General features: G+C 52.7%; 52 protein-coding genes, 1 tRNA gene and 4 pseudogenes (1 of these 57 running past the window's edge). 21 read left to right on the top strand and 36 right to left on the bottom strand.

What is annotated here, in order from left to right; translation table 11 throughout:
* Positions 1-100 carry the 5' end (the start) of a carbonic anhydrase gene (locus FHW76_RS20375; protein WP_183476937.1) on the bottom strand. The gene continues 581 nt to the left of window position 1, outside the view, so the window shows 100 of its 681 coding nt (coding positions 1-100); it begins with the start codon at positions 98-100; its stop codon lies beyond the left edge, outside the window.
* Positions 101-694: 594 nt separating this feature from the next.
* Between FHW76_RS20375 and FHW76_RS20370 the strand changes: the two genes are divergently transcribed.
* Together FHW76_RS20370 and FHW76_RS20365 are read left to right on the top strand one after the other, a co-directional pair.
* Positions 695-779 (top strand) — tRNA-Leu (locus tag FHW76_RS20370).
* Between the two features lie 186 nt (positions 780-965).
* Positions 966-2,231 carry an integrase arm-type DNA-binding domain-containing protein gene (locus FHW76_RS20365; RefSeq protein WP_183476935.1) on the top strand — a complete coding sequence of 422 codons (1,266 nt, stop codon included), beginning with the start codon at positions 966-968 and terminating at the stop codon, positions 2,229-2,231.
* A gap of 315 nt (positions 2,232-2,546) precedes the next feature.
* Here FHW76_RS20365 and FHW76_RS20360 read toward each other — a convergent pair whose 3' ends face one another.
* The 8 genes and pseudogenes from FHW76_RS20360 to FHW76_RS26480 form a co-directional block, all read right to left on the bottom strand.
* Positions 2,547-3,200 (bottom strand): hypothetical protein, encoded by a 654-nt coding sequence (locus tag FHW76_RS20360; RefSeq protein ID WP_048965074.1) that lies wholly within the window; start codon positions 3,198-3,200, stop codon positions 2,547-2,549.
* Positions 3,201-3,256: 56 nt separating this feature from the next.
* Positions 3,257-3,382 (bottom strand): annotated as a pseudogene (locus tag FHW76_RS26700) (type I restriction enzyme endonuclease domain-containing protein); the annotation flags it as partial.
* 9 nt (positions 3,383-3,391) lie between these two features.
* Positions 3,392-4,174 carry a hypothetical protein gene (locus FHW76_RS20350; RefSeq protein ID WP_014227698.1) on the bottom strand — a complete coding sequence of 261 codons (783 nt, stop codon included), beginning with the start codon at positions 4,172-4,174 and terminating at the stop codon, positions 3,392-3,394.
* 3 nt (positions 4,175-4,177) lie between these two features.
* Complete coding sequence (locus tag FHW76_RS20345; RefSeq protein WP_048965071.1) at positions 4,178-5,797, bottom strand: AAA family ATPase; 1,620 nt, start codon at positions 5,795-5,797, stop codon at positions 4,178-4,180.
* A 2-nt stretch (positions 5,798-5,799) separates the two neighbouring features.
* Positions 5,800-7,401, bottom strand: a complete 1,602-nt coding sequence (locus tag FHW76_RS20340; RefSeq protein ID WP_183476933.1) for a restriction endonuclease subunit S — start codon at positions 7,399-7,401, stop codon at positions 5,800-5,802.
* A gap of 132 nt (positions 7,402-7,533) precedes the next feature.
* Entirely contained in the window at positions 7,534-8,949 is a 1,416-nt protein-coding gene (locus FHW76_RS20335; RefSeq protein WP_048965069.1) for an N-6 DNA methylase, read from the bottom strand.
* Positions 8,950-9,028: 79 nt separating this feature from the next.
* On the bottom strand, positions 9,029-9,235 hold the full coding sequence (locus FHW76_RS20330; RefSeq protein ID WP_048965068.1) for a hypothetical protein: 207 nt from the start codon (positions 9,233-9,235) through the stop codon (positions 9,029-9,031).
* 180 nt (positions 9,236-9,415) lie between these two features.
* Positions 9,416-9,544 (bottom strand): annotated as a pseudogene (locus tag FHW76_RS26480) (type VI secretion system contractile sheath small subunit); the annotation flags it as partial.
* Positions 9,545-9,639: 95 nt separating this feature from the next.
* Between FHW76_RS26480 and FHW76_RS26475 the strand changes: the two are divergent.
* Positions 9,640-9,828: pseudogene (locus FHW76_RS26475) on the top strand (ISL3 family transposase); the annotation flags it as partial.
* 127 nt (positions 9,829-9,955) lie between these two features.
* Here FHW76_RS26475 and FHW76_RS20325 read toward each other — a convergent pair.
* The 7 genes from FHW76_RS20325 to FHW76_RS20295 all read right to left on the bottom strand — a co-directional run bounded on the left by FHW76_RS20325 (position 9,956) and on the right by FHW76_RS20295 (position 19,323).
* Entirely contained in the window at positions 9,956-10,921 is a 966-nt protein-coding gene (locus FHW76_RS20325) for a 5'-nucleotidase (RefSeq protein WP_183476931.1), read from the bottom strand.
* Positions 10,922-11,038: 117 nt separating this feature from the next.
* Entirely contained in the window at positions 11,039-11,587 is a 549-nt protein-coding gene (locus FHW76_RS20320) for a hypothetical protein (RefSeq protein ID WP_048965065.1), read from the bottom strand.
* Between the two features lie 50 nt (positions 11,588-11,637).
* Positions 11,638-12,816, bottom strand: a complete 1,179-nt coding sequence (locus FHW76_RS20315; RefSeq protein WP_075206966.1) for a restriction endonuclease subunit S — start codon at positions 12,814-12,816, stop codon at positions 11,638-11,640.
* Entirely contained in the window at positions 12,813-14,447 is a 1,635-nt protein-coding gene (locus tag FHW76_RS20310; protein ID WP_048965064.1) for a class I SAM-dependent DNA methyltransferase, read from the bottom strand. Before FHW76_RS20310 ends, FHW76_RS20315 begins: the two co-directional genes overlap by 4 nt.
* A gap of 60 nt (positions 14,448-14,507) precedes the next feature.
* Positions 14,508-17,921, bottom strand: coding sequence for a DEAD/DEAH box helicase family protein (locus tag FHW76_RS20305; RefSeq protein WP_183476929.1), 3,414 nt, complete (start codon positions 17,919-17,921; stop codon positions 14,508-14,510).
* Between the two features lie 256 nt (positions 17,922-18,177).
* The gene (locus FHW76_RS20300; RefSeq protein ID WP_048965061.1) at positions 18,178-18,777 is read right to left on the bottom strand and encodes an inovirus-type Gp2 protein; all 600 of its coding nucleotides are present in this window, start codon (positions 18,775-18,777) and stop codon (positions 18,178-18,180) included.
* 303 nt (positions 18,778-19,080) lie between these two features.
* The gene (locus FHW76_RS20295) at positions 19,081-19,323 is read right to left on the bottom strand and encodes an AlpA family transcriptional regulator (RefSeq protein WP_048965059.1); all 243 of its coding nucleotides are present in this window, start codon (positions 19,321-19,323) and stop codon (positions 19,081-19,083) included.
* Positions 19,324-19,689: 366 nt separating this feature from the next.
* Between FHW76_RS20295 and FHW76_RS20290 the strand changes: the two genes are divergently transcribed.
* Together FHW76_RS20290 and FHW76_RS20285 are read left to right on the top strand one after the other, a co-directional pair.
* Positions 19,690-20,778, top strand: a complete 1,089-nt coding sequence (locus tag FHW76_RS20290; protein WP_183476927.1) for a hypothetical protein — start codon at positions 19,690-19,692, stop codon at positions 20,776-20,778.
* Between the two features lie 82 nt (positions 20,779-20,860).
* Positions 20,861-21,751, top strand: coding sequence for a GTPase family protein (locus FHW76_RS20285; RefSeq protein ID WP_048964043.1), 891 nt, complete (start codon positions 20,861-20,863; stop codon positions 21,749-21,751).
* 36 nt (positions 21,752-21,787) lie between these two features.
* Here the strand turns inward: FHW76_RS20285 and FHW76_RS20280 are convergent, their stop codons facing one another.
* Entirely contained in the window at positions 21,788-22,141 is a 354-nt protein-coding gene (locus tag FHW76_RS20280; RefSeq protein ID WP_048964042.1) for a hypothetical protein, read from the bottom strand.
* Between the two features lie 319 nt (positions 22,142-22,460).
* On the opposite strand from FHW76_RS20280, the gene FHW76_RS20275 reads away from it, so the two are divergent.
* The 10 genes and pseudogenes from FHW76_RS20275 (at position 22,461) to FHW76_RS20230 (ending at position 29,114) form a co-directional block, all read left to right on the top strand.
* Entirely contained in the window at positions 22,461-23,150 is a 690-nt protein-coding gene (locus FHW76_RS20275) for a hypothetical protein (RefSeq protein WP_048964041.1), read from the top strand.
* Between the two features lie 223 nt (positions 23,151-23,373).
* Entirely contained in the window at positions 23,374-23,820 is a 447-nt protein-coding gene (locus FHW76_RS20270) for an antirestriction protein (RefSeq protein WP_048964040.1), read from the top strand.
* A 10-nt stretch (positions 23,821-23,830) separates the two neighbouring features.
* Positions 23,831-24,307 (top strand): RadC family protein, encoded by a 477-nt coding sequence (gene radC, locus FHW76_RS20265; RefSeq protein WP_045411015.1) that lies wholly within the window; start codon positions 23,831-23,833, stop codon positions 24,305-24,307.
* Between the two features lie 13 nt (positions 24,308-24,320).
* Positions 24,321-24,647, top strand: a complete 327-nt coding sequence (locus FHW76_RS20260; RefSeq protein ID WP_040189932.1) for a type IV toxin-antitoxin system YeeU family antitoxin — start codon at positions 24,321-24,323, stop codon at positions 24,645-24,647.
* Between the two features lie 24 nt (positions 24,648-24,671).
* The gene (locus FHW76_RS20255; RefSeq protein ID WP_048964039.1) at positions 24,672-25,013 is read left to right on the top strand and encodes a TA system toxin CbtA family protein; all 342 of its coding nucleotides are present in this window, start codon (positions 24,672-24,674) and stop codon (positions 25,011-25,013) included.
* A gap of 114 nt (positions 25,014-25,127) precedes the next feature.
* Complete coding sequence (locus FHW76_RS20250; protein WP_183476925.1) at positions 25,128-25,961, top strand: DUF4942 domain-containing protein; 834 nt, start codon at positions 25,128-25,130, stop codon at positions 25,959-25,961.
* A 66-nt stretch (positions 25,962-26,027) separates the two neighbouring features.
* Entirely contained in the window at positions 26,028-26,276 is a 249-nt protein-coding gene (locus FHW76_RS20245; RefSeq protein WP_048964035.1) for a CopG family ribbon-helix-helix protein, read from the top strand.
* 3 nt (positions 26,277-26,279) lie between these two features.
* Positions 26,280-26,554 (top strand): annotated as a pseudogene (locus FHW76_RS20240) (type II toxin-antitoxin system RelE/ParE family toxin).
* A 120-nt stretch (positions 26,555-26,674) separates the two neighbouring features.
* Positions 26,675-27,472 carry a helix-turn-helix transcriptional regulator gene (locus FHW76_RS20235; RefSeq protein WP_048964034.1) on the top strand — a complete coding sequence of 266 codons (798 nt, stop codon included), beginning with the start codon at positions 26,675-26,677 and terminating at the stop codon, positions 27,470-27,472.
* 187 nt (positions 27,473-27,659) lie between these two features.
* On the top strand, positions 27,660-29,114 hold the full coding sequence (locus tag FHW76_RS20230) for a serine protease (protein ID WP_074184809.1): 1,455 nt from the start codon (positions 27,660-27,662) through the stop codon (positions 29,112-29,114).
* Between the two features lie 504 nt (positions 29,115-29,618).
* Here the strand turns inward: FHW76_RS20230 and FHW76_RS20225 are convergent.
* The gene (locus FHW76_RS20225) at positions 29,619-30,488 is read right to left on the bottom strand and encodes a phosphorothioated DNA-binding restriction endonuclease (protein WP_032413294.1); all 870 of its coding nucleotides are present in this window, start codon (positions 30,486-30,488) and stop codon (positions 29,619-29,621) included.
* A gap of 179 nt (positions 30,489-30,667) precedes the next feature.
* Between FHW76_RS20225 and FHW76_RS20220 the strand changes: the two genes are divergently transcribed.
* Positions 30,668-31,306, top strand: a complete 639-nt coding sequence (locus FHW76_RS20220) for an HNH endonuclease (RefSeq protein WP_032437570.1) — start codon at positions 30,668-30,670, stop codon at positions 31,304-31,306.
* A gap of 82 nt (positions 31,307-31,388) precedes the next feature.
* Here FHW76_RS20220 and FHW76_RS20215 read toward each other — a convergent pair whose 3' ends face one another.
* Both FHW76_RS20215 and FHW76_RS20210 read right to left on the bottom strand, forming a co-directional pair.
* On the bottom strand, positions 31,389-33,068 hold the full coding sequence (locus FHW76_RS20215) for a glycoside hydrolase family 43 protein (RefSeq protein WP_048964030.1): 1,680 nt from the start codon (positions 33,066-33,068) through the stop codon (positions 31,389-31,391).
* Between the two features lie 58 nt (positions 33,069-33,126).
* Positions 33,127-34,566 carry an MFS transporter gene (locus FHW76_RS20210; protein WP_162500013.1) on the bottom strand — a complete coding sequence of 480 codons (1,440 nt, stop codon included), beginning with the start codon at positions 34,564-34,566 and terminating at the stop codon, positions 33,127-33,129.
* Positions 34,567-34,992: 426 nt separating this feature from the next.
* Between FHW76_RS20210 and xylA the strand changes: the two genes are divergently transcribed.
* Positions 34,993-36,312, top strand: coding sequence for a xylose isomerase (xylA, locus tag FHW76_RS20205; protein WP_130993858.1), 1,320 nt, complete (start codon positions 34,993-34,995; stop codon positions 36,310-36,312).
* A gap of 269 nt (positions 36,313-36,581) precedes the next feature.
* Positions 36,582-37,964: a carbohydrate porin gene (locus tag FHW76_RS20200; protein WP_115188832.1), complete on the top strand. Its 1,383-nt coding sequence runs from the start codon at positions 36,582-36,584 to the stop codon at positions 37,962-37,964.
* A gap of 131 nt (positions 37,965-38,095) precedes the next feature.
* Here the strand turns inward: FHW76_RS20200 and FHW76_RS20195 are convergent, their stop codons facing one another.
* The 10 genes from FHW76_RS20195 to FHW76_RS20150 form a co-directional block, all read right to left on the bottom strand.
* A complete protein-coding gene (locus tag FHW76_RS20195) occupies positions 38,096-39,055 on the bottom strand; it encodes a DUF523 and DUF1722 domain-containing protein (protein WP_023296980.1) in 960 nt (319 codons plus the stop codon).
* On the bottom strand, positions 39,052-39,603 hold the full coding sequence (locus FHW76_RS20190; protein WP_012969055.1) for a DUF3833 domain-containing protein: 552 nt from the start codon (positions 39,601-39,603) through the stop codon (positions 39,052-39,054). The genes FHW76_RS20195 and FHW76_RS20190 overlap by 4 nt, the downstream gene beginning before the upstream one ends.
* Positions 39,600-40,124 (bottom strand): hypothetical protein, encoded by a 525-nt coding sequence (locus FHW76_RS20185; RefSeq protein WP_044613121.1) that lies wholly within the window; start codon positions 40,122-40,124, stop codon positions 39,600-39,602. The genes FHW76_RS20190 and FHW76_RS20185 overlap by 4 nt, the downstream gene beginning before the upstream one ends.
* The gene (locus tag FHW76_RS20180) at positions 40,121-40,606 is read right to left on the bottom strand and encodes a DUF2878 domain-containing protein (protein WP_048964948.1); all 486 of its coding nucleotides are present in this window, start codon (positions 40,604-40,606) and stop codon (positions 40,121-40,123) included. Before FHW76_RS20180 ends, FHW76_RS20185 begins: the two co-directional genes overlap by 4 nt.
* Entirely contained in the window at positions 40,603-41,823 is a 1,221-nt protein-coding gene (locus tag FHW76_RS20175) for a cyclopropane-fatty-acyl-phospholipid synthase family protein (protein WP_183476923.1), read from the bottom strand. The genes FHW76_RS20180 and FHW76_RS20175 overlap by 4 nt, the downstream gene beginning before the upstream one ends.
* Complete coding sequence (locus FHW76_RS20170; protein ID WP_063106441.1) at positions 41,820-42,542, bottom strand: DUF1365 domain-containing protein; 723 nt, start codon at positions 42,540-42,542, stop codon at positions 41,820-41,822. Before FHW76_RS20170 ends, FHW76_RS20175 begins: the two co-directional genes overlap by 4 nt.
* Position 42,543: 1 nt before the next feature.
* Positions 42,544-43,803: an NAD(P)/FAD-dependent oxidoreductase gene (locus FHW76_RS20165; protein ID WP_117269339.1), complete on the bottom strand. Its 1,260-nt coding sequence runs from the start codon at positions 43,801-43,803 to the stop codon at positions 42,544-42,546.
* Positions 43,800-44,519: an SDR family NAD(P)-dependent oxidoreductase gene (locus FHW76_RS20160; protein ID WP_016160204.1), complete on the bottom strand. Its 720-nt coding sequence runs from the start codon at positions 44,517-44,519 to the stop codon at positions 43,800-43,802. The genes FHW76_RS20165 and FHW76_RS20160 overlap by 4 nt, the downstream gene beginning before the upstream one ends.
* Entirely contained in the window at positions 44,516-44,950 is a 435-nt protein-coding gene (locus FHW76_RS20155) for a nuclear transport factor 2 family protein (RefSeq protein ID WP_008807076.1), read from the bottom strand. The genes FHW76_RS20160 and FHW76_RS20155 overlap by 4 nt, the downstream gene beginning before the upstream one ends.
* Before the next feature lie 229 nt (positions 44,951-45,179).
* Complete coding sequence (locus FHW76_RS20150) at positions 45,180-45,908, bottom strand: MerR family transcriptional regulator (RefSeq protein WP_008807075.1); 729 nt, start codon at positions 45,906-45,908, stop codon at positions 45,180-45,182.
* A 116-nt stretch (positions 45,909-46,024) separates the two neighbouring features.
* On the opposite strand from FHW76_RS20150, the gene FHW76_RS20145 reads away from it, so the two are divergent.
* A complete protein-coding gene (locus tag FHW76_RS20145) occupies positions 46,025-46,558 on the top strand; it encodes a lipocalin family protein (protein ID WP_009309842.1) in 534 nt (177 codons plus the stop codon).
* Positions 46,559-46,567: 9 nt separating this feature from the next.
* On the opposite strand, the gene FHW76_RS20140 is transcribed toward FHW76_RS20145, so the two are convergent.
* The 5 genes from FHW76_RS20140 to FHW76_RS20120 all read right to left on the bottom strand — a co-directional run bounded on the left by FHW76_RS20140 (position 46,568) and on the right by FHW76_RS20120 (position 53,203).
* Complete coding sequence (locus FHW76_RS20140; RefSeq protein WP_032731857.1) at positions 46,568-46,915, bottom strand: DUF1294 domain-containing protein; 348 nt, start codon at positions 46,913-46,915, stop codon at positions 46,568-46,570.
* Positions 46,916-46,987: 72 nt separating this feature from the next.
* Entirely contained in the window at positions 46,988-50,137 is a 3,150-nt protein-coding gene (locus FHW76_RS20135) for a CusA/CzcA family heavy metal efflux RND transporter (RefSeq protein WP_183476921.1), read from the bottom strand.
* A gap of 11 nt (positions 50,138-50,148) precedes the next feature.
* Positions 50,149-51,411: an efflux RND transporter periplasmic adaptor subunit gene (locus FHW76_RS20130; protein WP_072123534.1), complete on the bottom strand. Its 1,263-nt coding sequence runs from the start codon at positions 51,409-51,411 to the stop codon at positions 50,149-50,151.
* Between the two features lie 44 nt (positions 51,412-51,455).
* Complete coding sequence (gene cusF, locus FHW76_RS20125; RefSeq protein WP_032731860.1) at positions 51,456-51,800, bottom strand: cation efflux system protein CusF; 345 nt, start codon at positions 51,798-51,800, stop codon at positions 51,456-51,458.
* Positions 51,801-51,817: 17 nt separating this feature from the next.
* Positions 51,818-53,203, bottom strand: a complete 1,386-nt coding sequence (locus tag FHW76_RS20120; protein WP_046882490.1) for an efflux transporter outer membrane subunit — start codon at positions 53,201-53,203, stop codon at positions 51,818-51,820.
* Positions 53,204-53,375: 172 nt separating this feature from the next.
* Between FHW76_RS20120 and cusR the strand changes: the two genes are divergently transcribed.
* Together cusR and FHW76_RS20110 are read left to right on the top strand one after the other, a co-directional pair.
* A complete protein-coding gene (cusR, locus tag FHW76_RS20115; RefSeq protein ID WP_008807068.1) occupies positions 53,376-54,059 on the top strand; it encodes a copper response regulator transcription factor CusR in 684 nt (227 codons plus the stop codon).
* Positions 54,049-55,482: a Cu(+)/Ag(+) sensor histidine kinase gene (locus FHW76_RS20110; protein ID WP_049163086.1), complete on the top strand. Its 1,434-nt coding sequence runs from the start codon at positions 54,049-54,051 to the stop codon at positions 55,480-55,482. Before cusR ends, FHW76_RS20110 begins: the two co-directional genes overlap by 11 nt.
* A gap of 63 nt (positions 55,483-55,545) precedes the next feature.
* On the opposite strand, the gene FHW76_RS20105 is transcribed toward FHW76_RS20110, so the two are convergent.
* A complete protein-coding gene (locus FHW76_RS20105; protein ID WP_012542999.1) occupies positions 55,546-56,667 on the bottom strand; it encodes a cupin domain-containing protein in 1,122 nt (373 codons plus the stop codon).
* Between the last annotated feature and the right edge of the window lie 443 nt (positions 56,668-57,110).

Here is a 57,110-nt window from a genome sequence, read left to right as displayed (position 1 = left end):
GCTGCCCGTCGATCCATTTTTCGAAATAGTCCGGATCATGCTGACATTTCTGCAGCGCCCAGCTGCGGTTGCGGGCCAGCAAAGGTTTTAACGTCGTCACAAGTATTCTCCTGAGTTAATTCATCGAGTGAATATGTCCATCAAGACTCGTACAGCGACTAGTAAAAATAGTGTTTACCGGAACCCTTCACGCCTGAGGAAAATCCTGGAATAAACGGCAAAAAGAAAACTTTTCATTAATGTAAAGTTATAAAAATATTGATGAAATTAATATTTGGCTGCGGAGCGGATGAATAACAAAAAGGCATTGGCTAAAACTTTCTGGAATATATGGGAATGGTGGTGGATGGGGTTGGGGGGAATATTTGAGGAGTGGATATTGGGGATTTGTTTGAGGAGAGATGGATTGTGAAGGGGATGCAGGTGAGAGTGAGGTGAGAAAAATTTGAGATAAGTTTGAGTGGGGATTGGGTGTTATTGAGCGGGAAGGGGTATAGCTGGCAGATGGGGTTGGGTTTGCGGGAGGGGACGATGAGGGTTGCTAGTGGCATTGGCGCCCTGGAATAGCGGCAAAAGGTGACGCCGCGCAGGATAGTGCTGTTTTTTTCAACACTTAGCGTAATGACGACACGCTGTCGCTTGCATGACCGCCGCCGACAGGTATAATCCAGAACGTTTCCGCATCCCCTTCAGTGCCGAAGTGGCGAAATCGGTAGACGCAGTTGATTCAAAATCAACCGTAGAAATACGTGCCGGTTCGAGTCCGGCCTTCGGCACCAAAAGCATGTAAATGGACCTCAACTGAGGTCTTTTTTTATGTCTAAAATCCAGTATTTATCTACCTTTCCCGCTATATTAACTCTCTCAAGGTCAACCGACATCAACGTACATCTACCAACAGATGTTGGTATAGATGATGGTATTTCCGGTTCGATAATGCTTGTACCAACAGGGAGGGGATAAGCATGGCTCTAACAGATATCAAAGTCAGAACAGCCAAGCCAACGGATAAGCAATATAAGCTGACCGATGGCAGCGGTATGCACCTTCTTGTCCATCCAAATGGTTCTAAGTACTGGCGTTTGCAGTACCGTTATGACGGCAAGCAAAAGATGTTGGCACTTGGGGTTTACCCTGAAATCACACTGGCGGATGCCAGAGCACGTCGTGACGAAGCGCGTAAGCTACTAGCGAATGGCGTTGATCCGGGAGACAAAAAGAAAAATGATAAGGTTGAACAGAGTAAAGCACGAACCTTTAAAGAGGTAGCGATCGAGTGGCATGGCACCAATAAAAAGTGGTCTGAAGATCACGCCCATCGCGTGCTAAAAAGCCTGGAAGATAATCTTTTTGCAGCGCTTGGTGAGCGTAATATCGCTGAGTTAAAAACTCGTGATTTATTAGCGCCCATTAAAGCCGTAGAGATGTCTGGACGTCTTGAGGTTGCTGCTCGTCTTCAACAGCGCACTACGGCCATCATGCGGTATGCGGTGCAAAGTGGGTTAATTGATTATAACCCGGCACAAGAGATGGCTGGGGCGGTTGCTTCCGGTAATCGACAACATCGTCCGGCGCTGGAATTAAAGCGCATCTCTGAGTTGCTTGAGAAAATAGACAACTATACCGGCAGGCCGCTAACCCGCTGGGCAACAGAACTTACCCTGCTTATCTTTATTCGCTCCAGTGAGCTGCGTTTTGCTCGCTGGTCAGAAATCGATTTTGAAACGTCAATGTGGACCATCCCACCTGAGCGAGAGCCCATTCCTGATGTGAAACATTCTCAGCGAGGTTCAAAGATGCGTACACCGCATTTGGTGTCGCTTTCAAAGCAGGCGCTGGCGATCCTGAAGCAGATAAAACAGTTCTGTGGCGAACATGAGTTGATCTTTATTGGCGATCATGATCCGCGTAAGCCAATGAGTGAGAACACCGTAAACAGTGCGCTCCGGGTGATGGGCTATGACACTAAAGTTGAGGTTTGCGGTCACGGCTTTCGCACAATGGCCTGTAGTTCGTTAATTGAGTCAGGACTATGGTCGAAGGATGCGGTGGAAAGGCAGATGAGCCATATGGAACGCAATTCGGTGAGGGCGGCGTATATCCATAAAGCGGAACACCTGGATGAGCGCAAGCTGATGTTGCAGTGGTGGGCTGATTTTCTGGATGCAAATCGGGAGAAAGGGATTACACCGTTTGATTATGCGAAGATCAATCGGGGTAATGGTGAGTGAAATGTTTATTAGTGTTGTACCTTTGAGTCTAAACTAAACGCGGCTGACTAAATCAAGTGATGCGTTGGTAGGCAGTGATAAATAGCAGAGTTATCGCCGGGGCAATTCATTCCATTGAGTCTCATCGGAAAAAACAATTCAGCACAAATCAATATATAGCCATCTGGAAGTATGGGTGGTTATATGTTTCGTGTTTCATTTTAAAAAGTTCTGAATTGCTAGCATAAGACTGCCTTAGCGGTCATCTTTAGATGGTGGCAACTATACAGAGTTACTGACAGGCACGACTGTTTCACCATCAATAAAATAGTTAGATCAATCATTGTATTGGGTCTGTAGTATCTTATTTAGCAACTTACATTCTCTAGGCTGCGGTATCATTCTCCCAAAGGCAATAAAGAACAAGAACATAATTACAGCAACTGAATATAATATTAGATGCCCCCAGATAGGAATTTGGTCATGCCTGTAAGTGGATAATATCAAAGATAAAATTGCAAGAGAGATGAATTGCAACGAAAACAAAGCATACATACTGTTCTCGAACCAGAAAGAAAATCCTTTCTTGAATATAAGAGAACCATTTTTAACCAATAAAAACGATCTAAATTTTTTAAAGAATCCTGTGGGTACTAACTCTCTATTTTCTACCAGTAGGCGTAGAATTATTTTCTGAGTAGCGACATCAGAAATTCCAGTTATACGATAGCTGACTATTCTCTGAATATCCTCCGTTATGCAGGTGCTAACTTTATTTGATAGTTTATGGTTATCAAGAAGATGTTGCAACTCGTTTAATCTAGAGTTCTTGACTTCATTAATAAATTCTATTATTCCCCGTATTTTCCAGATGATAAGAGCCAATGGCCCTGCAATGAAAATAAAGAGAAGAACCTGTTTTATCTGCAATGATCCGCTTGATACAGCAGCAGTGATCCATCCATTTATTATATCTAATATTTTATCCATAGCCTAAAACCCAAAAATGATATTGTCTGTTATGGGGGAAGTTATCGTTACACCGTCTAATGATTCGAGATAACTTCAGCCTGTTTTACAATCAACTCTACCGTACCCGATGTTTTATCCGGCGGATACTTATACTTGCTCAGTGTCTGGCGCACCAAGATACGCAACCGTGCGCGGATAGCAGATCATTTTCAGGCCGAGCGAAGCAAATTCTCAACCCACAAAACATCTCGGTGACCGGCCACAATTCTTCGAGCAAAGGCCGACAACTCCGCACTCTCAGAAATATAATCCGCAAGAGCACGCACATGTTCTGAAAACGAATTATCGATATCCACATTTCCAGATTCTGTTAGTGGAAATAACCTATCGGCGGCATCAATCTTTCGTGTTATTGAAACAGCGAGCGTCTTGCGTTTGTCAACAAGGTCAGAGTGATCCAAGTGGTAAAGCCTGATTGATTCAGCTGCTCGCCTATTGCGACCGACGTGTTTCTCCTTCGAATATGTCGGTATAGGCATTCCAGTTTCGTCAAAATCTATAAGGCCGGGCTCGTCTGGCTTGCACGGGTCCAAAAGGATTGGGCTCTCATTTGCCTCATCTGCACAGCAAGTTGCCCGCTTCTTCTCATCATGGAGGGGAAAATTTTCTCCTTTCCCCCCTGTCTTCTCGCTTTCTTTATCCGACCGCACACTGTTGCAGAATGTACATGCAAATCTATAATTGGAAGGGCTAAAAGCCGACCACGGATATTTGCTCTTTGGACGGAAGTGATCTACTGCTCCATCAGACCGTTCCTGCACAATCTCGCAATAATAACACTTGTCATGCGATAGCTTCATTAATGGTCGCTTTAGGTCGCGCCATACATCCGAATGATCTTTAATTTTTCCAGGCTCATCTGCGATAGCGGCGTCTGCACGCACCTGCCAGCTATCTGGTAATTCCAACTGGTCCAGATTAATATACCGCACGTATCAATCCCCCTTCTTATTCAAGGCATTCTGAATTAGACGGCGAGCTTTCTCAGCCTCGTCAGGTAGCTCTTTCCTTTCACTTATTGGCATCGCCTCCTGATCCAGCCTTCGCAATGCCTCTTTAAGTTCGGGATCGCGCACCTCATAGCGGAACCCATAAGTTTGGAGCTCTTCGTTGATTTCCTTCAGCGTTTTCCTGTCATCTTCACTTAGCACATCCTGTCCGCTGAGATGGCGCTTCCTCGCAAGCAGATCTTGGGTATGGGTGTCTAGGGCCGCACTTAGTCCAAACATTTCACTGGTCATCACACCCGCATAGCCCATTCCACGCGGGTGCGTGTCCGGCTCCGCAGCCGAGATCGCCTGCGTATCCTTATCGCGCGTAAGAATCTGAACTTGCTCTTTCTCAAGTTCAGCTACGGCAACTGGATTGTGCGTTGCCAGAAGAACGTGACTACTCTGCTTTTCTGTCCCATTCACATTCAGAAAATTGCGGATATGTTGAAGATACTCTACGCTCCATCTTGGGTTAAGGTGCGTATCGGGCTCGTCGAGCAGAAACAGGCTTTCCTCTTCCGCTGTGAAGCGAAGCAAGCCTAGTACAGTTAGAAGTTGTTGTTCGCCTTCGCTCAGTTCACGGAATGTAACAGACCCATCATTTTTCCGCAGCTTGACCCTGATTCGTACCTCGTCGATTAACTCAGAAACATAGGTACTTTCCAAATCTTGAAAGAACTGGGCGGTGCTCTTTCCCGCTGCCAGCTTGCGCAGTGCGTCAAGGTCTTTCACGAAAAGATATAAGAATTCCAGTGTTCGCGAGTTCCATAGACTGACCTTTTCTTTGCGAGTGATCCGCAATGGCGCAAGAGATATATCGTAAAGTGTCGCCAAGAAATCGGATACGACGCCACGAGCGTTCCAGAAGCGGGGATCACCTTCCTTGGATGTCCATGAGGGCTGCCTAAGGACAAAGAGGACGGATTCAATCCCACCCTCTTCAAGGCCAAGTTGTTCCTGCAAGAACTTGTCTGTCAACTCGGCGTTGTTCACTATGAAAGACAGCAAAACAAAATTGCTGTGAACCGGAAGCGCGTAGAACAGACGCTTCAAGCCAGGATTTTTTCCAGCTCGAAGGTCTTTGTCGTACCGCTCTAGATATTTAAGAAAAACCTCTTCCATCCTCTCGCTTTGGCCTGAATAATAGCCAAATACAAACTTCGGCAGATAGCCGTCATCTGGATCTCGCAACTTGGAAAGAGCCATTGCTTCGCCAGAGGTTTCCTCAAAGGTGATGGCAGCAGAAGGAGGTTCAGCATAGGGATCATATGGTGCGAGCTTAATGCGATATGGTTCTTTGCCCGCTGGATCGGCATCAATGCGAACCCATTTGTCCTTGATTTGATAGCAAACTCGATAGGCGAAGGATGGTTTGTTTTTGTTTCCGTTCGCTTGCTCACCCATGATCAGGTCACGAAAGAGAACTGTTATAGCTTCCAGAACGTTCGATTTGCCAGTCCCATTTCTACCAATTAACACGGTAATGAGATGTTCCTGAGCGAAATCAATCGTCAGGTCTTTCAGATTTTTGTATTCACCTATCCACAGCCAATCGATGCGCATGATCACACCCCACTTATTGGCATCAGGCGCAACCAGTCTTCATCTCCCCGGCGCTCGACCTCAATGAGACCACCTTGAAGGTGCGCCCGTAGTTCGTTGTAGAACTCCTCAACCGCATCAGAGGTCGCGCCGTTTCCAATTCCAAGTGCTTGTGCCGCCTTGCTGGCGGAAACCCAATTTTCACTGGATTTTAGAACTTCGATCAAATTTGTCATCCTAACCCCACTCTTCGTTGGCTTTTGGGGACGCGCCGCCGTCTCGCGCCCTGATTTTGTTTTTTGCTGTAACGTATCTCTTTCAGCCTTAACCTTTTCGAGCAGGATGGATGCGGGTTCATCATGCGGATTTTGCGGTACAAGCTCTCCTTGGAAGGCTACCTGAAGAAGAGACGGATCAAGTGCGGAGAGCAGATCTGATGCCGCAGCGTGCTCGTTGGATACTCGGTTCAGCCAAACGAAGTCAGTTTCGATACGTCGGACGATTTCGCTTTGTTCGTCGAGTTCTGGGCACGGAAATTCAAGACTAGACAGTTCACCGCTGTTGATATTATGAATCCCATTGGAGGAGCGAATAATTGCCTTTATTGTATTCCTAATCTGCGGACTTCCGAGAATATACTTTAGATATTCTGGCTTAATCTTATTTATATTTGGTCGTAGACGAATCAAATAACCGGCATAAGCCAGACCTGCTTCTGCCTCTGTGACCATTGCAACCCGTCCTACAAGGTCCGGGCTTCCATTTGAACGCACAACAAGAATATCGCCTAATTGTAATGCGAGCTTCCTCAGTTCTTGATCGTCAAAATTTGTGTATTTGAGATCAACCAGATTTATGTGCCCGTCTGACACATTAGGAATCCTAAGAACTGCGGTTCCGCGCTTTTCAGGATAGCTTTTCTTTGCTGTGCCATACCGAATGTCGGACACAACATCGCCAAGACGAACTGTTCTGGACATTGATACGCCGTTACAACTCCTCCACCCCGCGGTCAAATCACCGCTGAACGCTTTGCGCAGGATGGCCTGCTTATATTTCTCAATCAGCGGCGAAATATGATTAATCGCAGTGCGGGCGTTGGCTGTACGGGAGGTCAGATTGTCAAGTTTGGCAACGATCCGTTTTTGTTCAGTAAGGGGCGGCAGCGGAAGAAGATGTTCTTTCAAATACGCTGCAGGCACACGCTGTTGGCCAACCGCACCTGTCATTACTTTTCGAGCGTCGTCACGAAATGATTTTTGTCGGATGAAATACCAGATATACTCTGGAATAACTCCACCATAGCTGCGCAATACGTGGAACTCGGTTGAACCGAAACCAATGCCGTTTACAAGCCCTGTGGCGATAGCAGATTTTCCATTTTCCATCGATGGCGTAATCTTCGCGAAGATGACATCCCCTTCAGAAAATTGCGTAAACCCTTTGGTGACGTCACGTAGCGGGCGCGAAACATCATCAACAATGGCTCCCGAAATTTCGCTGACAGCTGCCATAGGAACGAAGGTCACCATGTCATCAGGTTCCAAGTCAAAAGACCTGCGCGGATTCACCTCCACAACATCTTTGAATGCAACTTGTGCCCACCCCTTTGGCAAATCACCCATGCCCACCTCCCATCTCGTGGCACAGGCTTTTTACCAGCTGTAGCTGCGCTGTTTTGATCCCTTCGCTCTCGGATCTGTCTGTTTCAATCGCCAAAACCAACTGTATTATTCGCGTAAATTCCTCCCTTATCGTCATTCGTTAACCTCAGAAGGCTCAATAAGCTCTCCGACGACGGCTTCAATTTCATTCATTGCCAATTGAAGATGAGAGAGGATCAGAGCAGCAATCTCTTCTGGAGTTTCCGCTGCATCCTCAACGTCGCCGCTTTCATCGCGCAGCCAAGAAATAGCCAGATCATCTTCCCGGGCAGCAACCTCTTGCCGCGAAAAGCAACGGAACCGACCCGTTTCGCCTTGATCCTCGCGTGTTGATTTGCCGTGCGGGTCATTTCCGAAACAACTCTCAAATTCGGCGAAGTGTTCGTCGAACAACGGTGTGGTCTTTCCGAATACTGGCATGTTTGTGCGCAAATCATAAAACCAGATAGATCTCGTGTTATCTTTTTTCTTATTACCACGACTAAAAAAAAGAACATTTGTCTTAACGCCAGCGCTTGTGAAAATTCCTGTTGGGAGCCTAAGAACTGTGTGCAGATCGCATTTGTCCATTAGTTCGCGTCGAACTAATCTACCAACACCATCATCGAACAGCACATTGTCCGGCAGAACGACCGCAGCCCGCCCGCCCGGCTTTAGGCCAAGATATATGTGCTGAAGGAAGGCCAATTGCTTGTTTGCGTTATGGTAAGGGAGATCAGCGCGGAGCGATCTTTTGCTACCGGCCTTGCTCCCAAATGGTGGGTTGGCAAGAATAAGATCGGCGGGCTGTAGCCCATTTGCATCATCCGTCAGTGCATCGCCGTATATAATCTCGGCATCGAGGCCATTAAGAAACGTATTCATCAAACATATTCGACGCGTATTTTTTTCAATTTCAACGCCTTGATATTTTGGGGGCGTTTTCGCGTATGCCTGTTCTGTATTTTCGGAATGAATAAACTGGTCCGCTGCAATTAGAAATCCGCCACTTCCAACCGCAGGGTCCTGAATTATCTCACCCAATTTTGGTTTCATAGCTCGCACTATGGAATTAACCAGTGCTCTTGGAGTAAAATATTGACCTGCACCAGAACGCACATCCTGCGAGCTCTTTTCGATCAGCCCCTCGTAGATGTGTCCAAATCTATCACCTGACAGATCATTCCAATCAATTTTGGCGATGCCATTTACTACGGCGTGAAGGTTCTCATCGTGCGAAAACACTGTAGTGGGAAAGGCGTATATTGCCTGGATCGTTTCACTTTCTGCGCTAGTGCCAAGGTGGGTCAGCATCTCCTGATAGAAGCCCAGCAAGCCATCTTTAGGATGACTTAGGAGGTCTTTCCAGCGGTTGCCAGATGGCAGAAGACGTTCAACACCATTCTCTTCTGCAATTTTGAGGAAAAGGAGATACGTTAATTCAGACACGTATTGGTGATAGCTGATCCCATCACCACGAAGGATGTGGCAAAGGTTCCAAATTTTCTGAACTATATTCTCATTTTTCATATGTTGCTTTTTTCACTCTAAACGCTTGAATGAATGCAAACGTAAGCTTGTCCGCCAAAAACGGCTTTCTCAACGGCATTCATCCTTGGCCTTCTGGAGCAACTAGCCTGCCGCTGGCATTCTCGGTCTGACCAGCATGCTTTGATTTCTTTGCCGCTATGTATTCTCGCATGAACTCCCGAATGACCTGCGCGGCGGGACGATCCTGCTCGCGGCATATCTTGAGAAATTCATCGCGAAGCTCCCGCTCGACACGGATTCGCATTCCGGCATCTTTTTCTTTCATGGCTCCAAGTGTAGCCTTTGGATACACATCAAGCCAAGTCGAAAGTCCGCAAGGAGTCGAAATTATCCGGAATTTCGCTAGCGGGCGTTTTGCGACATATGAACGTCTGAGCCGACGCAGTAGGTCTGGCAGCTTCGTTGATAGCCTCTCGCTGTTTAAGAAAGGACTTACCGTCGTCAGTAAGGATGTTTTATCGGTCAGATTGACTTTTAGAGAATATTCGGAAAGAACTGTGTCAAAGTTGTTTTTGTTCAGATTAACTTTTCCACTCTCTTACAGTGGTGCAGACTTCTGACCGTTACTGAAGTCTGTTACCAACGGTGCGAAAGTGGGTCTCCCGCAACTTGGGTGGAAGAAAATCAATGAAACTCACTAGTTAGCAACGATCTAAACTGTTTTAAGTCATGGATAACGACATGCCTTTACTTAAGACGCTTTTGCAATTGCCTTGCGGGTGGCAAACGACCCGGCAAACCATTGACCTTGGCGTAGTGACGATTCATTTATAGGCGACCCGTAAAACCGGGCACTGCCCTGCATGCATGAAGCGCAGCACTTCTGTACATCATCGACGACGCCGGATACAGCATCTGAGCAGTTTGTGGAATGGCACATGAAAGAGGTGTTTAGAGGTGAACATTGATCTGAGGTAGGGCAGTTATTTTGCATGTGGTATACAAACCATTCAGCCTTAATGACTAAATGGCTTGTCAGCGATAATCACGATGCTTCACGTTCTGCAAGTTCGGAGTTACTGGCATAAGGGACTTTTCCTGAAGGGACAACCTTTGCCGCTGCGATCAAATGCACATCCTGATCGTCAAAGAAAATGTGTGGCTTAAACGCCTTCAGGACTTTTGTTTTCTCTACACCGCCCAGAAAAAATGCTTCATCGACATATACCCCCCAGCTTCTCAGCGTTTTAATGACGCGCATTTCCGAAGGGCTGTTTCTGGCCGTCACCAATGCAATACGGACGGGGGAATACTCAACGCGGGTTGGCAGTCGTTCCTGAAGCTTAGCTATTTTTTTTAGCAGAGTGGCATATGGCCCTTCTTCCATAGGAATATCCTGCTGTGCATCCTCCAGAGCGTGAAAAGCGGCCATTCCTTGGGTTTTATAGACCAACTCGCTTTGATCGGAAAAAAGTACCGCGTCGCCGTCAAATGCAATGCGCACTTGCCCTTCCGGGATATCGGAGGCATCTGAAGGCGGATCCTTCAATATAGCTGCGGCGCAAAACCGGGAATCAATAACCTTTTGCGCATCTTCAACGTTGGTCGTTAAAAACAGATCCACATCAAAGGCATCAAGGTAATCGGCAACGGTTTCGCCTGCGGTAAAAGCTGAACGTGTAATATCGAGTTTGTCATGGCGAATGGTATTCAAAACGCGGATACCTGTATCAGGACTGTTACGCGACATTACGACGACCTCAACCAGCGGTGATTTATCATCCGGCTGGCGGTACTGGTTGAGGCCCAGAAGCGCTTTGACTAAAGGATAACCTGTTCCTGGTTGTAAAGGCTGATTTTCGTGCTCAAGCATGTAGGCTCGATACTTTTCAATGGCGTTATCAGGATCGGTTGCGTAGGTTTCGCGAAACATACGATCGGATTCGCTCATGTCGAAAAGCGCAGTTGCGCTGATGCCAATAACTAAAGTGTTACTTAAATCTAAAGGCATGATTACTTTCCTGACGTGAAATCTCAAGGCTGTAGAACAAAACATCATAACGCAAAGAAAGTATTTCAGCCATTAGAAGAGTTCCACATCAATAAATTATAGCCACTGGGGTTATTTTTACTGATCAACAATATCAAGAATAGATTTACATTTTTCTTTTACATCTAACTTCATGCTTTGGAATTCTTTTTTACCACTTGCTAATTCACCTTCCAATTTATTAATATTACTTTCATGCTTGGAAATAATATTTTGAAGGCACAATATATTATCTAACAATAACGTTTCTTTATTTGCAATATCAAGAAGATATACTTCATCCGCTGCCACATAAGATATTTTAACGATGCTATAGCTTTCTTTTTTTATACCTATCGCGATTCTTCGCTCATCTGGAAATATCGTTAGAATAGCAAGATGGATTTCTTTTAATGATAAATATTTTCTGTACTCCTGACGCCTACGCTCGTAGTAAGAATCATTTCCATAGTACAAATAGCTAATAAAAATATCACCACTATAACTTTCTGATATATGTGGTTGGTAAGGATTTCCTGCATGAAGCTTAAATGAGTACACACTAATCTCATAGCCATCCTCGACTTTTTCGATTAAAGAATATTCATCAAAACATGTTTCTGTTTTATCTGATATATATGTACCCATTTGCCCCTCTATATATTTAATAAATTCTTGTAGTGAATGAGTTTAAACTATCACTCATTAAATGTGAAAAAACCGCCAGTCAAGGCATTGAAGAGTTTTTCGGTTTCAGCCGTTTTATCATATTGTTTTTTAACAATAGATGCATGGAAATCAACCAATCTGGCAAAAGCAAGTTGTTTATCCATTGGAGGTACAGGTATCCTGAGTACAGATAAGGTACCTTGGCTAATATTTTGAATATTCGCCCCTTGCCCCCCACTTAACATTTGCTGTTTCATTGAAGGTGTACGGAAGAGAAAGTTAAGATATTCTGGGGTGATTGCAGGTTTTTCTATCCTGTATCGAATACAAAATCCACTAAATGTGACTTTCTCTTTCCCCGGATAAATAGTAAGACATCTCCCGACTAAGGCTTTATTGCCATTAGACCGAACAAAGACAATATCACCATCTTTCAAAAGATACTCAGCGGAAGGAGGCGTGTTTAATTCAATTTCACCGATATTGTCCATACAGGTAATCGTTGCTAGTGATTTGAAATCACCGACTCCCAGACATTTAAGCATCGTTCCAGATTCACCCTTCGAGAAATTCATCCCATTTTTAAATGAACCATATTCTAATAAAGAGGTAACACCCCATTTCTTCGGGTTTTTAACGGGATCGCCAAATATATCCAAAAAGGTAGTACGTAAAAAATTATCCGCCAGCTTAATGGCTTGCTCGCACTTTTGGCGTATACCATCGGCTTTGTCGAGGATAGCAGCAATACGTTTTTGTTCTTCAATCGATGGAAGGGGAATACGAACCTCAGCAAGTTTCTTTTTGTTAAGAGTGGCCCCCATCACAGCATTATCTGTCATATCTGAAAACGCTAATGATTTCATGACATGGCTTAGATAGATAGTATCTAATTTATTTTTGTTTTTTATTGGAAGGGCCGCAATTGCTTCATTTGTATAAATATCCGTCTCAGATAAACAAACTTTCCCAATAGATAATTTAAAACTAAATAATACTGTATTTGCTGGAATTTTTTTTATTCCAGACTCCTGGATAGCGAGATCGGTAATCTGCTCTTTTGTATTCGAGATCCATTTACCTTGATTCATATCAGCTATAGATAACCATCTATGACCTTCCCCCCAATATCTGCTATTACTCCTGCTGGGGGTTTTTCCGATATTTATTTCACAAACATCGCTTAATTTTACCATCGGCCAGCTCACAGCATCCCCTCCAGCTCATCCAGATCCGCCAGAATCTCTTTTTCCAGACATTTCAACCGTTTCAGTATCACCTTCGGATCTTCGTACACCTCGGCCTGATACACCACCTCTTTATAGCGATTGATAGAGAGGTCATACTTCTGCGCCGCAATATCCGCTTTCGGCACCACAAACGCCGCCTGAGTGCGATCTTTAAAATCAACGCCAGCATCAATCCCTTTCGGGTGCTGCTGTTTTAGCAATGAGGCTAATTTCTCACCCATAAAGTTATCAACCGGTAGCCCGCGTAAAGTACGGTAATGCTTCCAGCTTGCAAGCAGATGCGGCAGATCGTTCTCTTTTATCGGGTTACGCTTGTCATCCAGGCTGTAGCCATCATTTTGCAGGTCATAGAACCAGACCTCGTCCGTCTGACCGCCTTTGGTAAAGATCAGGATCGCTGTTGCCACACCAGCGTAAGGCTTAAATACGCCGGAAGGCAGGTTGATCACCGCTTCCAGTTGGTTATCTTCAACCAGCGTTTTACGCAGCGACTGGTGCGCTTTACTGGAGCCAAACAGCACGCCCTGCGGTACGATAGTGGCGCTGCGTCCACCTACTTTCAGCATTTGCAGGATCCGCGCAAGGAACAGCAGTTCGGTTTTTTTGGTTTTCACCATTGCCGACAGCGTGGAGTCGATATCTTCCTCGTCCAGTGAGCCGGTAAACGGCGGGTTCGCCAGAATCAGGTTGAAAGCGTTTTTACTGGCCTGCGGGAAATTGGTGCTGAAGCTTTGGCTCATGGTGTCCTGATAATGAATATCCGGCTCTTCCACGCCGTGCATAATCAGGTTCATGGCGGCAATACGCAGCATGGTGGTATCAAAGTCGTAGCCGTGGAACATGTTGTTATCCACATGGTCACGCCACGGCGTCAGCAGATCACCAGTAAAGATTTTTTGCTCTTCCAGCTCACCGCGTTCGTTGGTGCCAATCTCGGTATGAATAGATTCCAGCGAGCTGTATTTTTCCAGCAGGTACTCATAGCTGGTTGCCAGAAAACCACCGGTGCCGCAGGCCGGATCGCAAATCGTCTCACCACGCGCCGGGTTAGGTTCCATCATCTCAACCATCGTGCGGATAATGTGGCGCGGTGTGCGAAACTGACCGTTGATCCCGGCGGTGGTCAGCTTACTTAACAGGTATTCATAAAGATCGCCTTTGGTGTCGCCACGATCCAGCGGCAGGTTTTTGATCACCTCCACGGCTTTGGTCAGCAGTGACGGTTTCACAATCTCCAGACGGGCATCTTTCATAAAGTTGCCCAGCAGCGTCACCTTCGACGCATCGGCCTGGCCGAGCTGACGAAAATGCTGGAATACGCCGTCGCGCACTACTTCCATCATTTCATCCGAACCGAGGTTACTGTAGTGACTGAAACGGAACTCCTGCTGTTCAGGCGCAAAACGCGGTTTAAAATCAACGCCCGCGATTTGCTTACGCTTCTCGTCGCGTTGTTCCTGGGTATCCAGCATCCGGGAGTACATCAGGTAGGTGATCTGTTCGATTACAGTTAGCGGGTTAGTGATGCCGCCCACCCAGAAATCTTCCCACAGGCCGTCGATTTTACTTTTTAAGTCACCGGTGATCATTGTTACGTATACCCTGTTATAAATACAAAAGCCCCGCTGCCGGGGCTTGTCATGTGCGTATTATACCGTCGCTGCGTCGGTCACAACACCCAGCTCTTCGACTATCTTTTGCAACCGGACGATCTGCTCTATATCCGGGAACACACCGGTAACGCCTTCGTTGTGGATATGCGTAAACGGTTGTTCAAAGAGCTGCCGCATTTCAATGGTGCCGTAATCGCGGATGTGGTTTTTCAGCAGTGACAGGAAGCGCAGTTGCTGGCTGGTCAGGCTGTTGTCAGCGGCGAACTGGGCAAAGCGCACTTCCACTGCGTCGCTGTCCATCCCGATGATGGTACGCAAAAGTTTATCCAGGCTAGCTGTTGCCTGCGGATAGAACTCTTTCAGTGCCCGGATATCAACGTTCGGATTCTGGATCAGCACCAGCTTCGCCAGTTCATCCAGCTCGGCTTGCGTGACCGGCTCGCCGTTGCGGATTTTCTTCAGCACCGGGTTTTGCTGGAACAGCGGCTCCAGCGCTCCCTGAACCTGCTGGCGATAGAGTTTGAAATCAATCGAGCGGATATTGGTTTTACGGGTTTCCGTCTGGATCAGGTTCGCATCTTCGGTAATATCCACCTGTATCGAACCAAATTTCGGCGTCGCATCTTTCTCCATCAGGTGCATGATGCCGCGCAGGTGAATGCGGATATCTTCCAGTTCTTCCAGACTGGCCTGCTTCCACCAGCCTAAATCACGAAGCTGATTAATCCGCTGTCCCTGCTGTTGCACCTGCGCCAGATGCGGCGGCAGACGTTCCACTTTCTCGACGATGACCGGCCAGAGCACATCCAGCTCTTCCGGGTTGGTATAACGGGCAGTTTGCGCCGCCAGAATATCCATATCGAAGCGCATAGCATCGCTTTGCCCACGCACGTCCAGCCACTGCATCAGCGGGGCCAGGACAGATAGCAGATCCTGCTGTGTTTTAGGGGAAAGCTGACGCAGCACTTTTTCATCGCTGTACTGTGCTTTTTGCTGCCACTTTTCCTGCACAGCAATCGACTTTTCATCCAGCGCGTTGATCTGCTCGCGGAGCTGGTGAGCGACTAAATCCACCGCCTGTTTATCGAACTTACGCTGCGCAGCAGCCCCCAGCATAACCCACGCTTCGAAGCGTTTTTGCGCCAGCGATTTTGTCGCTGTGACTTCGGCCTCTTCGGTATGCAGCTCGTGATACTCGAAGTTGCCCCAGTGATCGAAGATGCGAAATTTCTGTTTATCCAGCGGCTTGCCGTTTTCATCGTTGCCGTACAGCCCTGAGCAAAGACGCGTACCACGGCCAATCATCTGCCAGAACTTCACTTTCGATTTGACCGGCTTGGCAAAGACCAGATTCACAATTTCCGGGACATCAATACCGGTATCGAGCATGTCAACAGAGATAGCGATGGTCAGCTCTTTGTTGGTGCTTTCATCCAACCCTTTAAAATCGTCAATCAGTTGTTCGGCGCGGGGATCGTAGTTGTCGATGACCTGGCAGAAGCGTCCGGCAAACTGCGGGTACATGTCGTCGAACAATTTATTCAACAGCATCGCGTGTTTGTGGTTACGGGCAAAAATGATGGTTTTACCTGGCAACTGGCCGTCCCGATCTTTCAAGCCATTTTCCATCAGGTTACGCAGGATATAGCGGTTGGTGTCTTTGTTGTAGATCGCCTCATCCAGCGCCTTGCCATCAAATTCCAGCGTATTTGGATCGATACCCTGTTCTTCCAGCTCGCGGATTTGTTCGTCGCTTAATTTCTCCCGTTTGATGCCTTCGCGCAGGAATTCTGTGGTGTGCGTGACAACCTCATAGGGAACTAAGTTGTTATCGGCGATGGCATCTTCCAGGCTGTAGTTGGCGGTAGGGATACGTCCTTCACAACCAAATAGCCCAAAAGTGGTTTTGCTCACCATATCGATCGGCGTGGCTGTCAGACCAATCTGGAGGGCATCAAAATACTTAAACAGATCGCCGTAGACGTTGTAGATAGAGCGATGGGATTCATCGGCGATGATCAGATCGAAATAACCGACATCGAAATGGTCCATGATTTTCATCATGCCGGGATAGGTGGCGATGTAGATCCTGGCATTCTGCCTGTCTGCTTTCTTCGATTTCCCGACCACATACAGCGGCTCATTGGTGAACTGATTGAAGGCATTCGCCGCCTGTTTACGTAGCTCTTTGCGGTCACAAAGAAACAGGACACGTTTTACCCAGCGGGCATCAATCATTAGTTTGCTTAGCGCAATTGCCACGCGGGTTTTGCCTGTACCTGTCGCCTGAACAATTAACGATTGTCGGTACTTGTTGGTAAACCGTTCGCTGACGCGGGCGATGGTTTCAAGCTGATACAAACGTCCGGCAACGGCCTTACCTTCGTTATCCTTAACGTGCGGCACACTGTTCAGTGGCAGACGAGTTTCACGCTGCTGAATAAGGTATTGCAGGCTTTCCTTGCTGTAGAAGCCAAATACCCGACGCGGAGGATAACCATGAGTTTTATGGTCGTCCCACAGCCAGATATCATAACCGTTGGTGTAGAAGATGACCGGGCGCTGACCATATTCTTTTTCCAGCCAGTCGGCATACAGTCGGGCCTGAATTCGCCCCTGCTCGGCATTGACGCTGGTTTTTTTGGCTTCCACCACCGCCAGCGGTTTATGCGCCTCATCCCACAAGACATAATCTGCATAACCGCCACCGGTTGCGGTAGGCTGTTCTTTAACAGGGTGTTCCTGCGTAACCTGATCGGTATTTTTTAGCTCTTCCCCTACATTCCAGTCAGCAGCAAGCAAGCGGGAGTCAATCAGGCGGCGGCGGGTTTCCGCTTCATCAATAGAGAGGATATCGGCAACATGCTGGTTACGCGCTCTGGCTTCATTCAGGCGCTGGGTGAGCTGTTCGGCCTTTTCCTGCTCCTGTTGTAATGCGCGTTGAAGCGCCAGTTCACGATCGCGGCTTTCGATTTGCGCCTGTATTGCTTCTTCCAAGTGTTTTTTATCGGAACTCGCAGAAGATGGCGTCAGAGGAGGAAGAGTAAATTTGGGGCAGTCATCAACATTACCGTGGGCGTAGCGAACATACAGCCAAATTCCCAGTAAATACGCTTCCTTTAACAGCCAGTAAGTATCTTTAGCTTTGATACGTCCGCCGTGCGCGGCGCGGTTACCGTGGATACGCAGTGCATCCATTTTCATGATGATGGCTTCCGGCATCATGCTGGTGAAGACATCGGCGTTCATTAAATCATACAGATTTGCTTTGATGCCTTCAGGCAGCCGTTCCTGACGATATAACCAACGCACCATCAATTCGGTGTAGTTGCGCAGCTTCACCAAACAGCTTTCCGGATCGGAGTGAACATAGCGTTCTGCCATATACGCGAGTTCCGCCAGTTCCGGCCACTGGCTGCGCAACATTTCAAAATTGAGAGACTGCTCCATCAATCATCGCCTTATGTCGTGGATACAACAGGAATTCTGGAAAGGATATCACACTAATTTGGCTGACAAAGTGAGCCCAGACTTATTCACTAAACAACATTACTGTTGAATGTTGTCTCATGGTACTGCACTGGCAGCTATGATACAGAAGGCTCAGATGACAGCATGCATTTCAGACTATTAACATTTACCTGAAACTCAAATACCTGCGAGCCTTTCTATGTGTTTGTGGAACAAGCGATTGAACGGTTCGGTACTAATTTTCAGAAATAGTCTCCATCGCTTTACGGGGCCTCCCTGACATTGGACGTTGTGGGACTTCATTGCATCCGTATGAACAGAGCCCCTCTTTTTGCTCTTCTTTTGTCAGATAGCTCAATACTCGACGAATATTTAGAATGCTGGCGGGTTCATTATAACGCACGGGAATATTGATATCGGCTTTATAAGGTTCTTTAAACTGGCATATATTAAAATAGCCCTCCTGTTGGGTTAACTGCTTCCAGAATTCTCCTGCCTGCTGTGCAAAAGGATAGGATCTTTGCGTTTGATGCCCATCCAGCCAGTATGCAGCATGTGCATGGAAGCCATGATCGGCTGTCCATTCAATGACCCAGAAATAGCCCACAATAGCAGCTTTTTGCATCATTTTATTCATCAATAATCGCAGGTCACGCTCAAGTGCATGATGATCTTGATGTAAGTAGCGAGAGGTATCCTTTTTATAAAAGAAGTCTAGGCGTAATGTTAGTAAACAAGAATATCTGGCTACCATTGCATCGATATGATTATCCAGAATTACTGAAAGAAACCAGTCTGGATTCCATGATGGGTTATATTGGTGACTATTATTCATAGGTTAGACCTTTTTTAAAACGTTGTTAGATGATGAAGGAGGGCAGATAAAATATCTTCAGTGTACGTGATAAGGGTAAGTACGATGCGTAATGATATTTAGTGAACAGATTGGATAGGTACTAAATGTAATTCTGAGTAGAGTATTAATTATACTAAAAAACCCAAATTAAATTATTTGATACAATTCTAGATGCAGTTAATTTTGTTTCTATGTAACCTTTGTCATTTGAAATGGATATTTAATTGATTTTTGCATTTTTCATTCGTCACTAAGATCAATGTCTTTTCTAAAGATTAATAATTACTGTCCTCTTGAATTTTTAATCCGTTCTGTCATCCAGGATTCGATTTCACTTTTTAGCCAACGAGAACTTCGGCCAAGTTTAATTGGTGCTGGGAACGCATTTTCAGAAATTAATCTATAGAACCATTTGTCGGTCATATTGGTGTAGGCAGTGATAAATGCCATGTCGACAAGCTGATCATTTAATACTGAATTTGAATCCAAGGTTTTAGTTAATGGCAAGGTCGTTTGGCTGGTCATAGCGATGCTCCCGTATGGTGGTGTTGAGTTGGGAGAGAGCCTGTTGTCGATGGGAGAGTAACGGGCATCTATCTCATACTATGAGCTCGGAAGTAGAAAGTTACATCTGCCTGAATCATACAGCCTATTGATGTCTCTTTAGCATGATGCGCCTTGATATTCCTGAAAATTCTTTCGAAAAATGCGTATAGTGTTTGTCGATATCTACGAGAGTAAAAAATCATATCCGCATAGTAATTTTTTAGATTTTAGCCTTCTATTGTGGGCTTATCCTCAGAATTAGCATTACATTAAACTCACTAGTTGACTCCAGTAAAAATACAATTTAAATACTTAGTATAGTGTTTTTAAATACAGGTATTTATAATGAATAAGAATGATAAAGATAGTCATTTAGATGCTTTTGGGAAATTATTCTCTAATGAATTATCACAGAAGGAAATGGTTTCGATTGAGCGGTCGTCCACTTCTGCCAATCCTGAAAATAACCAGGAAGGCTCTTTCTTGCAGGCATCAGAGGTAAAGCAACTTCCTGGCGATGATAGTAAGCATGAGTGCGCAGATGTCGATCTTTCTCCTGCTACTCTGGTGTCCGAAATAAATCAAACTGACCCTGCGATAGAACGTGTGATGCGGCAGGTATTGGCTCAGGAAGATACTACCCCTAAAAAGCAAGTATTAAATGGAGGTGAAGATCCCTACCTTCGTGATGTTGATTTTAGGTGGTTAAAAGGAGATGCCAATGAGCGAGCCATTTTCTGGTTTTGGATATATATCCGCACTGCATCAAATAGCCGTCTCAATTTGCCAGAATTAAAGTTGCAAAATGGCTGGGATTCAGAGGATCATTGTTTATATTCTTTTTTTAGACTTCCGGGTAATCCCGTCAGCTCCGCTGAAAGGAGTCGGTTAATTATTACCTTCTTCAATAAACTCTCGGGTTTCTTCAATCCTATCCAAATTAAAGAGTCATTCGAACATATTCGTAGTATCTGGCTTCACTTGATTAGCCCTGTTCGACAATTTAAATGGTTAAAGAAAAAAGACTCTGAGGGTATTGAATGGGCGTGGGATTATTTATTAAAAAGGAAGGATGTCAATGATAACATCCTTTTTTGGTTTAAGCCCGCAGATGCAAATGAGAAATATATTGCGATCATGGGGGCAATTGATTGCTGGGTTATACGGGGGAATAAAATTGATTGTCAGGATAAAAAATTACTTCTGGATAACATGAAAAAAGCGTTTCAGCAGCGCGCGCGACGAGATAAAAAGAAAAGCTTTAGCCTTAACACTGAAATTTCTATAAGAACTCGTAGAGAGCTTAAAGAGTTAGTTAAGCTGCAAGGTTCTGGCATAAATAAATTTATTGAAGGACTTATTAGTGATGAATATCGTAGATATAAAGACAATTCCAATGAATATAAAATATCTTTATTAAAGAAAAAACAATAATCCCACTAAGTTTCATACCTATATTACTCATGTGAATAGCCGGTTAATTTCCTTCCGGCTGTGCTTTTCACAGGAGTAAACCATGCCTAAAATCCCCGAACCGCAGGATACTAATGATATCCTGCGTACCTGCCTTAATTTCTTACCCCAACAAACGACCGAACGTATTCTCTCCCGCCTGCAACACGCCATCAACTACGAGCCCGTGATTGGTATTATGGGCAAAAGCGGTGCGGGTAAGAGTTCGCTTTGCAACGCCCTGTTTCAACAACCGGTATGTCTGACCAGCGATTTGCTGGGCTGTACCCGTGAACCTCAGCGGATAGTGCTCACCGTGGGCGAGCGCTGCATGACACTGGTAGATTTGCCTGGAGTGGGCGAGACACCGGAATACGATGCGGAATATTCGGCGCTGTATCAGAAGTTGCTGACGGAGCTGGATTTGATTATCTGGGTCCTGCGTGCTGATGATCGTGCGCGGGCGGTCGATATTGCCACGCACCGCTCACTGCTTGCTTATGGCGCGGATGCTTCCCGTTTCCTGTTTGTTGTCAGTCAGGCAGACCGGATTCCTCCGCTGCCAGAACAGCCCGGTCAGGCTGTTCCTTCAACTGAGCAGTGCCTTTCACTTGCGGTTATCAGTTCGCAGATTGCTGGTCAGTTACCGTCCTCTTTCCCTGTGATAGCCGTTTCATCGCACACAGGATACAACCTGCCTGCTCTTGTTGAGCTGATGGTACATGCGTTACCTGTACAGGCCAGTAGCACTTTCTATTGCCAGTTAAAGCCAGAAAATCATACGGAGGAGAGTGATGTCGCAGTGCGCCAGCGTTTTGGTGAAATAGCCGGTTCGGCTTTTGACACGGTGATCGCTTCTGAGCATCTGCCTTCTGGCTGGAGCTTGTTGCTGAGGAGGTTGCGGGAAAAGCTGGTACAGCTTGCGTCTGAATTATGGGAGAGGATTTTTGGCTGAGCCAGGCAGACTCAGCCACGGAAAGATGTAAACCCGTTACTTTTTATACCTTACGGATAGGGTTCTTTTGACGTAATTCTTACCAATTTCATAGTCCGGGTTCCATGTCGCCAGATTATGGACACCGATTGCGGCGGCGCTCACCGCTCCCAGAAGTGCTGTTGGTGACCACAGAGAGCCTGCCACCGCAGTGCTTCTGTATTCGGTGTATACTCGGCAGGTTAATTTCTTCTGCTGATGTTCAATCGCATACTCCACTCTTTTGACGGTTTCACTGATGTCAGTAACATTCGTGATATCAAAACTTTTCCGGTAAAAAATCAGGTCGTGCAGTTTCTCTTTGGTCAGAAATTCTGCGTTGAACGACTCAATCTGTACTGTTCCTGACATCCGTTGTTCCTCTCTTTCCTGGACTCTGTGAATTTCCCTTGGCACGCGCCTTACGGTCAAACGTTCCACTTTTTCAGGGGCAGTGTATGTCAGAAAAGAATATATCGATCCGTATAAACGATTAATAATAAAGAATTGATCGTTATTATCTATCAACAATAACTTTCGATATCCATGAATTGATCGTCTTAACCTATCAAAAAGTAAGGATATCTTGGCTCGTTTCGCGCCGTTTCCTGCTCCTTTGACAGATGTTGACTGATTAATAACTTATGCAGTGGTTCTCTCCTGACCGCTGCTGCCAATCCACAGGTGATTTATGAAAACCAGAACAATAATTGCTCTTTTTCTCTCCGCCGCCTCTGTCTCTGCGCAGGCAGGCAACTGGATGGTGAAAAATGGTTGGTGTCAGACCATGACGGAAGACGGTCAGGCGCTGGTTATGCTGAAAAAAGACACTATTGGTATCTTCGGCCAGTTGCAGGGTTGCCCCAACGGCCAGCAGGAACTGATGGGAAGCCGTATCAGCATTAATGGGAATCTAATCCCCACCTCTCAGATGTGTAATCAACAGACCGGCTATAAAGCTGTTGAAATCGAAGGTGGGCAGGCTCCCGCCGCAGCCAGGAAAGCCATTGAATCAATTGCCGGTCAGGATATTTCCAGCGTACAGGTCTTTGGCATACAAATGAAATTTACTCGTGGCGATATGCTCCAGGTTTGCCCGAAATATGTCAGCGCCCTTGCAGGCGTATCAGCAGAAGTCACTGGGAACAAGCCGCTGAAAGTAAACAAAGGTTCGGTAATGAAAGCGGCCAGACAGGCGTACACGAAAGAATATGACCGTGAAACGGCAGATGCCGCTGATTTTGGCAGCTATGAAGTGAAGGGAAATACGGTGGTATATGAAGTCTACAATGCCGCTTACCGCACCTACGATAAAATCGTTGTTACTGTAGGATCTGATGGTAACGCCACCGGTGCAAAGGTGGAGTACATGGGGCAATAACCCCCTGGTATTGTTTCTGACTCAGCCATAAAGGCCGTGTCTCCATCGGGAAGCATGGCCTTTTTGCTTTTATGCCGTCCTACTCATTGCATCACCCACCACAACACTATCTGTAAACGCAGGCAGAGATGACGGTCTCACTGCGTTTTAACGACCTGATTTAACGACTCATCATCACGCCAGCCCTGACCGGCTGGCTTTTTTATTTTAGGAGTGATTAATCATGAATACTGCAATTACTGACGCCACCTTATCGTCAGACACTATTTTCGCCACGCCTGTCGCAGATGAACAACGCCCCGGCTTCTGGCCGCAGCATTTTGGCACGATTCCACAGTGGATATTACTGGAGCCGCGCATCTTCGCCTGGATGGACCGTTTCTGTGCGGATTACATCGGGGGTATCTGGAATTTTTACACGCTCAGCAATGGCGGCGCTTTTATGGTGCCGGATACTGTCCGCGATGCGCAATGGCAACTCTTTAACAGCATGAATGGCAATGATGCGCAAATGAGTGCAGAGGCCGCCGGAATTACCGTCTGTCTTATCGAGTACAGCCATCATGCCTGCCGTACCGGGTGCGATGCCATGACAGCGCACTTTTATCGTCTGCGTGAGTATGCTCTGCGGCATCAGGAATGCTCCGCCATCATGCGCATTATCGACTGAGGATACAGGTATGACTTTCAATTTATCAATACCGCAGGAACTACCGCTGACAACCCGGCGAACTGTTCAGCGTGCTCTGTCGCTGCTTGAACACCATCTGCGCGAGCCTGGCGCGTCGTTCACGTCCACAACGGTTGTCAGGGACTGGCTGCGCCTGAAAATGACCGGGCTGGAGCGCGAGGTGTTTTTAGTGCTGTACCTTAACCAGCAAAATCAGTTAATTACTCACGAAACCCTGTTTACCGGCACTATCAACAGTACGGAAGTGCATCCCCGCGAAGTGGTGAAATCAGCCCTTCGCCATAATGCAGCCGCCGTGCTTTTTGCCCACAACCATCCCTCCGGAGAAGCTGAGCCCAGCCAGGCCGACAGACAGATTACCGCCAGACTGGTAAAGGCGCTGTCGCTGGTAGAAATCCGGGTGCTGGATCACTGCATAGTCGGAGGCATGACAGTGGTTTCATTTGCCGAACGAGGCTGGTTATGAAGGAGGGCAAAAGATGCCACTGACTGATGCCATACAGTGGGGATTAAAGCGAAGTTTCACACCGAATTTTGGCGCAAGGCTGGTACAGGAAGGCAACCGACTGCACTACCTGGCTGACCGGGCCAATATCACCGGTAAATTTGTTGATGCCGAATGTCAGAAGCTGGAAGAAGCATTCCCGCATTTTATCCGCCAGATGGAACTGATGCTGAGCACTGGCGAACTTAATCCCCGTCATGCGCACAGCGTCACTCTCTACCACAACGCTTTCACCTGTGAAGCCGATACTCTCGGCAGTTGTGGTTACGTCTACATCGTTATTTATCCCACTCAACGTTAAATCTTTTTCATTCGCGAGAACAAAATGAAAACCATACCTGCAACAACTCAGCGGGCGGCGAAGTCGTGCCCGTCGCCCGTGGCTGTCTGGCAGATGCTGCTTACCCGTCTGCTGGAGCAGCATTATGGCCTCACCCTGAATGACACACCGTTCAGCGATGAAACCGTTATTCAGGAACATCTCAACGCAGGCATCACACTGGTTGATGCCGTTAATTTTCTGGTGGAGAAGAACGAACTGGTACGTATCGATCGCAGAGGGTTTAACTGTCAGGAACAGTCACCTTATCTGGGCGCAGTGGATATTTTGCGGGCGCGGCAGGCAACCGGCCTGTTCCGGCAAAGACATCTTCCTTCGATACGCTGAATCTTGCGAGCCGTCTTCCCGATTTACATCACCAATCTTTTTTCCTTATTAACTCATTGCATAATGCGCCTGCCATTCCCGGCGGGCGTGTTTGCTTTTATACGGACGAAAAATATGCAAACAGAAGCTGAAATTTTAACCGATCATAATGAGCTGATTTGCTCGACCAGCATTGAGCGTATAGTGACAGGACGCGATGCTGCGCTGAAACAGATTGAGGCGCTGATTTGTCAGCTCGATGACGTTTCCCGGCTCACTTCAGAAATTGGCGGCAACATAGCGAGTCATTGGGCGATGCGGCAGGGCCATGCTTTCGACTGTTGGCTGGTGCAACCTGTAGATAAAGCGATGCCTGTCATCACCCGTAATATCGACCGTAGCATCTGGCGTGACCTGATGCTGAAATCCGGGATGTTGACCTTGATGGATGCCGAAGCCCGCAGCCAGTGGGCAAAGAACCTGGAGGAGGGTGATCTTCCGGCAATAACCGAAGCCAATATCCTGAGTACCTTTGAGCAGTTGCATCACAATAAGCAGGACGTTTTTGAGCGCGGGATAATTAATATATTCAAGGGATTAAGCTGGGACTACAAAACCAATAATCCCTGTTACTTCGGAAAGAAGATTATCGTCAACAATCTGGTGAAGCATGACAGATGGGGCTACAGCCTGAACTGGGGCTGGCGGCGCGATCAACTGACCGATCTGGAGCGAATGCTCTACCTGCTGGATGGAAAAACCATTCCTGATAACCGGCATGATGTCTCTATCCGTTTTATGGATTTCGTGCGCGACAATCCGCATCAGCAGGTTTTCGAAGACGATTTGTTCACCATTCGCTACTTTCAGAAGGGCAGCGGGCATATCATGTTTAAGCGTCTGGATCTGGTGGAGAAGATGAATGACATTGTGGCGAAGCACTTTCCTGGGATGTTGCCTGCCAAGTGAGAGATGATGTTTTTATAAGCAGAGCTATGTTGAAGTTAATAGGAGTTATTAAACGAGGTAATCCCTATGGGTTCGCTTACTAAACAAACCATCAGCGCACAGATACCTATTGAATTGGCTGCTGCTGTTGAGAATCTGGCAAATGAGTTGGACCGTTCTAAGAGCTGGATTATTAAAGAAGCGTTGACCAATATGCTGGCTGAAAGAGAAAGGCGTCACCAGAGCATCCAGGCCGGACTTGCCGATGCGGATGCCGGGCGCGTGGTGAACCACTCGGACATGGTGGATTTTGCTAAACGCTTAAAGAAATCCTGATAAATGGAGGTTTACTGGACGCTTAAAGCTCAGGATGACTTGGAACGTATCTACCGTTTTGCCCTTCAGTACAGACGCCAGCACGCCGATGATGTTTTGGATCGCCTGATTACTGGCTGTGCTGGTCTAACAGCGCATCCGGCAAATGGCGTACAGCAGACTCGGTTGAACCTCGGGAGGTCCGAAAAGTGTTATTCGCTGACTATGAGGTTCATTACGAACTTCGTGACAATGGCATCTATATAGTCGATCTCTGGGATACCAAAGAAGAACGTTGAAGAGATGCTCTTCACATTAGCGAGTATAGCTCATTAGCCAAAAAAAACTCATTTTTGTGTTTTTTACTCTATTTTGTGTTTTAATGATATCCATTACTTCTTGCAAGTGAGGAGGGCATCATGCAAAACAAAATCAAAGAACTTCGTACTCAACTATCAATCACTCAGCGTGAATTGGCAGATATGGTTGGTACCAGCCAACAACAGATCCAACGTATAGAGACAGGGAAAGTTGCGGCCAAGTTAGGACTGGCGCAGGCGATAAGCGCTGTCTTAAAGAAACCATTGAATGCAGTTTTTCCTGGTAACGACACTTTATTGCAAACGGTGCGCAATCAAAGTAGCCGTAGTGATGATGATCTGGAAAGCATCGCCACTAATGGTATTGAAATGGATGGCTGCATTTGGACAGTGAAAATCTGGTTACGAGGGCAGCAAGATTATTTGCTGTTACCTATTTCCCCGGCTGATAAGCGTCGTTTTTACTCATACTTTCAGGAAAGAGCAGTGCCTGGTTATGAGCATTTCTTTGTTTTCGACTCTGAACAGCATCGTTATGCCTTAAATGCGCGAGAGGTGATTTTCCACCAATTCTTGTTTGAAGCGTTTCCACCTATCTCGGATGACGAGGATGATGATGCAAATGAAGGAAGATATGGGAATGTGCATATCACCATGGTGAATGGTGGCCCAGTTATTGAACTTTGTTGTGAGCCAGATGAGACTGAGGACGAAAGTGATGGCGATATCGGTCAGTTGAATGCATTTTTTGACATTCTGGAATTAGAACCGGAATCAACAGAGCGATATCAATTAACCGACATAGATGGAGAAGATGCTTTTATCCGTATTGGTTCTATCGCAATGGTGCGAGTCCCACTTGATGCGCTGGAGCCTGTCGAGGAAGATGATGCATAACAGATTTCGGCATCTTAACTCGGTTGTATTAGCTCAGACTTGATGTGACGGTTTTCCCTGGCAGTAAACAATCAAATCTGACAGTTTGCTTTGAGCGACAAGTGGAGATTAACGTATCTGTTAAAGTGGTCAAATTTAGCTATCCACTACAAATTCAAATAATTATTGAGGTAGATAGAAATTAAACATGAGCGAAAAACATTCATTTATGGTGACTGAAGCCAATCCTTTATTGGCAGATTTGAAGTTGTCATGGGCTTCTCCAGTTTTTAGTTCTGATGATGGAATTGGCTCCATGCGTTCCTTGCATGAAGCCGGTGATTCATTGGTTGCAGTTGCATACTTTGATGATGACGTCCTATCCTTTCTAGGAAGCGGCGTGATGGTTGCACCGGGGTTGCTGTTGACTGCAACCCATGTACTTGATGAACTACGGGCTTCGGGAAATCATCCGATATTCCTGACATTCTTGCCTACAGGTGCAAGGGGATGGCTTGCTAAAGAAAGTCGGAACGCAATGCGCGAGAGTAAGTTTGAGGAAGGTGAAGCAAACCCATCAGACCTAACTTTAGTGAGCTGCACGCTAAACTCGGATGCATTGGCTGATTACCCGCTTAACCTATGGACTTTAAGGGTTGGGTTGCCACTCGTTGGAGAGCGTTTGTGGGCATTTGGATTTAGGCATGGTCATGTTGAAGATGATGTAGCCTCCGTGAGTCCGATGGTCTCGTCTGGGCTGGTAACTGCCGCGTTTCCTCAAGGACGTGGTGAGCGAATGCCTGCACCATGTATCGAGGTAGAAATGGACACTATGGGAGGGATGAGCGGAGGCCCGGTTGTTGACTCGGATGGGAACGTCATTGGTGTGGTGTCATCTTCATTTGATGGTGGACCATCTTACGTTACGCTTATTTGGGATGCTCTAAATTATCGAATTGGAGGGACGGTTCCAGCGCTAACGAAGTATCAAGATGTTAGTCTTTTAACTGCAAAGGCAATGGGGCTTTCTAGAATTAAAGGCAGTATTGAGCGCAAGCCTTGGGGGGATATCGTCTTCACGATGTCTGAAGATGAGATGGAATTCATGAAATTATCATCGGATCCATCGACCATTACAACATCCAATAAATTCCTGAAAGATGAACAATTAGAAGAATTCATTGATAAATGGGGAGACGATCTAGAGCATGCAGCATCTGAAGCTGCAATTGAATGTCTCGAGAGCGCATCAGACTCTCCTATCCAAAGATTTTTAGGGGCGGTTGGGGTTCCTCTGAAATGTATTAAAACCATCCAGAATTTTTCAGCTACCGACTTTGAAGGTGTTGAGGATCCGGAGATATACTCAAGCGAGCAATTAAATGATGAAAATATCAAGCTCGGATATTATTTTGAGCTACTGAGCGTAGTGTGGGGGATCCAGGTCTTAAAAGAAAACTATCATGCTCACAAAATGGACTTCGATAGCCACTTTTATAATCAAGAGTTAAAAGATGAAATGGTACATATGGAGGCTTTCCAACGGTGCCTTTTTAAAGCTGATGTGATTTTCAACCCAGAAAAAGAAGAGTTTACTGATATAAAAATCGTCTGGATGGGTATTCGGATACCAAACAAGAGAGTACAAAATAATACTGAATGATTGAACCTCCGCATATCTCTAAGTCTGAGTGGGCTTTAAGCAAGAAGCTTATTTTCTCAAAAGCTGATATGTAATGGTGGAGCAACGGCCTACTGATGTTCCTTTCAGAATTTATGTGGCAAAGAGCGAGTGGCTCCTGGCACTGAGCTGCCTGTCAGATTAAGTTTAGATCTGTGCCATAGCTTTTTCAGGTAAAATCTGAGCTAATACAGCTCAGTCATATTTGTCCCGGTTCGATACCGAAGAACAATGAATTTTCGTGTTGGTATCTGTGTTGGTATAAAATGAAAGTGTTTTTTATTATATGTTATAAATCATGAGGTTAACTTTTATGTGCGAGTCCGGCCTTCGCACCAACTCACAAACATCAATATCAAAACAACCAATAAATAAGTCCTTTAATCTAGCCACGACCAATCATTGATCAACCACGAAATCCTCTCCGAAACACATTCACAATCCTTAAACCCTACGCTCAACATTAAACCCCACACACCATCCCCCTCACCCCCTGAACACCTCCCGCCGGTGCCATGCCACAAACCCTTCCTGGGGATAACATTCTTTCCCCTGCGGCAAGGTAATCGGCTTACCATCAAAATCCCAGAACAGCCTGCCAACGATGCCTCCGCCGTTCACCGCCGGCGAAACCTGGATGCGCATATCCTCATCCAGACCAATGGAGCCTTTATCAAAAGCCTTATGGTGAATCGCGCAGAGCGCCAGGCCGTTAGGGATTTCGCAGGGGCCGCCGTGTTGCTTCCATTTAATATGGGCCGCTTCCAGGGCGACGGAGGTATTATCATGGCGCATATTGAAGCCGCAGATCGCGCACTCATAGTTATAGGCGCGCAGCACCTGCTGGCGAAAATGCGGGTCGCGCTCTTTACGGATCTGCAGCAGATCAAACCCCATCTCTTCTGCCAGTTCTTCCTGAATACTTTCCGGGAAATGCGCTTCGAGGATCTGATGGGCGAGGGTATTGATCAGCTTCTTATTTCTGTTGAGTAGTGCAAAATGCGGCTCATCGAAGCCGCCGGCGACCTGACAGAGCTCCAGCTCTTTGCCGGGCGGCTGTCGGCTGCCCTGGGTTGAACACTGTTCGCTGTTGTGCAGCTCCCAGAAGCCGTCGCCTTTCAGGCGCCAAAAGGGCATGTCCGGCCGGTACTGGCGGCGCTGCGGGCCAAAGCGTTCCAGCAGGCTATGCAGCTCATCGCGTATCTCTGAGGTGTAGTCGAACATCCGCGCATGGCCGCGCTGGTACTGTGAGAGGACGTACAGCAGCAGCAGTGGCTTATGCGGTGCACGCTGTTCGCCTTTGCGCCAGATGGTGATGTTCTCGATCGCGTGTTGCAGGGTCGTGCTGGAGGGCATAGCGTTACATTGGCAGCTAAATAAATGCGATGATGCTCGCAAAATCCTTGCCGATCAACCCACCAGATGCGGCGGTTCTACGTGGATCGCTTTTTAACTATCACTGCTAGTTATTTGTTCGAAAAGCCCATAGCTTTCTATTTATACTCAAGCTTCGCGCCATCAGATAGCTATGTCTTATGAAAAAACTACCGGACCATTTATCCAGGGAATGCATCATCGCCGCCATTCGCGCTTACGATGCAGGCGTTGCGCATCAGTTTAAAAGCGCGCGTCTGTATGAGATCGAATTTGAGGGGCGTCGGTATCCTTCAAAAGCCATCGTCGGGTTAGCGGCCACGTTTGCGACGGGGACGGAATTTACCCCGGCGGATTTCAGCGGGGGGATTAAATCCAAATGCGTGCGTCTGTTAGTGGAGCAAGGATTTACGATCGTGTCGCAGGGCGCTGGCGATGACGAGGTTGCGCTTTTCCCCGATGAGGGACAGACGACCATGGAGTACGTGGAAGGGGCGGCGATGCAGGTGGTGGTCAATCGCTATGAGCGCGACCGTCAGGCTCGTCAGGCGGCGCTTCGCCTGCACGGCTGCCAGTGTCAGGTATGCGGTCTGGATATGGCCAGCCGCTATGGCGATATCGGCCAGGGCTTTATCCATATCCACCATCTCATTCCGCTGTCCGGGATAAAGCAGGACTACCGTCTGAACCCAGAAACCGATCTGATCCCGGTATGTCCCAACTGCCATGCAATGCTGCACCGGCGAGATCCGCCGTTTACCCCAGAAGAGCTGAAGGCCCGGCTGCGCCCCGCAGACTGACATCCGACAGCGCTCGCTTTAATTACATCAAACACACCACAAAACCCACGCTACCTCACCGGTAGCGTGGGCCCGCTCTCTCTTACTTATCCCGCGTCTCGCCAGCCTCCCAGCTGTAGCTCCCATCGGCCGCTAACCTATCGCCCAGCTCCTGATACTCGAACTGATAAAACTCAGCCTGGGTGCCGTACCCGGCGTAGTCTACCGCCGCCAGGCCGACGAACGCCCCGGTAAAGAACCCGCCGTAGCTCTGCAATACATAGTCATCGGACAGTACCGCGGCATCCAGCTGGACCGGGATCTCGGTGAAGGTCACGCCATCGAAGCTGTATTCATAGCTGTAGGTCTGCTTGCGGACCTTAGTCCGGAGCCAGACGTATTCCACGCCGTCCGGCACCTTGATGGCGTTATCTTTCAGGTACGACGTGTATTTTCCGCGGTTATTTTCGCCAACTTCGATGACCTTGCCGTTAATTTCATTCCAGGTCAGGAAGACGAAGCTCCAGTGGCGGTCGTTATAGTAGTTTGTTAATCCGGCCATCTGCTGGTAGCTGAAGGGTTCAAATTTCACCTTCACCGCAGCGTCAAAATAGAAGGCCTGCCAGCGGCGGGCAATCAGCGACAGGTCATGCGTATTGGCTAACGAACCCTGGCCGATTAAGGTTAATTTGCCGTCGCCGGTGGTGCCCATTTTGGCCGTAAACGGCACCCGCAGGGTATTCCAGTTCGGGTCGAGCGCTGGCGAGGTAAAGTCATCCTGCTGGCTATTATCGCCGGCGCTTTCGGTGAAGATGGCGTCTTTCGGCCCTTCGACGAAGGTTTTCCCGCCGTGACCGCCTTCAATACGCGGCCAGCCCTCATCGTCCCAGTACACTTTCTGGATCGAGGTTTCCCGGCCGAGGGTTGACCAGCCGCGCGGGTCGTAGATGGATTCCCCCGGGCGATTCCACGGCCGGGCGCAGAGCGAAGCGTAATACCATTCGCCTTCCGGAGTGGAGACCAGCGCGCCATGGCCCTGTTTCTGGATGTAGCTGTCCGGCGTGTCGACGTTGGTTAAGAACACGTCGCCCGGTTCGGTTTCGAAGCTGTCGGCCTCGAGGGTTTTCGACCGCGCCACCACCTCCTGGTGGGTAAACACGGTGCCGCCCTGGGCGGCAAACAGATAGTAGTAGCCGTTCAGTTTATAGAGGTGCGGCCCCTCGACCAGCGCCACGGCGGTACCGCGGTAAATGGTGCGCGCGGTTTCCGGCATTAACTTCAGCGTGTTGGTATCCAGCTCCGTTAAGGTAATGCCATCGAAGGGGTGATGGTACTCCCGGTGATCCCAGGTTTGCTGGACGATATATTTCCGACCATCGTCATCATGGAACAGCGAGGCGTCAAACCCGACGCCGTTCAGCTTGATCGGGTCGCTCCACGGGCCCCGAATATCCTTCGCCGTGGTCAGGTAGTTGGTCATGTCTTTAAAGGCGCCTTCGGTGACCTTCACATCGGTATACACCAACCAGAATTGTCCGTCGGCCCAGGAGAGCGCCGGCGCCCAAATGCCGCCGGAGGAGGGGTTGCCCTTCATGTCCAGCAGGGTGGTGGTGGAGAGCGGCGAAGGCAGCAGGTTCCAGTTTTTCAGGTCTTTGGACTCATGTAAACGCACGCCAGGGAACCACTCAAACGTCGAGTTGGCAATATAGTACGTATCCTCGACGCGAATAATACTGGGGTCGGCATTAAAGCCGCGTAATATCGGGTTTTGAATAAGTGACATTTCATTACACCTTTTAAAATGGAAAGTGACGAATCGGTCTGATTTATAATTTTTTTAACTACACGCGGATCTCATCCAGCTGACGGTTAATGTCGGTAACATGTTTATCGGAGATCGGATAAACCTGGATAATCACCATCGAAATAGCGGCCAGCGCGATCGGGATCCACACCGCGGTCATAATGATCCCGTCGATGGCGCTGGCGCTCTGCATGGCGCCGCTTTCATTAAATCCATACACCGCCAGCAGCCACAGCGGGATAGCGCCGCCGATGGTGAAGCCGATCTTGAAGAAGAGTCCCATAATGGCATTGATAATGGCGGCATTGCGTTTGCCCGATTTTAATTCGCCGTACGCGATGACTTCCGGTACCAGCGCCCACATAAAGCCGGTGGCGGAAGTTAAGCCCCACTGTTTAATAAAGGTGGCGATGTAGGCCAGCCACAGGGCGTCGTGCATCCCTTCGCGGGACCAGACGTAGGTCAGCAGTTCGCCGACGATGAACATGGCGAGGAACAGATGGAAGAAGCCTTTTTTACCAAAGATTTTTTTCAGTTTCGGCCAGAACACCGGGAAGGCGATGCCGGGAATAGACGCGACGAGACCCACGGCGCCCATCCATTCGGAATGGCCGACGACGAACTGGTTGAAGAAGCCGTTAACGGTGTTCATGAAGAACATGAAGGTAAAGGCCAGCATAAAGAACATGCCGAGAATAACCAGCGGGCGGTTATGTCTGAGCTCGTGGAAAAGGTCGGTGGTTTTGACGTTGGCGGTCTGCTCGGCGGTCGCGACAACGCGTTCTTTGGTGAATTTATAACAGATAAACAGAGCCACCGCGCCGATGATCATATAGATGGCGTACACGCCAAACCAGGCGTAGTTCGCCGACGGATCGGTATAGTTGCCGAGATTCAGCTCAAGGCCAAAAAAGCCGGTGTCTTTCAGGCTGCGATCTTTCGGCGCCGCCATCTGCACAAACATCGGGAACAGGGTATAGACCAGCAGGTTGGCGCTGTTGGCCAGCATCATGCGGGTACTGGTCAGCTTATCGATCGATTCCGGGTCGCGGGTCAGCGACGCATTCAGCGAGCCATAGGGAATATTGACTAAGGAATAAACCAGGTCCAGCGCCAGATAAATAATAAAGGCGAAAGCCACCGAACCTTTCACTCCAGGGATCGGCGCGAATAGTAATGCCGACAGGATCACCAGCGGAACGCCGGCTCGTAACAGCCACGGACGATATTTCCCCGCTTTCGAGGTTCGTTTATCCACGTAGGTTCCGACCATCGGATCCCAAAACACATTAATGATGCGGACAAAAAGAAAAATAAAGCCTGCCGTTGCCGTGCTGATGGTATTTACCGTCAGCATATGCAAAGCCAGAAAACCCCCAATTGTGCCGAAAACCAGGTTTTGCGCAAAGTCACCCATGCCATAACCAATTCGTTCTCCGCGGGTTAATTTATGATATTCATCATGCCGACTGTGCATTATGTTTTTACTCATTCTAAGCAGACTCCGGTTTGTTTTGTGTAGGTGAAACACTTTCTGACACAGTTGACCTGGAAGAATCTATTACGTTTTTAAATTACGTAATTATGTTTTTTTACTTCTGTGATCCTCGAAGCAAAGGCCTGTATCGCCTGCGTTGAATCGTTATCCGCCGCTAATTTTCGGGCAGGCAGGCATTGTGACAAAACCGGCATTTTAATTTGGCATGGATACCTGAGTTCCCCAGGAAGTGTACGCTATACGCGCGCGAAGCGAGATATTTAAAATAGTTTTATTTGCGAGATGGCTCACATTTGAGCATTTTCTCAATCGCCGAGTGAAATAACGTAATTGAGCAACCGACGATGAGAATACACGATGTGTCACAGTTGTTAATTTTCCTCTTTCTCAATTTCGGAGTTCATCATGCAAACCTATTTCGATCAGGTTGATCGCGTTCGCTTTGCCGGACCCAAAACCGATAATCCGCTGGCGTTTCGCCACTATAATCCGGATGAAATCGTGCTGGGAAAACGCATGGCAGAACATCTGCGTTTTGCCGCCTGTTATTGGCATAACTTCTGCTGGAATGGCGCGGATATGTTTGGCGCCGGCTCGTTTGAGCGTCCCTGGCAGGCCGCGGGCGATGCGCTGGAAATGGCCAAACGCAAAGCGGACGTGGCGTTTGAATTTTTCTACAAGCTCAATGTGCCGTATTACTGCTTCCACGATGTCGACGTCTCGCCAGAAGGCGCGTCGCTGAAAGAATATCTGCACAATTTCGCCATCATGACCGAAGTGCTGGCGGAAAAACAGCAGCAAACCGGCGTGAAACTGCTGTGGGGCACCGCCAACTGCTTTACCCACCCGCGCTACGGCGCCGGAGCGGCGACCAACCCCGATCCGGAGGTGTTTGCATGGGCGGCCACGCAGGTGGTGACTGCCATGAACGCCACTCACCAGCTCGGCGGCGAAAACTATGTGCTGTGGGGCGGCCGCGAAGGTTACGAGTCGCTGCTGAATACCGACCTGCGCCAGGAGCGTGAGCAGATTGGCCGCTTCCTGCAGATGGTGGTGGAGCACAAGCATAAGATTGGCTTTGGCGGCACGCTGCTTATCGAGCCGAAACCGCAGGAGCCCACTAAGCATCAGTACGATTACGATGTCGCGACGGTGTATGGTTTCCTGAAGCAGTTTGGTCTGGAAAATGAGATCAAGGTGAACATTGAAGCCAACCACGCCACTCTGGCGGGGCACTCTTTCCACCATGAAATCGCCAGCGCCATCGCGCTGGGGATCTTTGGCTCCGTTGATGCCAACCGCGGCGATGCGCAGCTCGGCTGGGATACGGACCAGTTCCCGAACAGCGTGGAAGAAAATACCCTGGTGATGTACGAGATCCTCAAAGCCGGGGGATTCACCACCGGCGGCCTGAACTTTGACGCCAAAGTCCGTCGGCAGAGCACCGACAAATACGACATGTTCTATGGCCATATTGGCGCCATGGACGTAATGGCGCTGTCCCTCAAGCTGGCCGCGCGCATGATTGAGGATGGCAAGCTCGATCAGGGTCTGGCAAAACGCTATGCCGGCTGGCAGGGCGAGCTGGGGCAGAAAATTATGACCGGGCAGATGTCGCTGGATAATATTGCCCGGTACGCTGAGCAGCATAATCTGAATCCGCAGCCTCACAGCGGGCGTCAGGAATTACTCGAAAATCTCGTCAATACCTATATCTTTGGTTAAATTTTGCTGACATGCCCCTGCGGGGGCATGTATTACGCCGTCTGCCTGCAGCCGAAAAATAGCGTTTATTGGTTCGTGCTGTGTTTTTTGTCAGTGGCGAAAGACCACCTGTTTAATATCAGCGAAGGAGGGAAGGTAGCGATAATTGTGTAATGCCTCTGTGACCGTACAAAATAAAAAATAACTTGTTCTGATGATAGCGATATATTCTGTCAGCTCAGAATAGGCTGGTTATTGTCTGAATAAAATTAACCTATATTGAGAAACTCATGACAATGATAAAAAAGCTTCCATTAACCATGGCGGTTATCGCCGCGTTTTTTCCGCTTACCTCTGTAATGGCGCAAGAATTTACTCAGGAACAGATCGACGCCATCGTCGCCAAAGCCGTTGATAAAGCGCTGGCCGACCGCCAGGCGAAAATCGACGCCGCGGCCGACAAAAAGGTCGACGTGATCACCAACCCGCAGACCACCGCCGCCTCGCCGGATATGGCCATTCCGTTCGGCCTCAAGTTCAGCGGCTATGCCCGCTATGGCGCCCACTTCCAGACCGGCGACCAGAAATATGTCGGCGTCGACGGCTCCTATAACGGCGCCTCGGCGATCGGCCGTCTCGGCAACGAAAGCAACGGCGGCGAATTCCAGATCAGCAAGGCCTTCAAAAGCGCGCAGGGGGCTATCTGGGATCTCAACGTGATGTTCGACCACTGGAGCGACGAGGTTAACCTGAAGAAGGCCTACGTCGGCGTCACCAACGTCCTCGACTCCAACCCCAACGCCTATATCTGGGCCGGCCGCGACTTCCACCAGCGTCCGCAACAGGGGATCAACGACTACTTCTGGATGAACCACGACGGCCAGGGCGCCGGGGTGAAGAACTTTGATATCGGCGGCGTGCAGTTTGACGTGGCGACGGTCTCGCAGGTGAAATCCTGTAGCCCGGAAGTGATGGCCGATGAAACCAACCCGTCGCGCATCACCTGTACCGGTAGCTCCGATACCGGCGACAACGGCCACTACGCGCTGACCACCAAAACCCACAACATCAAGGCCGGGCCGATCGACGTCGAGGTGTACGCCAACTACGGCTTTGACTCGAAGGCGGTGGACAGCGACGCGCGCCTCGAAGCCTGGCAGGGCGGCCTGGTGCTGAGCCACACCAACGACAGCGGGGTGAACAAGGTGATCCTGCGCTACTCCGACAACTCGGATAACAGCGTCTACAACAAAACCGACGACCTGACCACGGTCTACGCCAGCTTCGAGGGCAGCCATAAGTTCACCCAGCAGGCGCAGATCGAATACCTGCTGGCTTTCCATGACTACGACAACGGCAAGGACAACACCGACAACCGTAAAAACTACGGCGCCATCGTCCGGCCGATGTACTTCTGGAACGACGTGCACTCCACCTGGCTGGAAGCGGGCTACCAGCGCGTGGATTACGACCAGGGCGGGGATAACCACGGCTGGAAGCTGACGCTGTCGCAGAACATCGCCATCGGCATGGGGCCGGAGTTCCGCCCGATGCTGCGCTTCTATGTGACCGGCGGTCAGGTGGACAACGAGCATACCGCGAAGGTTAACGGCACCCAGGACCAGCAGCTGGATTCACTGAACGTCGGTGGAATGTTTGAGGCGTGGTTCTGATGCGATAGCGTTGTCGAAGGAGCGTTCCCGGCTGGCGCTACGCTTAGCCGGGCTACGACTGAGGAGGCCTGCGGGATACCCCCCCAGGCCCGGCAAGCGCAGCGCCGCCGGGCAGCTGGCCCAGGTTCCCCTCAGTTCACCGTCAGGCGCAGGGCCAGATCCTGCGGGTAGGGGTCAAAATAGTTCTGCGCCTGGAGGTAGCGATCCGGATACTCGGCCAGATAGTGCTTAAGCAGCGTCAGCGGGGCGAGGATCGGCAGCAGCCCGGCGCGATAGTTGAGGATCACTTCCCGCAGCTCGCCGCGCTGGCGGCTGTTGAGCTGGTCGCGGAAATAACCCTGAATATGCATCAGCACGTTAGTGTGGTTTTTCCGCGAGGCGGGCTGCTTGAGGATCGCCATCAGCTTTTCGCGGTAGACCTCGAAGAAAGCCTCCAAATCCTCCCATTCATGCAGCGAGGCGACGAACGGGCCGATCTCCCGGTAGCCCGCCTGGTGGTGAGCCAGCAGCTGCAGCTTGTAGCGGCTGTGAAAGGCCAACAGGCCGTGACGGCTCAGGCCGCGGGCGCGCAGGGCGTTGAGTTCATGCAGGGCGAAAACGCGCTCGACAAAATTCTCCCGCAGCAGCGGATCGTGCAGCCGGCCATCCTCTTCCACCGGCAGCCACGGGTAGCGCGCCATCAGGGCGCCGGTAAACAACCCCACGCCTTCCTTACGCCCGCGATTGCCTTTTTCGTCATACAGCCGCACGCGCTCCATCCCGCAGCTCGGCGATTTGGCGCAGACGATAAAGCCCGACAGCTCGCCCAGGGTTGCCAGATGGGCGCTGGCGAAGTCAGCCATCTTCTCCGTCACATCCTCGTGCGGGGCGTGGCTGAAGCGCATGCGGATCTCCCCGACTGGAGTCTGCACCAGGCGGAGCGCCGGGCGGGGAACGGGCAGGCCGATCGCCATCTCCGGGCAGACGGGTTTAAACGCCACCCACTGCGCGAGCTCATCCATCACAAAGCCCATACGCTTATGCCCGCCGTCGAATCGCACGGCTGAGCCGGTTAAACATCCGCTGATCCCAATGACAGGTTGCGTGTTCATGGCGCTGTCCTCTCTTCTGCTGTGGTTCGGGTAAAGAAAAGGGTCACGGTGGCGACCGTAATGCCGAATTTCTTCATCTCGGTTTTGTTAAATAAATGGCTGCCGTCCTGCAGGAACATCCAGTCGTCAAAGTGCAGCAGCCACCGGCTGCCGCTGGCCTCGACGTTCATGCTGTAGCGCCAGTGAAAGGCATTGCCTGCCGCCTGGCCGCTGGCCACCCCTTCGATATCCCCGGCGGTGCCCTGATAACGGTTATCGCCGGTGCGGCGAATGCGCCACACCCGCTGCTGCTTCTCGCCATCGTCATAGACAAAGCGCTCATGGAGCGTCAGGGTGTCGCCGACGACGTCGCCATCGATCTCAACATGGAAGCGGCGCAGCTGCTTGCCGTTGCGATCCTGCACCATCCCCCACGCCTCGGTTCGCCCCTGAAAATAGTGAAAGATGTCGAGGGCGGGCTGCTGCTGCCGGTACTCCGTGACCTCGGTGCTGCAGCCAGCGAGGATCAGCATCAGCAGCGCCAGGCCAAGGGTCAGAATGCGTTTCATGGTGTACCTCCGATCAACTGCTGACGCAGTTCGGGATAAGTGGTGCGCGGATCGAGCCAGATGGCGAGAAAGCGGGTGCTGAACGCCGCCGACTGGCGCGGGCCGAGCGGGGTAAAGGCGGTCTGCGCGGCGCTGGCGCGGTACCAGAACTGCCCCTCGCCGCCGCTGACCACGAACGCCAGCTGGCTGCCCGGCGCGACGTCCGGCCAGATCCCCTGCAGCATGCGCAGCCAGGCTTCGCTGCGCGGCTCCTGCTGCAGAATACCCTGCGCCTGCCACTGATCGCGGGTGGCCTCCACCAGCGCCTCGCGATCGATATCGCGCTGGTAGGTGATGATCAGCGCCCGATCCTGCTGCGGGCCGTCATACCGGCCATTGGGTGTGCGCAGCTGCGAGTGATAGACGGTGAACGGCCCCCAGGTGAGGGTCGCCTCGCCGACGCGGCGCCACGTCAGCCAGTCGGCGGCGTGGGCCGCCGGAGCGAGGGTGGTCAGCCACAGCAGTAACAGGGCGAATCTCATTTTCGCCTCCCCATCCCCAGATGGAATAACAGCATGAGCACCAGCCAGCCGCAGGCCATGGCGGCCACGGCAAGCGCCATCGGCACCAGCAGGGTCATGGCTCCAAGGCGAGCGCCGATCAGGTAGGCCACCGGGCCGCCGAGGGTCGCCACCGTGGCCAGCACCCAGCCGGGAAGCGTCGCGGTGCGGGTCAGTCGGGTCCAGACGACGGCGAACATCAGCCACAGGGCCACCATCCACAGGGGCAGCAGGCTATCGCCGCGAAAATCGATCAGCCCCGCCAGCGCCCAGCAGGCATCCAGGCCGCAGCCCGCCGTGGCCAACAGCAGGGCGGGCGGACGACTGGCCGCCGGCAACCGCAGCCAGGCGAAGATCGCCAGCGTCAGCCAGATCAGCAGGCCGCGCTCGCGCAACATCACCACCAGCGTCCAGTAAACATCGAACGCGAGGGCCATCAGCAGGTGCTGCGCCGGGCGTGTCATACCCGCTCCGCGGTGAGCTGCACCACGCTGATGGTGCGGGCGTTAAATCCGGCTTCGCAGTAGCCGAAGTAGTAGAGCCACATCCGGCGGAAGCGCTCATCAAAGCCGAGCTTCTCAATATCCTGCCAGGCGTGAGTAAAACGCTGCCGCCAGTGGGCCAGGGTGCGGGCGTAGTCCGGGCCCATGTCGAACAGGTTGCGCACCACAAAATCGGTATGGCGGGTCATCAGCTCGCTCATTGCCGTGATGCTGGGCAAAAAGCCGCCGGGGAAGATGTAGCGCTGGATAAAATCGACGCTTTTGCTGTAGTCGCGATAGCGCTGATCCTGGATGGTGATCGCCTGCAGGGCCATTCTGCCGCCCGGGCGCAGGCGCGCCTGGCAGGTGCGGAAGAAGGCCGGGAGGTAGCGCTGGCCCACCGCCTCAATCATCTCCACCGACACCAGTTTGTCGTACTCGCCGCGCAGATCGCGGTAGTCGCAGAGCAGCACCTCGACGCGATCCTGCAGCCCGGCGCGGGCCATGCGCTCGGTAGCCCAGCGGTGCTGCTCCCGGGAAAGGGTGGTGGTGGTGACCCGGCAGCCGTAATGGCGGGCGGCGTACTCGGCCAGCGCCCCCCAACCGGTGCCAATCTCCAGCAAATGATCGCCGGGAGTGAGCGCCAGCTGGTCGCACAGGCGCGCCATCTTGGCCCGCTGGGCCTGGGTCAGATCCTGCTGGTCATCGGTAAACAACGCGCTGGAGTAGAGCAGGTCGTCATCCAGAAAGTGGGCATAAAATTCGTTGCCGAGGTCGTAATGGGCGGCGATGTTCTCCCGCGCCTGAGCGCGGGTGTTGCGGCGGGTCCAGTGGTGCAGGCGGGCGACGGGCTTGCCCAGCAGACGAAAGCCGCGCTCCAGACGCCCCTGCACCTCGCCGTTGCGCGCGAGGATCTGCAGCAGCGCCGTCAGCTGGTGGCTCTCCCAGTCGCCGTCCATCCAGGCCTCGGCCGCCGCCAGGCTGCCGCCGGTCAGCAGACGCCAGTACACCTCCGGCGTGCAGACCCGCGCCTCGGCGCGCAGCGCGGCAGCGGGGTCGCCAAAATGAAACGTCTGCGCCCCTTCGCGCACGGTGAGCGAGCCTTCGCGGAGGCCGCTCAACAGACGAAAGAGCAGCCAGCGCGCGAGCCGCACGTTGCGCGGCACATCGGGTTCAAGCGCAAAGACGGGATCGGTCATGAGCGTTCACTCCTGCTGACAGGATGGTTGTACAGCGGCACGCGCTTCAGCCACAGCCGCAGCGCCTGCCAGTAGATGGCGAGGACGGTTTTCAGGGTCATCAGCGGCAGACGCAGCAGCAGCCCGCGCAAGTTGGCGCGGGTCAACGGCACGCGGCTCAGGGCCAGCGTGGCGTCGAACACCTTGCTGGCCTGATGGTTTTCAATATGCATGTGCAGCGTTTTGCCGGGCGCGTTGAAGCGCCAGTGATAGACCATGTCCATTGGGTTAAAGGGCGAAACGTGAAAGGCTTTCTCCAGCGGGCGCGCCTGCTGGCCGTCCACCGCGTAGTAATGACGCTCATTCCACGGCGTGTTTCGCACTTCGGCCAGCACCCAGCGCAGGGTGTCGGCCTCGTCATAGCAGTAGTAAAAGTTGACCGGATTAAAATGGAAGCCGAAGTAGCGCAGCTGGGTCAGGAGCATCACGCGTCCCGCCGGACGGCAGCCGGTCAGGCTCTCCAGCCGGTTCAGCACCTGGGCCTTCAGCGGCGCGCCCAGCGGATAATCGGCGTCGTACCAGGCGGCGGCGGCCAGGCGGTTGCGGCGGATACCCGCCTCAGACAGCCTGTCCAGTTCGTCGAGGTCGAGCCAGGCCATAAACAGGCGGTAGACGAAGTGGTGCGCCTTCGGCTGCAGGCGACGGTGGCGCAGGACGCCCTGATAGAGGCAGCTGTTCATCTCAGTTGCCCTCCGCCGCGGCGATGCCCTGCACCACGTCGAGCGCGCTGCGCACCGCGTCCTCATGAAAGCCGTTGTACCAGTAGGCCCCGCAGTACCAGCTCCGCTGCTGGCCGTTAATCTCTTCGCGCCGCAGCTGGGCCGACCAGCTTTGCGGGTTAAACAGCGGATGCTCATAGACGAAGCGCTGCCAGACGTAGCGATCGTCCACCGGCGCGTCCGGGTTCAGGGTGACGCAGAACAGCGGCGCGTCCGCGGGCAGCCCCTGGAGAATATTCATGTTGTAGGTGACGCAGGCCCGGGCCCGATCCCCGTCGCTCAGGCGATAGTTCCAGCTGGCCCAGGCGCGCTGGCGCTCCGGCAGCCAGCGCGGATCGCTGTGCAGCACCACCTCGTTGCGCTGCCAGCCGATGTCCCCGAGGACTTCGCGTTCGGAATCGGTGGGCGCCGCCAGCATCGCCAGGGCCTGCGCGGAGTGGCAGGCGAAGATCACCTGGTCAAAATGCGCCTCCCCGGACGCCAGCCGCAGGGTGACCCCCGTCGGGTGACGGTCCACCTGCTGTATCGGCGCGTTGAGCCGCAGATCCAGACGATCGCCGAGCCTGGCGAGCAGGGCGCGAACGTACTCCCGGGAACCGCCGGGCACCACGTACCACTGCGGGCGATCGCGAATATCCAGCAGGCCGTGGTGTTCAAAGAAGCGTAAAAACAGCGGCAGCGGGAAGCGACGCATCTCCTGCAGCGACGACGACCAGATGGCCGCCCCCATCGGCAGAATATAGTGGCGGGCGAAGAAGGGGCTGAAGCGGTGGCGGGCGAGGAAGCTCTCCAGCGTCGCCCCCGGATCCAGCGCCTCGGTCAGCGCCAGTTTCGCCAGCCGGTTAAAGCGGACGATCTCGCTCAGCAGCCCCCAGAAGGCCGGCTTCAGCAGATTGCGCCGCTGGGCGAAAAGCGAGGTCAGGCTGTGACCGTTGTACTCCAGGCCGCTGGTCGGGTTGTGAACCGAGAAGCTCATCTGCGTTTTTTGCCCGTCGATCCCCAGCTCGCTGAGCAGGCCCATAAAGCGCGGATAGGTGCGATCGTTGTAGACGATAAATCCGGTATCGATGGCCCAGGTGCCCTGCGGCGTGGCGACATCCACGGTGGCGGTGTGGCCGCCCGGCGTGGCGCCCGCTTCGAACAGCGTCACCTGATGGTGTCCGGCCAGCCGCCAGGCGCAGGTCAGCCCGGCGATGCCGCTACCGATGATGGCGATGTTCATGAGCGCACCATCCTGCGCAACAGCAGGCGCTGGATACCCGATGGCAGGCTGGCCAGCAGCCGCAGGGCCAGGCTGAAACCGGTGGGGAAGGCAATGTGGTTTTGGCCTTTCGCCAGGCCATGGCGGATCGCCGTCACCGCCCGATCCACGCTCACCCGGCCGGGCATGGCGAAGTCGTTTTTGCGCGTCAGCGGGGTGTCGACGAAGCCCGGAGAGACCACCGTGACGGCGACCCCTTTCGGCTCCCAGTCCAGACGCAGGCTGTTGGCAAACCAGGTCAGCGCCGCCTTGGAGGCGCCATAGGCTTCCGCGCGCGGGAAGGGTAGCCAGTGCGCCATCGAGCTGACCAGCACCACCCGATCGCCTGCCTCCAGCTGCGTCTGCAGCGCCGCCAGGCAGTTCACCGGCCCGAGAAAGTTGGTGGCCATCACTCGCTCCACGAGGGCGGCATCCACCTGCCCGTGGTCGAGGTATTCGCAGGTCCCGGCGCAGAGAATGATCAGGTCGGCAAAACAGCCTGTCAGCGCCTGGCGACAGGCGTCCCTGTCTGTCATATCGAACAGGCGCACACTGATGTTGGGGCTGAACTGCTGGAGCGTTGCCAGGCGCGAAGCATCGCGCCCGCAGGCGATAACCAGATGGCCATCCGCCGCGAAGGATTTCGCCAGACCGGCGCCGATCCCGGAGCTGGCGCCGGTGATGAGCACCGTCATCATGAGCGCACCCTCCGCTTCACGCCGCGTACCGCCCAGCCCAGCAGGGGAAGATGCTCGTAGATCATCTCCCCGGCGTCGTAGTAGTCGCGCTGATGGAGGATCTGCTCCCCGGCGATGTCCACCACCGAGCAACCCGGCAGGGCCAGGGTTTCTCCACCGGCAATGCGCGGATGCGACCAGTGCATGGTCCAGGTCACGGCGAACCGTTGGCCGTCGCAGAGCGGCGTGTCGATGGTGAACCGGCACTGCTCCACGTTGGCCAGCAGATGGGTAAAGTAGCGCTGAATGGCGAACAGCCCCTGATGCTGACCAAAAGGATCGCTCAGCGTCGCATCCGGATGGTACAGCGCGGCCAGCGCCGCGGGCGGCTGCGCATCCAGCCCGGCGTAGTACTCAACGAAACGACGAATCACAGACGGCGAGGTGCTCATGGATCACATCCTGGCTAGATACGGTAGCGTAATGGCATACTTAAAACTTACACAAATAAAATTATTTGTCCAAGTTTGTAGAAAAATATATTTTATTTGTGTTAAAAATCATGTTGTTATGATTGGTGTTTTAAGGGGGGGGATCGTAAGTGGTGCGAAGGGCAAGCGTGCGCCCGCCGCGCCACCGGGCGCTGGCGGAACAGAGAGTGGGGTAAGTTAAAACAGAGGGTTAGAGCGGAATCACCTCGAGGGAGACGACCTGCTGCTGCCAGAGTTCCACCTGCCTCTGGCGGGCGGCGGAAAGTTTGCCGCTGGTAACCAGCAGCCAGTTGCGCTGGGGGAAAATCTCCGGCGCCAGGGCGGCGGGAGGCACCGGCAGAACGTCGATGCGATGGCCCTGGCCGGTACGTTTGAGCGCCTCAAGCCAGATTTCGCAGGCGTCGGTCAAGTGCCAGCCGGTGATCAGAAAGTTGTCCCCGGGCGCCTTCTTGTCGCCTTCGAGGCAAAACGAGGTATAGGCGATGATGATGCCGTCGAGAATTTCGCGCAGCGTCATGATGGCCGGCACGTTGGCGGAGACCTGGCTGCGCAGCGGACGCAGCACCTCGGTGACCAGCTCCTGGCGCGGATATTCGCGCCCGGCGTCGTAGATCAGCTGGCGCAGGGACTCGATTTTTCCCTCTTTCAGCCGCTGCAGCATGGTCTCCTGCAACGTCAGCCAGTTGTTGGTGCGCCGTGCGCCGGGGCGCGACAACAGGGGCTTCACCTGGCTGACTGGTACCCCTTTTTTCACCCAGTCGAGGATCTTCAGCGCCTGCTGGACGTCGTCATCGCTGTACTGACGGTGACCACCATCGGTGCGCAGCGGCTTGAGCAGGCCATAGCGGCGCTGCCAGGCGCGAAGCGTGGTCGCATTTATCCCGCATAGTCGGGCAAATTCGCCGATGGAGTAAGGCATGGAGGCCACCTGTTAACAAAGAATATTCTCAATATACTACGAATCACGTCGGCTGGCGTGAAGTGTAGTGGCTTTGCACTACACTTTCCCCTACCGCGTAAATGAAAGGAGTTCTCATGAAGCTATGGCCTGTTGTCACTGGCGTTGCTATCGCGTTAACCCTGGTGGCCTGCAAATCGCCCACGCCGCCGAAGGGCGTTCAGCCGATTAGCGGGTTTGACGCCAGCCGTTACCTCGGAAAATGGTATGAGGTCGCCCGCCTGGAAAATCGCTTCGAGCGAGGCCTGGAGCAGGTGACCGCCACCTACGGCACCCGCAGCGACGGGGGGATCAGCGTCGTCAATCGCGGTTATGACCCGGTCAAAAAACGCTGGAATGAGAGCGACGGAAAAGCCTACTTCACCGGCGCCCCCACCACCGCGGCGCTGAAGGTGTCGTTCTTCGGGCCATTCTACGGCGGCTATAACGTGATCCGTCTGGACGACGACTACCAGTACGCGCTGGTCAGCGGCCCCAACCGCGACTATCTGTGGATCTTGTCGCGCACTCCCACCATTCCGGCGGCGGTGAAGCAGGATTACCTGAATACCGCGCGCGAGCTGGGCTTTGACGTCGATCGCCTGGTGTGGATCCGCCAGACGCCGCGCTAACCTCGCCGCTTAGCGGCTGAGCAGGTGGGTATAAACCACGTACAGCCCGGTCAGCGCCGCCACGTTCAGCGCCACGCTGACGAAAAACCACCGCCGGAAGGGCTGCTTTTGCGTTTTATGACGAAAGCACTGCTGGGCGAGGATGGCCCCCGGCCAGCCTCCCGCCAGGCCCAGCACCAGCAGCGTGGTTTCCGGCACCCGTCGCCAGGCTTTACGCGCCGCCAGCTTGTCGGCGCCATAGATAAGCCATGTCAGAAGGCTGCTCAGTAAAAACCACATCGCCAGCGGGTAGGGCAGCAGGGCGCTGCCCACGGCGGTGAGCAGCAGCAGGGAATAACACACCAGGTTCAGATTCATAGGGACGTTCACGCCGGCCAGAAGAATGGCGCCACTATAGCCAATTTCCCGGACCGGCGTAAACGCGGCGGGTTATTCGCTACGCTTGCCCCGATGCCGGGACAGCCACATCAGCTTATATGCCGCCGGAATGATAAACAGCGACAGCAGCGGGGCGGTGATCATCCCGCCAATCATCGGCGCGGCGATGCGACTCATCACTTCCGACCCGGCGCCGGTGCCCCATAAAATCGGCAGCAGGCCGGCGATAATCACCGCCACGGTCATCGCCTTCGGTCGCACGCGCAGCACCGCGCCCTGGTACAGCGCCTCGTCGAGCTTATCGACGCTGAAAGTCTGCGGATTCTTCAGCGACGGTTCCGCCTCGATGGCGTGGCGCAGGTACATCAGCATCACCACGCCAAACTCCGCCGCCACCCCGGCCAGGGCGATAAAGCCGGTCCCGGTGGCTACCGATAAATGGAACCCCATCCAGTAGAGAAACCAGATCCCGCCGACGAGGGCGAACGGCACGCTGGTGATAATCAGCAGCGCCTCGCCGACGCGGCGGAACGCCAGATACAGCAGCACGAAGATAATCATCAGCGTCATCGGCACCATCAGCTTCAGCTTCTGATTGGCGCGCTCCAGCAGCTCAAACTGCCCGGAGTAGGACACACTGATGCCCGGCTTCAGCTTCACCTCCTTGCCGATGGCCTGCTGCAGATCGTGCACTACCGACACCATGTCGCGGTCGCGGGCGTCGATGTAGATCCAACTGGTCGGGCGGGCGTTCTCGGTCTTCAGCATGGATGGTCCGGTGACCACCTTCACCTCAGCCACGTCGCCGAGGACGATCTGCTGCTTCAGCGGCGTGAGGATCGGCAGCTGGCGGAGGGTCTCCGGGCTGTCGCGATAGCTCTGCGGGTAGCGGATGTTGATCGGGTAGCGCTCGACGCCCTCTACCGTTTCGCCAACCATCGCGCCGCCGATGGCGGACGAGACGAACAGCTGCACGTCGCCGACGGTCATCCCGTAGCGGGCCGCCTTCTCACGCTGAATATCAATATTGAGGTAGCGCCCGCCGACCAGCCGCTCGGCTAATGCCGACGTGACTCCCGGCACGGTGCGCGCCACCCCTTCAATTTGTTCGGCGATGGCGTCGATATCGGCCAGATTAGTGCCGGAAACTTTAATGCCAATCGGGCTCTTGATGCCGGTGGAGAGCATGTCGATGCGGTTGCGGATCGGCGGCACCCACAGGTTCGCCAGCCCCGGCAGGCGCACGGTCTTGTCCAGCTCCTCGACGATCTTTTCCATGGTCATCCCCGGTCGCCACTGATCCTGCGGCTTAAGCTGAATGGTGGTCTCTACCATCTCCAGCGGCGCCGAGTCGGTAGCGGTTTCGGCCTTGCCGGTTTTGCCGAACACCCGGGCCACTTCCGGCACCGTCATGATCAGCTTATCGGTTTTCTGCAGCATATCCGCCGCCTGCGCAGCGGAGATCCCCGGCAGCGTTGACGGCATATACAGCAGATCGCCTTCGTTAATCTGCGGCAGAAACTCGCCGCCGACCCGGTTAAGCGGCCAGATAACCGTCAGGATCGACAGGAGCGCAATCAACAGGGTGGTCTTCGGCCAGTGCAGCACCTTCAGCAGCAGCGGGTGATAAATGCGGATCAAAAAGCGGTTCAGCGGGTTGCTGTTCTCCGCTGGGATCTTGCCGCGGATCCAGAAGCCCATCAGGATCGGGATCACCACGATCGCCAGCAGCGCCGCCCCGGCCATCGACCAGGTTTTGGTGAAGGCCAGCGGGCCGAACAGTTTGCCCTCCTGGCCTTCGAGGGTGAAAATCGGGATAAACGACAGGGTAATGATCAGCAGGCTGATAAACAGCGCCGGGCCGACCTCCACCGACGCCTCGGTAATGATTTTCCAGCGGATGTCGTTGCTGAGCTTCTCTCCCGGGTGCTGATGTTCCCACTCCTCCAGCCGCTTGTGGGCGTTCTCAATCATCACGATGGCGGCATCGACCATCGCCCCTACCGCAATGGCGATTCCGCCCAGCGACATGATGTTGGCGTTAAGCCCCTGGAAATGCATCATGATAAAGGCGAAGCACAGGCCGAGCGGCAGCGAAATAATCGCCACCAGCGCCGAGCGTACGTGCCACAGGAACAGGGCACAGACCAGCGCGACGACGATAAACTCTTCCAGCAGCTTATGGCTGAGGTTGTCGATGGCGCGGTCGATAAGCTGGCTGCGGTCGTAGGTGGTGACCACTTCAACCCCTTCCGGCAGGCTGCTTTGCAGCGACGCCAGCTTCGCTTTGACCGCCGAGATCACTTCGCGGGCGTTCTTGCCGGAGCGCAGGATCACCACGCCGCCGGCCACTTCGCCTTCGCCGTTAAGCTCGGCGATACCGCGGCGCATCTCCGGGCCGATCTGCACCCGCGCGACGTCGCCGAGATAGACCGGCACGCCGTTGTCACCGGTTTTCAGTACGATATTTTTGAAATCGTCGAGCGTCTGCAGGTAGCCGCTGGCGCGCACCATATATTCGGCTTCCGCCAGTTCGACGGAAGAGCCGCCCGCCTCCTGGTTAGAGACGTCCAGCGCCGATTTCACCTCGTCGAGGCTGATGCCGTACTGGGTCAGCTTCATCGGGTCGACGACAATCTGGTACTCCTTGACCACGCCGCCCACTGACGCCACTTCCGAGACGTTAGGGATGGTTTTCAGCTCATATTTTAAGAACCAGTCCTGCAGGGAGCGTAGTTCGGCGAGGTCGTGCTTGCCGCTGCGGTCGACCAGCGCGTACTCGAAGACCCAGCCGACGCCGGTGGCGTCCGGGCCCATTTCGGCGCTGACCCCGGCGGGCAGTTTGCCCTGCACCTGGTTGAGATACTCCAGCACCCGCGAGCGCGCCCAGTAAGGATCGGTGCCGTCTTCAAAAATCACGTACACGTAGGAGTCGCCGAACTGCGAGAAGCCGCGAACTGTTTTGGCGCCGGGTACCGACAGCATGGTGGTGGTCAGCGGCCAGGTGACCTGGTTTTCGACGATCTGCGGCGCCTGTCCCGGGTAGCTGGTTTTGACGATCACCTGTACATCAGAGAGATCCGGCAGGGCGTCCACCGGGGTGTGGACGATAGTCCAGGTCCCCCAGATGCTGAGAAACAGCGCGCCCATCATCACCAGAAAGCGGTTGGCCACCGAGCGGCGGATAATCCATTCAATCATGGTTCCGTTCCTCAGTGCGCGTGAGCGGCAGGGGCCGCGTTACCGGGAGCCTGCGCACGCATGCGCTCCAGCGCACCGGCGATATTGGCTTCCGAGTCGATCAGGAACAGGCCGCTGGCGACGACTTTCTCACCCTCCTGCAGCCCGCTGCGAATGGCCGTAACGCCAGCGGATTCATGGAATACCTGCACGAGTTTCGGCACGAAGCGGCCCTCATTATCCACGGTAATCACTCGCTGCTCGTCGCCGCTGTCGATCAGCGCTTTGGAGGGGATCAGCAGCATCGGTTCGCTTTCACTGGTCAGTTGCAGATAGGCGTTCATCCCCGGCTTCAGCGCTTCATCCGGGTTGTTGACCTGCAGGCGCAGCTGCAGGGTGCGGGTGGCGCTATCGACGCTGGGGAGAAGGGTCCATTTGTTGATGCTGAAGGTTTTCCCCGGCCAGGCGGGAACCTGAATTCTGAACTGCGAGGCGTCTTTAATTAGCCAGGCGATGGATTCCGGCACCGCCACGCTGACCCACACCGGGTCCATGCCCTGAATTTTCGCCACCACATTATCTTTGGCGATATTCATTCCGGCACGCAGATCGAAGGCGGTAATCACGCCATCGATCGGCGCTTTGAGGGTAAAGCGGGTCTGGATTTTACGCGTGGTTTTCAGGCGGCGGATATCGTCATCCGGCATTCCGGCGAGGCGCAGGCGCTCGAGGATCCCCTCGACCTGGGTGGCGGTGCCCCCGGTCTCCTGCAACAACAGATATTCGCTCTGCGCTTCCACCCAGTCAGGGATGGTCAGCTCGAGGAGCGGCGTGCCTTGTTTCACCTTGTCGCCGACGGTCAACGGATAGACTTTATTGATAAAGCCCGCCGCCCGCGCCTGCATAATCACATACTGGTACTCGTTATAGCTAATGTTGGCCGGGAAGGTCTGAGCGTAGCGCAGCGGCCCGCGGGTGACCGCGGCGGTTTTTACGCCGAGATTCTGGGTCTGCGTCGGGTCGATACGCACCCCCGACGCACCAGCGGCGGCATGCTCCTCATCGGCGTATTTCGGCACCAGATCCATATCCATAAACGGCGATTTACCCGGTTTATCGAAGCGGGTGTTCGGGTACATCGGATCGTACCAGAACAGCACTTTACGCTGCTGCTCGGCCGCCGGAGCGGCAGAGTGGGTCGGCGTCAGTCGGGTATACAGCGCCGCGGTAAGCGCGCCGCCAATCACCATGCTGCCGAGGATCAGCGCCGTATTTTTCAGTGTCAGGGATGCCATGTGTCGTCCATTTAGTCGTTGAGGGGCTTACCGTCGCCGGGCCATTAGTTGGCGCGAATATCCTGCAGCAGCGACAGGTTGCCCTGCTGAACGAAGGTGAAGTCCACGCTGTCGCCATCCTTCACATTGTTGAGCTGCGTCTGCGGGGTGATGGTGAAGCGCATGGTCATCGGCGGCCAGTTCACCGCCGGGATGGCCTCGTGGGCGATGGTGATTTTTTTGCTATCCATATCAATAGCTTTAATGACGCCTTTGCCGCTGATGCTTTGCGCCTGCGCGGCGGCGGGCTGTTCATGCATCGCCATGCCGGCGTGCGGGTCGGCGGCCTGGACGGCGAACACCGCGCCAGAAATCAGAGTGAACAGGGCGACTTTAGAGAGTGAATTCATGATCGGGACTCCTTGGGTTATTCCATCCAGCCGCCGCCGAGGGCGGTGAACAGGGTGATTTCATTTGCCTGACGGGAATAGTTGAGTTCCAGCAGGGTTTGTCGGGTGGTAAAAATGTCGCGCTGGGCGCTCAGGACTTCGATGTAGCTGACCGCGCCGTGACGATAGAGCGCAGTAGCGCGCTGCAGGGTGATATTTAGTGAAGCGAGATAGCGCTCCTGGGCGGCAATCTGATCGGCCAGGCTTTGGCGCAGGGCCAGCGCGTCGGCCACCTCTTTAAAGGCGGACTGTATTTTTTGTTCATAGTTGACCACCTGCTGCTGCTGGCGGATCTCCGCCAGATCGAGGTTGGCCTGATTACGCCCGGCGTTGAAAATCGGCAGTTCGATTTTGGGGATGAAGTTCCACATCGCGCTGCCGGCGTTAAACAGGCTGGAGAGCTCGCTGCTGCTGCCGGAGAGCGAGCTGGTCAGGGTGATCGCCGGGAAGAAGGCCGCCCGCGCGGCGCCGATATTGGCGTTGGCCGCCAACAGGCTGTGTTCGGCCTCTAAAATATCCGGCCGCTGCAACAGGATCGCTGAGGAGAGCGATGGCGGCAGGGTTACGCCTTTCAGGTCCACCGCGCTGCTGGCGCTATCGTCCGGCAGATGCTGGTAGCTGCCGAGCAGCAGTTGCAGGGCGTTATTGGCCTGCGCCAGCTGGCCCTGACGTTTGGCGATATCGGCGCGGGTGCTTTCGATCATCCCGCGCGCCTGCTCCAGCGCCAGCACGGTGGTGCTTCCGGTCAGCAGCTGTTTTTCAACGAAGGCGTAAGACTGCTGATAGTTCTGTAAGGTGTCGTTGGCCACCTGCAACTGCGCTGCCGCCAGCCGCTGGTTGAAGTAGCTTTGTGAAACGTTAGCAATCAACAGGATATGCACCGCACGCCGCGCCTCTTCGCTGGCGAAGAAGTTCTGCCGGTCGGCCTCGCTGAGGTTTTTCAACCGGCCAAAGAAGTCGAGGTCATAGCTGAGATTCAGGCCGGCGGCATAATCGCTGCTGGTGGTGGTGTCGCCTTTAAGCTTGCCGCCATAGGTGGTGCTGCCGTCACCGTTCAATTGCGGGTAGCGGTCGGCGTCGGTAACCCGGTACTGGGCGCGGGCTTCCTGCACTTTCAGCGTCGCCATCCGCAGATCGCGGTTATTTATCAGCGCGGTGCTAATCAGGCTTTTCACCTGCGGGTCGACGAAAAAGGTGCGCCAGCCGGTCTCCTGATAGCCCGCTGTCGCAGTAACCAGCTTGTTCTGGCTGAGAGAGAACTGCTGCGGCACCGGCGCGGCGGGGCGCTGGTAGTCCGGAGCGAGCGACAGACAGCCGGTTAAGGCAAATATCACGCTGAGGGTAAGTAGCTGTATAGAACGCATGGCGGCAGACGCTTTCGACGATTTATCCATGGCAGCTACTTTACGTAGCGGGCTCTGTTCAACGCGTGACAGGAAAATGACAAAGCTGTCATTTTCCTGATATTTCATTGCTATCCGGAGGCGCTCCTCTAAAATTGAATACCCGCACAGAACGCGCGTGAAGGAGCCTGCCGTGAAGATTTTGATTGTCGAAGATGAGAAGAAAACCGGAGAGTACCTGACCAAAGGGCTCACCGAGGCCGGCTTCGTCGTCGACCTGGCCGATAACGGCCTTAACGGCTATCACCTGGCAATGACCAGCGATTACGATCTGCTGATCCTCGACATCATGCTGCCGGATGTGAACGGCTGGGATATCGTGCGCATGCTGCGCGCCGCCAATAAAGGCATGCCGATCCTGCTGCTCACCGCGCTTGGCACTATCGAGCATCGGGTGAAGGGCCTGGAGCTGGGCGCCGACGACTATCTGGTGAAGCCATTTGCTTTTGCGGAGCTGCTGGCGCGAGTGCGGACCCTGCTGCGCCGTGGAGCGGCGGTCATCGTCGAAAGCCAGTTTCAGGCGGCGGATCTCAGCGTCGATTTGGTCAGCCGCAAGGTGACGCGCGGCGCGACGCGTATCACCCTGACCAGTAAGGAATTCACTCTGCTGGAGTTCTTCCTGCGCCATCAGGGCGAGGTGCTGCCGCGTTCGCTGATTGCCTCGCAGGTCTGGGATATGAATTTCGACAGCGACACTAACGCCATTGACGTGGCGGTGAAGCGGCTGCGCGCCAAAATTGATAACGACTTCGAGCCGAAGCTTATCCAGACCGTGCGCGGCGTCGGCTATATGCTTGAGGTGCCGGATGGCCGCTAAGCGCCCCTTTTCCCTGGCAACCCGGCTGACCTTCTTTATTAGCCTCGCCACCATCATTGCCTTCTTTGCTTTCACCTGGATCATGATCCATTCGGTGAAGGCCCACTTTGAAGAGCGCGACGTGCACGATCTCAGGCAGCTCAGCACCACCCTGGAGACGGTGCTCAACCACGCCGACTACCCGCAGGCGCGGCGACTGGAGATCGTGAGGAATATCATTGCGGGTTACGCCAACGTCTTTATCTGTCTGGACGACGGCCAGGGCAATATTCTGTTTCAGTCGCCCGACGGGCCGGATCTCAGCCATATGCTGAGTACGCCGGGGCTGGCGATGCAGCTGCGCGACGGGAATGTGATTTCATGGACTGACCCGCAGCCGCGAAAGATGGTTCATGATAATCATCCAATGGAGACCCGCGCCTGGCGGCTGATCATGCTACCGCTGGGCAAGCAGGCGGACGGCAAACCGGCGTACCACCTGCTGATGGCCTTATCCATCGATTTTCACCTGCACTATATTAATGAGCTGAAAGCGAAGCTGATTTCCGCGGCGACGATAATCAGTTTGCTGATCATCGCCATCGTGCTGTTTGTGGTCTATCAGGGGCATAAGCCCATCCGCCAGATCAGTCGCCAGATCCAGAATATTACCTCGCGGGATCTCGACGTGCGCCTTGACCCGCAGGCCGTGCCTATCGAGCTGGAGCGGCTGGCGCTGTCGTTTAACCATATGCTGGAGCGCATAGAGGATGTCTTTACCCGCCAGTCCAACTTCTCCGCCGATATCGCCCATGAAATCCGCACGCCGATTACCAACCTGGTGACGCAAACCGAAATCGCTTTAAGCCAGAGCCGCAGCCAGCAGGAGCTGGAAGAGGTGCTCTATTCCAATCTTGAAGAGTTCTCGCGGATGTCACGGATGGTCAGCGATATGCTGTTCCTCGCCCAGGCGGATAATAACCAGCTGATCCCTGAGCAACAGGCGCTGGATCTGGCTGATGAAGTGCATAAGGTGTTTGAGTTCTTTGAAGCGTGGGCGGAAGAGAAGGCGGTGGCGCTGCGCTTTGTCGGCAGCCACTGCCGGGTGACGGGCGATCCGCTGATGCTGCGGCGAGCGATCAGCAACCTGCTGTCGAATGCGATCCGCTACACGCCGGCCGGCCAGGCGGTGACCATCCAGTTGAGCGAAAGCGCCGAGACGATCCGTCTGGTGGTGGAGAATCCCGGTACGCCGATTGCCGTCGAGCATCTTCCGCGGCTGTTTGACCGTTTCTATCGCGTCGACCCCTCGCGTCAGCGCAAAGGCGAGGGCAGCGGTATCGGCCTGGCGATTGTGAAATCCATCGTCAGCGCCCACCACGGCAGCGTAGCGGTGCAGTCCGATCTGCGCTCTACGCGGTTTATTGTGGTGCTGCCGAAATAGACGCAATAACGGCTGAAAGTCAGCGGGCAGCGCCAGGCGGCCGCCCGCAGTATTGCCGCTCTCTTACTCTTCGAAGTACCAGTAGCCCTGATTAATCAGCCGCGTCAGTTCGCTCACGAACGCCGGATTCTGCAGGCCGCTGCCGAGCTCCTCCTGACCTAATGAGGTATAGCGGCACAGCGCATCCAGCGCTTCGGCATCGGTGGTGTCCAGCTGTTCGCTATGCACGAAGAAGCTGTCGCCGATATGCAGAACGCGCAGGCCGCTCAGACGAGAAAGCTTTTCGCCACCCAGCAGCGCATCGACCACTTCCTCTTCTTCATACGGTGGTTCCGCCGGCGCAATATCCAGCTCGTGACGCGGGGTGGTCACGAAACTGCCGAACCACTGCTTGAAGTCTTCCGGCTGGCGAATCATGTCGATCATCATGGTGCGCAGACGTTCGAGTTCATACTCCTCCACCCGGCCCGGATGCTCGCGGCAGGTGAGGTCCGGATCGCTGTAGTGTTCGCCGCCAAGATCGTTCTCCAGCACATAGTCGGCGAAGCTGCTGATCAGGTCGCGACCGTTTGGCCCGCGGAAGCCGACGGAGTAGTTCAGCGCGGTTTCGTGGGTCACGCCATCGTGCGGGAATCCTGGTGGAATATAGAGGATATCGCCCGGCTGCAGATCTTCATCAATGATCGGCGGGAACGGATCGACGTGCAGCAGTGCCGGATGCGGGCAGAACTGACGCATCGGCAGCTTATCGCCCACGCGCCAGCGGCGGCTGCCCATGCCCTGAATAATAAAGACGTCATACTGATCGATATGCGGGCCGACGCCGCCGCCGGGGACGGAGAAGGAGATCATCAGGTCGTCCAGGCGCCAGTCCGGCAGTACGCGGAACGGGCGCACCAGCTCGGCGGCGGGCATATGCCAGTGGTTTACCGCCTGGGCCAGCAGCGACCAGCCGGTTTCGCCCAGCCCGTCAAAATGTTCAAAAGGACCATTGCTGGCCTGCCATTTGCCGTTGGTCAGGCTGACCAGTCGGCTGTCGACTTCCGGCTCCATGGCTAATCCGGCCAGCTCGTCCGGGGTAATCGGGTCGACGAAGTCCGGAAACGCGTTTTTTAATACCACCGGCTGTTTTTGCCAGTACTTCTCTAAAAACTCGGGCCAGTTAATGTTGAGTTGATAAGCCATCGATTATTACCAGTAAGAAGAAACGGGCCTGATTATAGAAACGGGGGCCAGGTGGGCGCTTTGTCGTGGGTCAAGAGTGGTGCTTAATTCACCATCGGCGCGATAATGGCGTTGGGTAAGAGAGAAAAATCACATTTTTGCCAAAAAACGATCTTAGCGTAAACGGCGCTGCAGGCCGCATGAACACTGGGATGGCGCCTTGAATGGTAAGAAGATGAATAAGCGAAAAGTTCAAATAATGAGCGGTCGATAAGATTTTTCTATTTTAACGCTTGCTACTTCCGGCGAACTCCCTATAATGCGCTCCCACTGACACGGCAGATGTGAATCACTTCACACAAACAGCCAGTTCGGTTGAAGAGAAAAATCCTGAAATTCAGGGTTGACTCTGAAAGAGGAAAGCGTAATATACGCCACCTCGCGACAGAGCGCTAAAGCGCGTC

Origin of the sequence: Klebsiella sp. RC2, from assembly GCF_014192815.1 — a bacterium.
Taxonomy (GTDB): Bacteria; Pseudomonadota; Gammaproteobacteria; order Enterobacterales; family Enterobacteriaceae; genus Klebsiella; species Klebsiella variicola.
The sequence above is the reverse complement of the archived record's forward strand: the minus strand, read 5'-3'. Positions and strand labels throughout refer to the sequence as shown.

What these genes read in the sequence shown, in the direction of transcription:
- FHW76_RS20365 (WP_183476935.1), top strand. Translation starts at nt 966, where the DNA reads ATGGCTCTAACAGATATCAAAGTCAGAACAGCCAAGCCAACGGATAAG.
- FHW76_RS20360 (WP_048965074.1), bottom strand. Translation starts at nt 3,200, where the DNA reads ATGGATAAAATATTAGATATAATAAATGGATGGATCACTGCTGCTGTA.
- FHW76_RS20345 (WP_048965071.1), bottom strand. Translation starts at nt 5,797, where the DNA reads ATGCGCATCGATTGGCTGTGGATAGGTGAATACAAAAATCTGAAAGAC.
- FHW76_RS20340 (WP_183476933.1), bottom strand. Translation starts at nt 7,401, where the DNA reads ATGGGTGATTTGCCAAAGGGGTGGGCACAAGTTGCATTCAAAGATGTT.
- FHW76_RS20335 (WP_048965069.1), bottom strand. Translation starts at nt 8,949, where the DNA reads ATGAAAAATGAGAATATAGTTCAGAAAATTTGGAACCTTTGCCACATC.
- FHW76_RS20330 (WP_048965068.1), bottom strand. Translation starts at nt 9,235, where the DNA reads ATGAAAGAAAAAGATGCCGGAATGCGAATCCGTGTCGAGCGGGAGCTT.
- FHW76_RS20325 (WP_183476931.1), bottom strand. Translation starts at nt 10,921, where the DNA reads ATGCCTTTAGATTTAAGTAACACTTTAGTTATTGGCATCAGCGCAACT.
- FHW76_RS20320 (WP_048965065.1), bottom strand. Translation starts at nt 11,587, where the DNA reads ATGGGTACATATATATCAGATAAAACAGAAACATGTTTTGATGAATAT.
- FHW76_RS20310 (WP_048965064.1), bottom strand. Translation starts at nt 14,447, where the DNA reads ATGATCACCGGTGACTTAAAAAGTAAAATCGACGGCCTGTGGGAAGAT.
- FHW76_RS20305 (WP_183476929.1), bottom strand. Translation starts at nt 17,921, where the DNA reads ATGGAGCAGTCTCTCAATTTTGAAATGTTGCGCAGCCAGTGGCCGGAA.
- FHW76_RS20300 (WP_048965061.1), bottom strand. Translation starts at nt 18,777, where the DNA reads ATGAATAATAGTCACCAATATAACCCATCATGGAATCCAGACTGGTTT.
- FHW76_RS20295 (WP_048965059.1), bottom strand. Translation starts at nt 19,323, where the DNA reads ATGACCAGCCAAACGACCTTGCCATTAACTAAAACCTTGGATTCAAAT.
- FHW76_RS20290 (WP_183476927.1), top strand. Translation starts at nt 19,690, where the DNA reads ATGAATAAGAATGATAAAGATAGTCATTTAGATGCTTTTGGGAAATTA.
- FHW76_RS20285 (WP_048964043.1), top strand. Translation starts at nt 20,861, where the DNA reads ATGCCTAAAATCCCCGAACCGCAGGATACTAATGATATCCTGCGTACC.
- FHW76_RS20280 (WP_048964042.1), bottom strand. Translation starts at nt 22,141, where the DNA reads ATGTCAGGAACAGTACAGATTGAGTCGTTCAACGCAGAATTTCTGACC.
- FHW76_RS20275 (WP_048964041.1), top strand. Translation starts at nt 22,461, where the DNA reads ATGAAAACCAGAACAATAATTGCTCTTTTTCTCTCCGCCGCCTCTGTC.
- FHW76_RS20270 (WP_048964040.1), top strand. Translation starts at nt 23,374, where the DNA reads ATGAATACTGCAATTACTGACGCCACCTTATCGTCAGACACTATTTTC.
- radC (WP_045411015.1), top strand. Translation starts at nt 23,831, where the DNA reads ATGACTTTCAATTTATCAATACCGCAGGAACTACCGCTGACAACCCGG.
- FHW76_RS20260 (WP_040189932.1), top strand. Translation starts at nt 24,321, where the DNA reads ATGCCACTGACTGATGCCATACAGTGGGGATTAAAGCGAAGTTTCACA.
- FHW76_RS20255 (WP_048964039.1), top strand. Translation starts at nt 24,672, where the DNA reads ATGAAAACCATACCTGCAACAACTCAGCGGGCGGCGAAGTCGTGCCCG.
- FHW76_RS20250 (WP_183476925.1), top strand. Translation starts at nt 25,128, where the DNA reads ATGCAAACAGAAGCTGAAATTTTAACCGATCATAATGAGCTGATTTGC.
- FHW76_RS20245 (WP_048964035.1), top strand. Translation starts at nt 26,028, where the DNA reads ATGGGTTCGCTTACTAAACAAACCATCAGCGCACAGATACCTATTGAA.
- FHW76_RS20235 (WP_048964034.1), top strand. Translation starts at nt 26,675, where the DNA reads ATGCAAAACAAAATCAAAGAACTTCGTACTCAACTATCAATCACTCAG.
- FHW76_RS20230 (WP_074184809.1), top strand. Translation starts at nt 27,660, where the DNA reads ATGAGCGAAAAACATTCATTTATGGTGACTGAAGCCAATCCTTTATTG.
- FHW76_RS20225 (WP_032413294.1), bottom strand. Translation starts at nt 30,488, where the DNA reads ATGCCCTCCAGCACGACCCTGCAACACGCGATCGAGAACATCACCATC.
- FHW76_RS20220 (WP_032437570.1), top strand. Translation starts at nt 30,668, where the DNA reads ATGAAAAAACTACCGGACCATTTATCCAGGGAATGCATCATCGCCGCC.
- FHW76_RS20215 (WP_048964030.1), bottom strand. Translation starts at nt 33,068, where the DNA reads ATGTCACTTATTCAAAACCCGATATTACGCGGCTTTAATGCCGACCCC.
- FHW76_RS20210 (WP_162500013.1), bottom strand. Translation starts at nt 34,566, where the DNA reads ATGCACAGTCGGCATGATGAATATCATAAATTAACCCGCGGAGAACGA.
- xylA (WP_130993858.1), top strand. Translation starts at nt 34,993, where the DNA reads ATGCAAACCTATTTCGATCAGGTTGATCGCGTTCGCTTTGCCGGACCC.
- FHW76_RS20200 (WP_115188832.1), top strand. Translation starts at nt 36,582, where the DNA reads ATGACAATGATAAAAAAGCTTCCATTAACCATGGCGGTTATCGCCGCG.
- FHW76_RS20195 (WP_023296980.1), bottom strand. Translation starts at nt 39,055, where the DNA reads ATGAACACGCAACCTGTCATTGGGATCAGCGGATGTTTAACCGGCTCA.
- FHW76_RS20190 (WP_012969055.1), bottom strand. Translation starts at nt 39,603, where the DNA reads ATGAAACGCATTCTGACCCTTGGCCTGGCGCTGCTGATGCTGATCCTC.
- FHW76_RS20185 (WP_044613121.1), bottom strand. Translation starts at nt 40,124, where the DNA reads ATGAGATTCGCCCTGTTACTGCTGTGGCTGACCACCCTCGCTCCGGCG.
- FHW76_RS20180 (WP_048964948.1), bottom strand. Translation starts at nt 40,606, where the DNA reads ATGACACGCCCGGCGCAGCACCTGCTGATGGCCCTCGCGTTCGATGTT.
- FHW76_RS20175 (WP_183476923.1), bottom strand. Translation starts at nt 41,823, where the DNA reads ATGACCGATCCCGTCTTTGCGCTTGAACCCGATGTGCCGCGCAACGTG.
- FHW76_RS20170 (WP_063106441.1), bottom strand. Translation starts at nt 42,542, where the DNA reads ATGAACAGCTGCCTCTATCAGGGCGTCCTGCGCCACCGTCGCCTGCAG.
- FHW76_RS20165 (WP_117269339.1), bottom strand. Translation starts at nt 43,803, where the DNA reads ATGAACATCGCCATCATCGGTAGCGGCATCGCCGGGCTGACCTGCGCC.
- FHW76_RS20160 (WP_016160204.1), bottom strand. Translation starts at nt 44,519, where the DNA reads ATGATGACGGTGCTCATCACCGGCGCCAGCTCCGGGATCGGCGCCGGT.
- FHW76_RS20155 (WP_008807076.1), bottom strand. Translation starts at nt 44,950, where the DNA reads ATGAGCACCTCGCCGTCTGTGATTCGTCGTTTCGTTGAGTACTACGCC.
- FHW76_RS20150 (WP_008807075.1), bottom strand. Translation starts at nt 45,908, where the DNA reads ATGCCTTACTCCATCGGCGAATTTGCCCGACTATGCGGGATAAATGCG.
- FHW76_RS20145 (WP_009309842.1), top strand. Translation starts at nt 46,025, where the DNA reads ATGAAGCTATGGCCTGTTGTCACTGGCGTTGCTATCGCGTTAACCCTG.
- FHW76_RS20140 (WP_032731857.1), bottom strand. Translation starts at nt 46,915, where the DNA reads ATGAATCTGAACCTGGTGTGTTATTCCCTGCTGCTGCTCACCGCCGTG.
- FHW76_RS20135 (WP_183476921.1), bottom strand. Translation starts at nt 50,137, where the DNA reads ATGATTGAATGGATTATCCGCCGCTCGGTGGCCAACCGCTTTCTGGTG.
- FHW76_RS20130 (WP_072123534.1), bottom strand. Translation starts at nt 51,411, where the DNA reads ATGGCATCCCTGACACTGAAAAATACGGCGCTGATCCTCGGCAGCATG.
- cusF (WP_032731860.1), bottom strand. Translation starts at nt 51,800, where the DNA reads ATGAATTCACTCTCTAAAGTCGCCCTGTTCACTCTGATTTCTGGCGCG.
- FHW76_RS20120 (WP_046882490.1), bottom strand. Translation starts at nt 53,203, where the DNA reads ATGCGTTCTATACAGCTACTTACCCTCAGCGTGATATTTGCCTTAACC.
- FHW76_RS20110 (WP_049163086.1), top strand. Translation starts at nt 54,049, where the DNA reads ATGGCCGCTAAGCGCCCCTTTTCCCTGGCAACCCGGCTGACCTTCTTT.
- FHW76_RS20105 (WP_012542999.1), bottom strand. Translation starts at nt 56,667, where the DNA reads ATGGCTTATCAACTCAACATTAACTGGCCCGAGTTTTTAGAGAAGTAC.